At 71.1% G+C, this 56,597-nt stretch carries 52 protein-coding genes (1 of these 52 running past the window's edge); 29 read left to right on the top strand and 23 right to left on the bottom strand.

Annotated features, from left to right (window positions below; translation table 11 throughout):
• From QSK21_RS24810 to QSK21_RS24755, 12 genes are all read left to right on the top strand, one after another.
• Positions 1-440: the 3' portion of a response regulator transcription factor gene (locus QSK21_RS24810; protein WP_285699314.1), read on the top strand. The gene continues 274 nt to the left of window position 1, outside the view; 440 of the gene's 714 nt are visible here — the last part of the coding sequence; its start codon lies beyond the left edge, outside the window; the stop codon is at positions 438-440.
• Positions 437-1,879 (top strand): sensor histidine kinase, encoded by a 1,443-nt coding sequence (locus QSK21_RS24805; RefSeq protein WP_285699313.1) that lies wholly within the window; start codon positions 437-439, stop codon positions 1,877-1,879. Before QSK21_RS24810 ends, QSK21_RS24805 begins: the two co-directional genes overlap by 4 nt.
• Positions 1,876-2,775 carry a formylglycine-generating enzyme family protein gene (locus tag QSK21_RS24800; protein WP_502871598.1) on the top strand — a complete coding sequence of 300 codons (900 nt, stop codon included), beginning with the start codon at positions 1,876-1,878 and terminating at the stop codon, positions 2,773-2,775. Before QSK21_RS24805 ends, QSK21_RS24800 begins: the two co-directional genes overlap by 4 nt.
• 61 nt (positions 2,776-2,836) lie before the next feature.
• Positions 2,837-4,015 carry an ROK family transcriptional regulator gene (locus QSK21_RS24795; RefSeq protein ID WP_285699310.1) on the top strand — a complete coding sequence of 393 codons (1,179 nt, stop codon included), beginning with the start codon at positions 2,837-2,839 and terminating at the stop codon, positions 4,013-4,015.
• Entirely contained in the window at positions 4,012-4,968 is a 957-nt protein-coding gene (locus tag QSK21_RS24790; RefSeq protein ID WP_285699308.1) for a glycoside hydrolase family protein, read from the top strand. The genes QSK21_RS24795 and QSK21_RS24790 overlap by 4 nt, the downstream gene beginning before the upstream one ends.
• Positions 4,969-5,014: 46 nt before the next feature.
• Complete coding sequence (locus QSK21_RS24785) at positions 5,015-6,565, top strand: ABC transporter substrate-binding protein (protein WP_285699307.1); 1,551 nt, start codon at positions 5,015-5,017, stop codon at positions 6,563-6,565.
• Positions 6,562-7,917 carry a sulfatase family protein gene (locus QSK21_RS24780; protein WP_285699305.1) on the top strand — a complete coding sequence of 452 codons (1,356 nt, stop codon included), beginning with the start codon at positions 6,562-6,564 and terminating at the stop codon, positions 7,915-7,917. Before QSK21_RS24785 ends, QSK21_RS24780 begins: the two co-directional genes overlap by 4 nt.
• The gene (locus QSK21_RS24775) at positions 7,914-9,515 is read left to right on the top strand and encodes an arylsulfatase (protein ID WP_285699303.1); all 1,602 of its coding nucleotides are present in this window, start codon (positions 7,914-7,916) and stop codon (positions 9,513-9,515) included. The genes QSK21_RS24780 and QSK21_RS24775 overlap by 4 nt, the downstream gene beginning before the upstream one ends.
• 11 nt (positions 9,516-9,526) lie before the next feature.
• Complete coding sequence (locus QSK21_RS24770) at positions 9,527-10,480, top strand: ABC transporter permease (protein WP_285699302.1); 954 nt, start codon at positions 9,527-9,529, stop codon at positions 10,478-10,480.
• On the top strand, positions 10,477-11,343 hold the full coding sequence (locus tag QSK21_RS24765; protein WP_285699301.1) for an ABC transporter permease: 867 nt from the start codon (positions 10,477-10,479) through the stop codon (positions 11,341-11,343). The genes QSK21_RS24770 and QSK21_RS24765 overlap by 4 nt, the downstream gene beginning before the upstream one ends.
• Complete coding sequence (locus QSK21_RS24760; RefSeq protein WP_285699299.1) at positions 11,340-13,352, top strand: dipeptide ABC transporter ATP-binding protein; 2,013 nt, start codon at positions 11,340-11,342, stop codon at positions 13,350-13,352. The genes QSK21_RS24765 and QSK21_RS24760 overlap by 4 nt, the downstream gene beginning before the upstream one ends.
• Before the next feature lie 161 nt (positions 13,353-13,513).
• A complete protein-coding gene (locus QSK21_RS24755) occupies positions 13,514-13,951 on the top strand; it encodes a hypothetical protein (protein WP_285699298.1) in 438 nt (145 codons plus the stop codon).
• 48 nt (positions 13,952-13,999) lie between these two features.
• Here QSK21_RS24755 and QSK21_RS24750 read toward each other — a convergent pair whose 3' ends face one another.
• Complete coding sequence (locus tag QSK21_RS24750; protein WP_285699296.1) at positions 14,000-14,653, bottom strand: response regulator transcription factor; 654 nt, start codon at positions 14,651-14,653, stop codon at positions 14,000-14,002.
• Positions 14,650-15,846, bottom strand: a complete 1,197-nt coding sequence (locus tag QSK21_RS24745) for a sensor histidine kinase (RefSeq protein WP_285699295.1) — start codon at positions 15,844-15,846, stop codon at positions 14,650-14,652. The genes QSK21_RS24750 and QSK21_RS24745 overlap by 4 nt, the downstream gene beginning before the upstream one ends.
• A 199-nt stretch (positions 15,847-16,045) precedes the next feature.
• Here QSK21_RS24745 and QSK21_RS24740 point away from each other — a divergent pair, with 199 nt between their 5' ends.
• Complete coding sequence (locus tag QSK21_RS24740; protein ID WP_285699293.1) at positions 16,046-16,429, top strand: hypothetical protein; 384 nt, start codon at positions 16,046-16,048, stop codon at positions 16,427-16,429.
• Positions 16,430-16,470: 41 nt separating this feature from the next.
• Here QSK21_RS24740 and QSK21_RS24735 read toward each other — a convergent pair whose 3' ends face one another.
• From QSK21_RS24735 to QSK21_RS24715, 5 genes are read right to left on the bottom strand one after another with little or no spacing between them, the layout of a single operon-like run.
• Complete coding sequence (locus tag QSK21_RS24735; protein WP_285699291.1) at positions 16,471-17,934, bottom strand: aldehyde dehydrogenase family protein; 1,464 nt, start codon at positions 17,932-17,934, stop codon at positions 16,471-16,473.
• A gap of 9 nt (positions 17,935-17,943) precedes the next feature.
• Positions 17,944-18,696, bottom strand: a complete 753-nt coding sequence (locus QSK21_RS24730) for an SDR family NAD(P)-dependent oxidoreductase (protein ID WP_285699290.1) — start codon at positions 18,694-18,696, stop codon at positions 17,944-17,946.
• Positions 18,693-20,237: an aldehyde dehydrogenase family protein gene (locus tag QSK21_RS24725; protein ID WP_285699288.1), complete on the bottom strand. Its 1,545-nt coding sequence runs from the start codon at positions 20,235-20,237 to the stop codon at positions 18,693-18,695. Before QSK21_RS24725 ends, QSK21_RS24730 begins: the two co-directional genes overlap by 4 nt.
• Before the next feature lie 14 nt (positions 20,238-20,251).
• The gene (locus QSK21_RS24720; RefSeq protein ID WP_285699287.1) at positions 20,252-21,247 is read right to left on the bottom strand and encodes an aldo/keto reductase; all 996 of its coding nucleotides are present in this window, start codon (positions 21,245-21,247) and stop codon (positions 20,252-20,254) included.
• The gene (locus QSK21_RS24715; protein WP_285699286.1) at positions 21,244-22,329 is read right to left on the bottom strand and encodes an ABC transporter substrate-binding protein; all 1,086 of its coding nucleotides are present in this window, start codon (positions 22,327-22,329) and stop codon (positions 21,244-21,246) included. The genes QSK21_RS24720 and QSK21_RS24715 overlap by 4 nt, the downstream gene beginning before the upstream one ends.
• A gap of 162 nt (positions 22,330-22,491) precedes the next feature.
• On the opposite strand from QSK21_RS24715, the gene QSK21_RS24710 reads away from it, so the two are divergent.
• Genes QSK21_RS24710 through QSK21_RS24695 form a run of 4 tightly spaced genes read left to right on the top strand, consistent with a single transcriptional unit; the run spans position 22,492 to position 26,789 of the window.
• A complete protein-coding gene (locus QSK21_RS24710) occupies positions 22,492-23,676 on the top strand; it encodes an ABC transporter ATP-binding protein (RefSeq protein WP_285699284.1) in 1,185 nt (394 codons plus the stop codon).
• Positions 23,673-24,542: an ABC transporter permease gene (locus tag QSK21_RS24705; protein WP_285699282.1), complete on the top strand. Its 870-nt coding sequence runs from the start codon at positions 23,673-23,675 to the stop codon at positions 24,540-24,542. The genes QSK21_RS24710 and QSK21_RS24705 overlap by 4 nt, the downstream gene beginning before the upstream one ends.
• Position 24,543: 1 nt before the next feature.
• Positions 24,544-25,413: an ABC transporter permease gene (locus tag QSK21_RS24700; protein ID WP_285699280.1), complete on the top strand. Its 870-nt coding sequence runs from the start codon at positions 24,544-24,546 to the stop codon at positions 25,411-25,413.
• Positions 25,410-26,789: an MmgE/PrpD family protein gene (locus QSK21_RS24695; RefSeq protein ID WP_285699279.1), complete on the top strand. Its 1,380-nt coding sequence runs from the start codon at positions 25,410-25,412 to the stop codon at positions 26,787-26,789. The genes QSK21_RS24700 and QSK21_RS24695 overlap by 4 nt, the downstream gene beginning before the upstream one ends.
• Positions 26,790-26,795: 6 nt before the next feature.
• Here QSK21_RS24695 and QSK21_RS24690 read toward each other — a convergent pair whose 3' ends face one another.
• The 13 genes from QSK21_RS24690 to QSK21_RS24630 are packed head-to-tail and all read right to left on the bottom strand — an operon-like array spanning position 26,796 to position 40,438.
• Complete coding sequence (locus QSK21_RS24690; protein ID WP_285699278.1) at positions 26,796-27,767, bottom strand: ornithine cyclodeaminase family protein; 972 nt, start codon at positions 27,765-27,767, stop codon at positions 26,796-26,798.
• Complete coding sequence (locus QSK21_RS24685; RefSeq protein ID WP_285699277.1) at positions 27,748-29,337, bottom strand: AMP-binding protein; 1,590 nt, start codon at positions 29,335-29,337, stop codon at positions 27,748-27,750. The genes QSK21_RS24690 and QSK21_RS24685 overlap by 20 nt, the downstream gene beginning before the upstream one ends.
• On the bottom strand, positions 29,330-30,301 hold the full coding sequence (locus QSK21_RS24680; protein ID WP_285699276.1) for an acyl-CoA dehydrogenase family protein: 972 nt from the start codon (positions 30,299-30,301) through the stop codon (positions 29,330-29,332). The genes QSK21_RS24685 and QSK21_RS24680 overlap by 8 nt, the downstream gene beginning before the upstream one ends.
• Positions 30,298-31,095, bottom strand: a complete 798-nt coding sequence (locus QSK21_RS24675) for an enoyl-CoA hydratase-related protein (RefSeq protein WP_285699275.1) — start codon at positions 31,093-31,095, stop codon at positions 30,298-30,300. Before QSK21_RS24675 ends, QSK21_RS24680 begins: the two co-directional genes overlap by 4 nt.
• The gene (locus QSK21_RS24670) at positions 31,092-31,955 is read right to left on the bottom strand and encodes a 3-hydroxyacyl-CoA dehydrogenase family protein (protein ID WP_285699274.1); all 864 of its coding nucleotides are present in this window, start codon (positions 31,953-31,955) and stop codon (positions 31,092-31,094) included. Before QSK21_RS24670 ends, QSK21_RS24675 begins: the two co-directional genes overlap by 4 nt.
• Before the next feature lie 12 nt (positions 31,956-31,967).
• The gene (locus tag QSK21_RS24665) at positions 31,968-32,861 is read right to left on the bottom strand and encodes a 3-hydroxyacyl-CoA dehydrogenase family protein (RefSeq protein WP_285699273.1); all 894 of its coding nucleotides are present in this window, start codon (positions 32,859-32,861) and stop codon (positions 31,968-31,970) included.
• Positions 32,862-32,898: 37 nt separating this feature from the next.
• Positions 32,899-33,657 carry an SDR family NAD(P)-dependent oxidoreductase gene (locus QSK21_RS24660; RefSeq protein ID WP_285699272.1) on the bottom strand — a complete coding sequence of 253 codons (759 nt, stop codon included), beginning with the start codon at positions 33,655-33,657 and terminating at the stop codon, positions 32,899-32,901.
• A 16-nt stretch (positions 33,658-33,673) separates the two neighbouring features.
• Positions 33,674-34,885 (bottom strand): acyl-CoA dehydrogenase family protein, encoded by a 1,212-nt coding sequence (locus QSK21_RS24655; protein WP_285699271.1) that lies wholly within the window; start codon positions 34,883-34,885, stop codon positions 33,674-33,676.
• Positions 34,882-35,658, bottom strand: coding sequence for an enoyl-CoA hydratase/isomerase family protein (locus tag QSK21_RS24650; protein WP_285699270.1), 777 nt, complete (start codon positions 35,656-35,658; stop codon positions 34,882-34,884). Before QSK21_RS24650 ends, QSK21_RS24655 begins: the two co-directional genes overlap by 4 nt.
• The gene (locus tag QSK21_RS24645) at positions 35,655-36,893 is read right to left on the bottom strand and encodes a CaiB/BaiF CoA transferase family protein (protein WP_285699269.1); all 1,239 of its coding nucleotides are present in this window, start codon (positions 36,891-36,893) and stop codon (positions 35,655-35,657) included. The genes QSK21_RS24650 and QSK21_RS24645 overlap by 4 nt, the downstream gene beginning before the upstream one ends.
• Positions 36,886-38,016, bottom strand: a complete 1,131-nt coding sequence (locus QSK21_RS24640; RefSeq protein WP_285699268.1) for a CaiB/BaiF CoA transferase family protein — start codon at positions 38,014-38,016, stop codon at positions 36,886-36,888. The genes QSK21_RS24645 and QSK21_RS24640 overlap by 8 nt, the downstream gene beginning before the upstream one ends.
• The gene (locus tag QSK21_RS24635) at positions 38,013-39,443 is read right to left on the bottom strand and encodes an MmgE/PrpD family protein (RefSeq protein ID WP_285699267.1); all 1,431 of its coding nucleotides are present in this window, start codon (positions 39,441-39,443) and stop codon (positions 38,013-38,015) included. The genes QSK21_RS24640 and QSK21_RS24635 overlap by 4 nt, the downstream gene beginning before the upstream one ends.
• Positions 39,440-40,438, bottom strand: a complete 999-nt coding sequence (locus QSK21_RS24630; RefSeq protein ID WP_285699266.1) for a dihydrodipicolinate synthase family protein — start codon at positions 40,436-40,438, stop codon at positions 39,440-39,442. The genes QSK21_RS24635 and QSK21_RS24630 overlap by 4 nt, the downstream gene beginning before the upstream one ends.
• Before the next feature lie 151 nt (positions 40,439-40,589).
• On the opposite strand from QSK21_RS24630, the gene QSK21_RS24625 reads away from it, so the two are divergent.
• The 5 genes from QSK21_RS24625 (at position 40,590) to QSK21_RS24605 (ending at position 45,745) form a co-directional block, all read left to right on the top strand.
• A complete protein-coding gene (locus tag QSK21_RS24625) occupies positions 40,590-41,339 on the top strand; it encodes a FadR/GntR family transcriptional regulator (RefSeq protein WP_285699265.1) in 750 nt (249 codons plus the stop codon).
• A 205-nt stretch (positions 41,340-41,544) separates the two neighbouring features.
• Entirely contained in the window at positions 41,545-42,978 is a 1,434-nt protein-coding gene (locus QSK21_RS24620; protein WP_285699264.1) for an aldehyde dehydrogenase family protein, read from the top strand.
• Positions 42,975-43,886: an NAD(P)-dependent oxidoreductase gene (locus tag QSK21_RS24615; RefSeq protein WP_285699263.1), complete on the top strand. Its 912-nt coding sequence runs from the start codon at positions 42,975-42,977 to the stop codon at positions 43,884-43,886. The genes QSK21_RS24620 and QSK21_RS24615 overlap by 4 nt, the downstream gene beginning before the upstream one ends.
• Complete coding sequence (locus QSK21_RS24610; RefSeq protein ID WP_285699262.1) at positions 43,883-45,217, top strand: MFS transporter; 1,335 nt, start codon at positions 43,883-43,885, stop codon at positions 45,215-45,217. Before QSK21_RS24615 ends, QSK21_RS24610 begins: the two co-directional genes overlap by 4 nt.
• A 111-nt stretch (positions 45,218-45,328) precedes the next feature.
• Entirely contained in the window at positions 45,329-45,745 is a 417-nt protein-coding gene (locus QSK21_RS24605) for a hypothetical protein (protein WP_285699261.1), read from the top strand.
• Here QSK21_RS24605 and QSK21_RS24600 read toward each other — a convergent pair.
• Together QSK21_RS24600 and QSK21_RS24595 are read right to left on the bottom strand one after the other, a co-directional pair.
• Positions 45,729-46,622: a LysR family transcriptional regulator gene (locus QSK21_RS24600; protein ID WP_285699260.1), complete on the bottom strand. Its 894-nt coding sequence runs from the start codon at positions 46,620-46,622 to the stop codon at positions 45,729-45,731. The genes QSK21_RS24605 and QSK21_RS24600 overlap by 17 nt on opposite strands.
• 405 nt (positions 46,623-47,027) lie before the next feature.
• Positions 47,028-47,924 carry a LysR family transcriptional regulator gene (locus QSK21_RS24595; RefSeq protein ID WP_285699259.1) on the bottom strand — a complete coding sequence of 299 codons (897 nt, stop codon included), beginning with the start codon at positions 47,922-47,924 and terminating at the stop codon, positions 47,028-47,030.
• An 84-nt stretch (positions 47,925-48,008) separates the two neighbouring features.
• Between QSK21_RS24595 and QSK21_RS24590 the strand changes: the two genes are divergently transcribed.
• A complete protein-coding gene (locus QSK21_RS24590; protein WP_285699258.1) occupies positions 48,009-49,016 on the top strand; it encodes an aldo/keto reductase in 1,008 nt (335 codons plus the stop codon).
• 142 nt (positions 49,017-49,158) lie between these two features.
• Here QSK21_RS24590 and pip read toward each other — a convergent pair whose 3' ends face one another.
• Positions 49,159-50,121 carry a prolyl aminopeptidase gene (gene pip, locus QSK21_RS24585; RefSeq protein WP_285699257.1) on the bottom strand — a complete coding sequence of 321 codons (963 nt, stop codon included), beginning with the start codon at positions 50,119-50,121 and terminating at the stop codon, positions 49,159-49,161.
• Positions 50,122-50,244: 123 nt separating this feature from the next.
• Between pip and QSK21_RS24580 the strand changes: the two genes are divergently transcribed.
• From QSK21_RS24580 to QSK21_RS24555, 6 genes are all read left to right on the top strand, one after another.
• Positions 50,245-50,922 (top strand): response regulator transcription factor, encoded by a 678-nt coding sequence (locus tag QSK21_RS24580; protein WP_285699256.1) that lies wholly within the window; start codon positions 50,245-50,247, stop codon positions 50,920-50,922.
• 61 nt (positions 50,923-50,983) lie between these two features.
• Positions 50,984-52,318, top strand: a complete 1,335-nt coding sequence (locus tag QSK21_RS24575) for a sensor histidine kinase (RefSeq protein WP_285699255.1) — start codon at positions 50,984-50,986, stop codon at positions 52,316-52,318.
• Positions 52,319-52,452: 134 nt separating this feature from the next.
• A complete protein-coding gene (locus QSK21_RS24570) occupies positions 52,453-52,968 on the top strand; it encodes a hypothetical protein (protein ID WP_285699254.1) in 516 nt (171 codons plus the stop codon).
• Positions 52,965-54,038, top strand: coding sequence for a peptidoglycan-binding protein (locus QSK21_RS24565; RefSeq protein WP_285699253.1), 1,074 nt, complete (start codon positions 52,965-52,967; stop codon positions 54,036-54,038). The genes QSK21_RS24570 and QSK21_RS24565 overlap by 4 nt, the downstream gene beginning before the upstream one ends.
• Entirely contained in the window at positions 54,035-54,790 is a 756-nt protein-coding gene (locus QSK21_RS24560; RefSeq protein ID WP_285699252.1) for an ABC transporter ATP-binding protein, read from the top strand. Before QSK21_RS24565 ends, QSK21_RS24560 begins: the two co-directional genes overlap by 4 nt.
• Positions 54,787-55,974 carry an ABC transporter permease gene (locus QSK21_RS24555; protein WP_285699251.1) on the top strand — a complete coding sequence of 396 codons (1,188 nt, stop codon included), beginning with the start codon at positions 54,787-54,789 and terminating at the stop codon, positions 55,972-55,974. Before QSK21_RS24560 ends, QSK21_RS24555 begins: the two co-directional genes overlap by 4 nt.
• The last annotated feature ends 623 nt before the right edge of the window (positions 55,975-56,597 follow it).

Genomic DNA, 56,597 nt, shown 5'->3' with positions numbered 1-56,597 from the left:
CCCGAGACGGCACCGAGGACAAGATCACCGGGCTTGCTCTGGGAGGCGATGACTATGTGACCAAGCCGTTCAGCATCGGTGAGGTCATCGCCCGGCTGCAGGCGCTGCTCCGCCGCGTCCAGGGCGGCGCCGACCGCGCCGTCCTGCGTTACGCCGATCTGGAGATGGACGAGGCCGGGCACCAGGTCCGCCGAGCGGGGCAGGCGGTCGAGTTGTCGCCCACCGAGTACCGGCTGCTGCGCTACCTGCTGCTCAATGCCGGTCGCGTGGTGTCCAAGGCGCAGATTCTCGACCAGGTCTGGCAGTACGACTTCGGAGGCGACGCCGGGGTCGTGGAGAAGTTCATGTCCAACCTCCGCCGCAAGATCGACGCCGACCGGCGGCCGTTGCTGCACACCATCCGCGGCTTCGGCTATGTCCTGAAGCTGCCCGCGTCATGATCCCGGTTCGCGGGCTCCGCCCCGTCCCGCGGACGTTGAGGGGACGCTTGCTGGCGGGCATCGTGGTGCTGGTGACCGTGGGGCTGCTCAGCTCCAACCTGGCCGCGTACGCGCTGCTGGCGTCGTTCTTCGAGCGCCGCGCGGAACGTCAGCTGGCCACGACCGGCGATCGCATCGGCGAGGTGTTCGCCCGGCGTCCCGACGCACGGACGATCGACCAGGGGCTACGGATGGTGGCCGGAGGCCGGGTCGTGGCGGCGGTCGTGGACTCGACGGGCAGGGTCCGCAGCGCCCCGCGCTCCGACGCCCCTCGGCAGGCCGCTCTCGTCCAGGCACTGACACCGTCCCTGGTCACGCGGCTGCGGGAGCACCCCGGCAGGTCCTTTCCTCTGGACGTCGCGGACGACCCGTACCGTGTCGTGTACCGCCGCCTCGCCGGCGGGGGCGGGGCAAGCGGCACCGCTGTCGCAGGCGTGATCATCGCCATCCCGCTGCGTCAGGACCAGGAGACGCTCCGCCGGTTCGCCGTCGACACCGCCGCCGTGACGGCCGTGGTGCTTCTCACCTTGGTGTGCCTGGCACTGGCGGTGCTGCGCATCGGGCTGCGGCCCTTGCGCACCATGGCGGCGGCAGCGACGGCCATCGCCGCCGGTGACCGGACTCAGCGCATTCGCGTCGGCCATCCTCAGAGCGAGGCGGGTCGGCTGGCGGTGGCGCTGAACGACGCCTTCGACCGGCAACGGCAGGTCGAGGGGCAGCTCCGCCGTTTCGTCGCGGATGTGTCGCACGAGCTTCGTACTCCGCTCAGCACCATCAGCGGATGGGCCGATCTCTACTTCCACGGCGCGCTGACCGACAAGGACTCGACCACGACCGCGATGAGCCGGATCGTCGACGCGGCGGCAGGCATGCGCAGCCTGGTCGACGAACTACTGCTCCTTGCCCGCCTGGACCAGCAACGGCCGCTGGAGACGGCACCGGTGTCCCTCCGTGACCTCGTTTCCGAAGTCGTCTCCGATGCCCGGGTGATCGCCCCTGATCGTGTCATCGCCCTCGTCACACAGGACCACGACCGCGCCATGGTCACCGGCGACGCGGCGAGGCTCCGGCAGCTCGCCCGCAACCTGCTCAGCAATGCCCTGCAACACACCCCATCAGACGTCCGCGTCCACGTCACGGTGATGACCCGGCCCGATGGCATCCATCTCGTCGTGGTGGACGAAGGCCCCGGGGTCCCTGCCGAGATACGCCCGCACCTTTTCGCGCGCTTCTCCGCGGGTGACCCGGTACGACGGCCCGGCAGCGGCCTCGGCCTGGCCATCGCCCGCGCGATCGCCGAAGCCCACGGCGGCACGATCCGGCTACGGGATCCCGCCCACGGCCACGGCGCCGAGTTCGTCGTCATCCTGCCTGCCGCGAGTAGGGAGAAGGCACCATGAACGCTTGTTGTTCTCCGTCTCGGTCCAATGCGGGGGCCGCGCCCGCCCGCCGCCTCGCCCCTACCGAGGTCTCCGCGAGCGACAGTGATCTCGGCGAGATGATCGCGCTGCCTGGCGGGACGTTCCGGATGGGCACCGACGACGAGGACGGGTTCCCCGAGGACCACGAAGGACCGGTGCGCGAGGTGACCGTGGCGCCGTTCCGCATCAGCGCGTACTGCGTGTCGAACGCTCGGTTCTCCGAGTTCGTCGAGGCGACGGGCTACCGCACGGACGCCGAGCAATTCGGCTGGAGCTATGTGTTCGCCAAGTTCCTGCCCGGCCGGCTGCGCAAGGTCGCGCCTCGGCCGCGGCGGACGCCTTGGTGGTGCGGCGTGCCCGGTGCGTACTGGCGGTGCCCGGAAGGGCCGGAGAGCGACCTGGAGGGCCGATGGGACCACCCCGTCGTGCACATCTCGTGGCACGACGCGAACGCCTACTGCCAGTGGGCGGGCGGACGCCTGCCCACCGAGGCCGAATGGGAGTACGCCGCGCGCGGAGGTCTTGACCAAGCTCGCTATCCGTGGGGCGACGAGCTCACCCCGGGCGGCGAACACCGCTGCAACATCTGGCAGGGCCGGTTCCCCGTGCACGACACCGCCGAGGACGGCTACGCCGGCACCGCGCCAGTGGACGCCTACCTGCCGAACGGGCACGGGCTCTACAACACCTCCGGCAACGTTTGGGAGTGGTGCGCCGACCTCTTCGCCGAGGGCGGGACGGAACGCTCCATGCGAGGCGGCTCGTACCTCTGCCACGAGTCGTATTGCAACCGCTATCGCGTGGCCGCGCGCACCTCCAACACGCCGGACAGTTCCAGCGGCAACCTCGGCTTCCGCTGCGCCGCCGACGTCTAGCCCTCCCGGTCCCGCCCGTCCCCCATTGACAGACGACATCGCGGAGAATTAATTTCTCAACATGACTAAAAAAGTCGCCACTGCTCAGGACCTGCGCCTGGTGAACCGCGGAACGATCCGGCGGTTGCTGCGGGACACGGGACCCCTCCCCCGCGCGGAGCTGGCACGGCGCACCGGGCTGTCGGCGACGACGGTGACGAAGGTGGTCGCGGAACTGGTCGCCGACGGCAGCCTCACCGAGATGGCGCAGGAACCGGGGGTCGAGCACGCGGGGCAGCGGTCGGCCAAGGTAGGGCGGCCCGCGATCGACGTGGCGCTGGTACCGGACGCCTACTCGGTGCTCGGGGTGCAGGTGGGTGCCGGGTTCGTGCAGCTGGGCCTGTGCGACCTGTTCGCGCGGCTGCGACGCACCGCGGAGTTCACGTTCGACCTGGCCGCGACATCCCCCGAACAGGTGGTGGAGGCCATCGCCGAGGAGGCGTCCCGGCTGGCCGGTGACCGGCGCCGTGTGCTGGGAATAGGGGTGGCCGCGCCGGGCCCGGTCGACCCGGCGCTCCGGCGGAACCTGTTGTCGATCAACTTGGGCTGGCGCGACGTCCCCTTCGCCGAGTGGCTGGAGGCGGCGCTGGACCTGCCGGCCGTCGTGGAGCACAACGTACGCGCGATGGCCCTCGCGGAGGCCCACTACGGCGGAGCCCGCGACGCGGCGACCGTGCTCTACGTGTACCTGCGTACCGGTCTGGGCGCCGGTTTCGTGCTGGGGGGGCAGCCTTTCCACCCCGGCCGGTACGGCGTCACCGAGCTCGGCCATCTACGGGTGGTGGAAAAGGGCCGCACCTGTGCCTGCACCGCGACCGGCTGCTTGGAAACGGTGCTCAGCGAGAGGTATCTGCGCGAGCAGGTGCTGGCCGCCGGCGGCGACCAGGCCCGGCTCATGGCCTCGGTGGAAGAACTGCCCGCCGTGCAGGACGAGATGGTGGACCACCTGACCACCGGCCTGGCCAGCGCGGTGAACCTGCTCAACCCCGAGCTCATCCTCCTCGGCGGCCTGTTCGGCGACGCGTCGGACCGGGTCTTCGCCGCCATCCTCGACGCCTTGCGAGCCAAGGCGTTCCCCGTGCTGCGCGATGCGATCCGGCTCGAGAGATCCACCCTCGGCATGAACGCGGGGGTCGTCGGCGGCGCGGCGATCGCGCTGGAGCGACTGTTCTACACACCGGAAGGAAGCGACCGCTCGTGACCCGTCGTTATGCTCCGCTGCCCATCCCGGACCCCACCTCCGGCACCGTGGTGCTGTCCCCGGAACGTCCGGAGGCCGGGTACTGGGTCGGCTGCCCCAGCGTGCTGTATGAGCGCGGCCGGTTTTGGCTCACCTACCGCCAGCGGCGTCCTCGTGGCGCGACCGACGAGCGCGGTTGGCGATGTGCGGTCGCGGTCAGCGACGACGGGCAGAACTTCACCGACGTCTGGTCGGTGCACAAGGACGAGTTAGGGACCTCGTCGATGGAGCGGTTCTGCCTGACCGCCACCGACGATGACCGGTACCGGCTGTTCGTCTCCTACGTCGACCCGGCGGACAAGCGGTGGCGCATCGACGCGATGACCGCCGGTAGCCCGTCGGAATTCGATGTCGCCGAGATCGAGCCGGTGCTGACCGCGGAGTCCACCGGTACGGAAGGTGTCAAGGACCCCTACGTGGTGCGCGTCGGCCCGGTCACGTACCTGTTCGCGAGCTATGCCGCGGCGTGCTCTGACCTCGGCCTGGACGCGCACGCCACAGCCGACATCTACAACGTCGGGGTCACCACCCACCCCACCGGTCTGGCCACCAGCGTGGACGGCGTCAGCTTCCGCTGGCACGGCCAGGCCCTCGCCGTCGGGGAGGGCTGGGACCGGTACCAGGCCCGGCTCAACTCCGTCGTCCCGACCCCGGGCGGCTGGGTCGGCTTCTACGACGGGTCCGCGAGCCACACCGAGAACTATGAGGAACGCTGCGGCATCGCTGTCTCCGGCGACCTGCACAACTGGCGGCGCGTCACCCACACCCAGGCATGGCTGGCATCGCCCTGGCGGACCGGTTCGGTCCGGTATATGGAGGTGCTTCTTCTCGACGGGCAGTGGTGGCTCTACTACGAGCTCACCCGTGCCGATGGGGCTCACGAGCTACGTCTGGCCAAGACACCGGCAGTCTGACCGGCGGTCTGCCCCCCTCCCCCGACCGCAACGATTGGAGCCGATCATGCATGTGACCGACGTGTCGTCCGATGCCTCCAGACGCGCCGTCCTGTCGGGTTCGCTCGCCGCCCTGGCGCTGGCGGTGGCCGGATGCAGCCGGGCCGCCGGCGGCGGCCCGGCGTCGGCCGAGCGGCTGACCGTGGGGATCCCCGCCGACATCGTCCCGGCGAACCTGCTCCGCCAGGTCGCGGTCAACTTCCCGGTGCGCTCACTGGTGTTCGACACCCTCGTCGGGCTCGACCGCCGGTCCCGGGAGATCGTGCCGCGCGTCGCCACCTCCTGGAGGTGGAACACCGACCGGACCAAGCTCACCGTCACACTGCGCGACAATGTCAGATTCCACGACGGGCGCCCGTTCGGGCCCAAGGACGTCCAGTTCGCGATCAGGACCGCGGCCGATCCCGCCAACGGGTCGCAGGTCGCCGCGATCGCCGGCCACCTCAAGAGCGTCGACCAGACCGGGGACCACGAGGTGACCTTCACCCTCACCTCCCCGATCGCCAACTTCCTCGACCTGCTTCTGGTCACACCACTGGTGGACGCCCGCACCATCAGCGGCGTCAAGACCGCCAAGCAGGTCGTGGGCACCGGGCCGTTCGCCTGGAAGTCCTGGACCCCCGGCAACCGCGTCGAGCTCACCAGGAACCCGCACTACTGGAAGTCCGGCCGGCCGTACCCGGAATCGGTGACACTGCGGGTCTTCACCCAGGCGCAGGCGCTCACCGCGGCGCTGCGCGCCGATGAGATCGACGCCGCGTACCAGATGATCCCGCGCGACGCGGCGCTCTTCGCCAAGGACGATCGGTACGAGGTCTTCTCGACCGCGCCGACCTTCACCGACTGGTACCTGGGCGTCAACGTCTCGGTGCCGCCGTTCACCGACGTCCGGGTGCGCCAGGCCATCGCGTGGGCCGTCGACCGGGAGCGGATCGCCCGCCAGGTCTTCTCGGGATTCGGCACGGCGAGCTGCCTGCCCGCGCTGGACACCTTCCCCGGGCTCACCACGGCCGACAACACCCGCTACTCGCACGATCCCGTCAAGGCATGGCAGCTTCTCCACGCCGCCGGCGCGGTCGGCAAGACCGTCCCGATCGTGGCCAACGGCAACAACAAGACGGCCATGGAGATCCTCAACATCGTCCAGTACAACCTGGAGGGCGCCGGGCTGAAGGTGACGCCGACCGCGTTGGACGCCGCCGCCTACCAGGGGCAGGTGCAGAAGGCGGCGATCCGCGGCCTGTGGATCGGCCCGGTGGACCTGGCCTCGATCTCCATCGCGACCCTGGCGCTCGGCAACCCGCCGTTCAAGGTCAAGGGCAACAGCTCGCACGTCACCGACCCGGCGTACGCCAAGCTGGCGGGCTCGGTCGTGAACGCCTCGACGGACCAGGCGCGGGCGGCCGCCAACCGCGCGTACATGGACTACGTCCTCGATCAGGCGTTCCATCTCACGCTCGTGCACGGCTACTACGTCGCCGTCGTGCGCAAGCCGCTGTCCGGTGTCACCACCACGGGAACCTCCGATCTCGACCTGGCCGCGGTGAGGGCGGCGTGACCGGAGGCATGAACATCCTGCTCATCACCGCCGACGACATGTCCGCCGACACACCGGGCTGCTTCGGCGGGCATCCGGCGGCGACCCCGGCGATCGATCGGCTGGCCGGGCAGGGCATGCGCTTCGAGAAGGCACATGTGCCCATCGCCGTCTGCCAGCCGAGCAGGTCGGCGCTCATCACCGGCCTGTGGCCGCACCGCAACGGCGCCGAGGGGTTCGGGCCGATCCGGCCGGGCGTGCCGGTTCTCACCGACCTGCTGCGCGACGCCGGATATCGGTGCGGGATCCTGGGCAAGGTCGAGCATCTCCAGCCGGTGGACCGGTTCGGCTGGGAGCTCGTGCGTACGCGGGACGAACTCGGCGCCGGCCGCGATCCGGCGGCCTATGCCTCGGCCGCGGCCGGGTTCATGGCCCGGGGACGGCCGTGGTTCCTGATGGCCAACGCACACGACCCGCACCGGCCGTTCCACGGCAGCGACCAGGAACGCGAGATGTTCGCCGAGGAGACGCGGGAGCGCATCCCGGCGCCGTCCAAGACCTTCGGACCCGACGACGTGGACGTTCCGGGCTTCCTGCCCGACCTGCCCGGCGTCCGGCTGGAGATCGCCGAGTACCACGGGTCGGCGCGCCGCTGCGACGACGTGGTCGACGCCCTCCTGACGGTCCTCGACGGCTCCGGCGAACGCGACCGGACGCTCGTGGTGTTCCTGTCGGACAACGGGATGGCCTTCCCCTACGCGAAGGCGAACTGCTACCTGCAGAGCACCCGAACGCCTCTGGTGGTGCGCTGGCCCGGCCGTGCCCGGCCGTCCTCGGTGGACGCCCGGCACTTCGTCAGCGGGCTGGACCTGTTCCCCACCGTGTGCGAGGCGGCAGGCGTCGCGCCGCCGGGCGATATCGACGGCCGCTCGATCGTCCCGCTCCTTGAGGGCGGGCATGAGCCGGGACGCGACCACATCGTGACGACGTTCCACGAGACATCGGCGAAGGAGCGCTTCGAGATGCGCGCCATCCAGACCTCCCGCTTCGGCTACATCTGGAACCACTGGAGCGACGGCGTTCCTCGCTACCGCGCGGAGAACATGAGCGGCCGCACGTGGGCCGCCATGCTTCAGAACGCCGAACACGACCCGGCCGTTCTGGCCCGCACCGACTTCTACCTGCGCCGCGCGCCGGAGGAGTTCTACGACCTGGCGGACGATCCGCACGGGCTGACCAACCTCATCGCCGACGCCTCCCGTGACGGGGACATCGCCGAGCTCAGGACGCGCCTTGCCGACACCTTGGCCGGCACCGACGACCCGCTGTACGACACGTACCGATCCGACGTCATGGTGGAGCGGGCACCATGAGGCAGCCGAACATCGTCTTGATCCTCGCGGACGATCTGGGGTATTCCGACATCGGCTGCTACGGCGGTGAGATCCGTACCCCGAACCTGGACCGGCTGGGACGCGCCGGGGTGCGCATGTCGCAGTTCTACAACACGGCGCGATGCAGCCCTTCTCGTGCGTCCCTGCTCACCGGGCTGCATCCACATCAGACCGGCATCGGCATCCTGGCCAACGACGACGGCCCCGGCGGGTATCCCGGCAGCCTCAACGAGCGATGCGTGACCGCGGCGGAGGTGTTCGGCGACGCCGGGTACGCCACCTGCCTTTCCGGCAAGTGGCATCTGAGCGCGGACCTGTGGGAGCCCGCGCCGTCCTGGCCGACGCGGCGCGGGTTCGCCGAATTCTTCGGAACCATCAGCGGCTGCGGTAGTTACTACGACCCTGCGACCCTACGGCGCGGTGAGAAGGACGCGAGCGCCGAGAGCCGCCGCTCCGGGTTCTTCTACACCGACGCCATCTCCGACCACGCAGTGGAGTTCATCCGCACCCAGGCCGCGTCGGCGCGTCCGTTCTTCGCCTACGTTTCCTACACCGCGCCGCACTGGCCGCTGCACGCCCCCGAGTCCGACGTCGCCGCGTACGACGGTGTCTACGACGCCGGGTGGGACGAGCTCCGCGAACGGCGCCTGGACCGGCTCCGCACGGAAGAGCTGCTCGGCACGGAGTCACCACTGTCGCGGCGAGATCCCACCCAGCCGCCGTGGGCGGAGGCGCCGGACAAGGCGTGGCAGGCGCGCCGCATGCAGGTGTACGCGGCCCAGGTCGAGCGGATGGACCGGGGCATCGGCCGTATCCTCGACCAGCTCGACGCCTCCAGGGTGCTGGACGACACGCTCGTGGTGTTCCTGTCCGACAACGGGGGGTGCGCCGAGGAGCTTCCGCAGGGCGACCCTGAGGTGTTCCGCGGCAAGCGGCACATGGTGCCTGCCGCGACACGTGACGGCGCCGAGCTGCGTATCGGCAACGATCCGAGCATCGACCCCGGCCCCGAGGACACCTACGCCAGCTACGGCCGGGCCTGGGCCAACCTGTCCAACACCCCGTTCCGGTTCTACAAACGGTGGGTCCATGAGGGCGGCATCGCGACCCCGTTCATCGTCCACTGGCCCGCCGGTCTGAGCGGCGGGAGCATCGTCCATACGCCGTTCCAGCTCACCGACGTCCTGCCCACCTTGCTCGCGGCCACCGGCGTCGGCTACCCGGCGCGGCGCATGGGCCGGGAGGTGGCGCCTCTTGAGGGCCGCAGCATGGTGCCCGCGCTGCGAGGCGAGAAGGCGGCGGACGCGACCCTGTTCTGGGAGCACATCGGCAACGCGGCCGTGCGGCGCGGGCGGTGGAAGCTGGTCAGCGAGTACCCGGGCTCGTGGGAGCTGTACGACATGCACGTCGATCGTTCCGAGCTGACCGACCTCGCCGGACGGCACCCGGAGCTGGTCGCCGAGCTCGCGGCCGAGTACGACCGGTGGGCGCGCCGCGTCGGTGTCATCCCCCGTGACCGGATCCTGCGGCTGTATGCCGAGAAGACCCGTCGCGGCCTCCCGGTCGCGGGCCTGTGAGGGCGGCGGGCATGCCTTATGTCGCGCGGCGGCTGGCCACGACCCTGCTGGTCCTGGTGCTGGCGTCGCTGGCGATCTTCGCACTGCTACGCCTGGCACCCGGTGATCCGGCGACCATCCTCGCCGGGCAGGACGCCACCCCCGCGCAGGTGGCGGCAATCCGGCACGAGCTGGGCCTGGACCGTTCACTGCCCGCGCAGTACTGGCAGTGGCTGTCCGGGCTGCTGACCGGCGACCCCGGCAGCTCCTACACCTTCCGGCAACCCATCTCCGGCCTGCTCGTGCAACGCGCCGGCCCGACCGTGCAGCTGACCCTCACCGCCACCGTCGTCATGGTGGTGCTCGGCCTGGTGCTGGGTGTCGCCGCGGCGGGCTCCCGGTCCCGGACGGTCCGCAATCTGGTCGACGCGGTCTCGACCGCGGCGCTGTCCACGCCGCCGTTCGTCTCCTCCATCGTCATGATCTTCGTGTTGGCGGTGACGTTGCGGCTTCTGCCCGCGGGCGGGCAGGCCGGCCTGTTCTCGGATCCGGCGATCGGCATCCAGTACGTGATCATGCCGGCCGTCGCCGTCGCGCTGCCCGGCTCGGCGGTGATCGCCCGCCTGCTGGCCACCGAGATGCGCAGGGCGCACCGGGAGGAGTTCGCCCGCACGGCCAAGGCCAAGGGCGCTTCCCGGCGGCGGGTCCTGCTCCGTCACGTCCTGCCCAACAGCATCGGCCCCGCCGTCGTCGAGCTGGGCATCCGGATCGGTGACCTGTTCGCGGGCGCCGTCGTGGTCGAGGCGATCTTCGCCCGCTCCGGAATCGGTTCACTGCTGGTCAGCGCGGTGCAGGGGCGCGACTACCTGCTGGCGCAGGACATCCTGCTCGCCTCGGTCGCCTTCGCCGCCGCCATGCAGTTGCTCACCGAGCTGTCCATGGCCCGGGTCGATCGGCGGATCGACCTTCAGGAGGCGATTCCATGATCACCGTTCCCGTCCTCGACCAGGTCGCGGCGGCCGGGCCGTCCCGGCGCCGTAACCGCTACCTGGCCGGGCTGCTGTCCGCACGCGGGCTGACCGGGCTGAGCCTGGTCGCGCTGATCACGCTCGCCGGAGTGATCGGACCGCTTCTGCTGCCGTACGGACCGCTGGAGCAGGGCCCGGACGCGCTGGCCCCACCCGGAGGGGAGCATCCGCTGGGTACCGACGAGGTCGGACGGGACATCCTCGCCCGCGTCCTGGGCGGCATCCGCGTCGATCTGCTGCTCGCCCTCGTCGCCGTACCGATCGCGGTGGTGCTCGGCACCGGCCTCGGCATGCTCAGCGTGGTCAACCGCCTCGCCGGCGGCGCGGTGCAACGGTTCATCGACGTCCTGCTCGGCTTCCCCGGCGTCGTGCTGGGCGTGGCGATCGGGATCGCGATGACCCCCGGATTCAACGCCGTGTGGGTGACCATCGTGCTCGTCGCGCTCCCCGCGTTCGGCCGCCAGGCGAGGATGGCCACACTCGGGCAACTGTCCCGCGACTATGTCAGCGCGGCCCGCGTGCTCGGCACGCCCCGTGCCCGGATCGTGGTCGGCCACATGCTGCCCAACATCTGCGACGCCGTGCTGGTACGCGCGGCGGTCGCGGTCGCCCAGGCGATCCAGATCGAAGGCGGGCTCAGCGTGGTGGGCCTGGGCATCCAGCCCCCGAGCCCGTCGCTCGGCTCGATGATCGCCGGCGGTAGCCAGTACCTGTCCGTCAGCCCCATGTACTCACTCGCCTCGGTGATCGTCGTGTTCGTGCTCGTCCTCGGATGCACGCTGATCGCCGACGCCCTGAACAAGGCGGTGCTGCGCCGATGACCGAGAACCCGCGCCCGTTGCTGGACGTGCAGGGACTGACCATCCGCCTCGCGCTGCCGGAGGGCTCCGGCACGGCGGTCGACGACGTGAGCTTCACCCTGCACTCTGGGCAGATCCTGGGCATGGTCGGTGAATCCGGCTCGGGCAAGTCCATGACCGCGCTCGCGATAGCCCGCATGCTGCCGGACATCGCCGAGATCACCGGCGGACGGATCCTGCTGCGCGGCACCGATCTGGCCCAGGCCGGCGAAGAGGTCATGCGCCGGGTCCGCGGCAAGGACATCGGCATGGTGTTCCAGGATCCGCTCGCCGCGCTCAACCCGTTGATGACCGTCGGTGCCCAGATCACCGAGGCGCTGACCCTGCACGGCACGTCCCGCGCCGCGGCCAGGCGCCGGTCCGTGGAACTGCTCCAGATGGTCGGGATCGGCGACGCCCGGCACGCGGTCGACGACTACCCGCACCAGTTCTCCGGCGGCATGCGACAACGCGTGATGATCGCGGCCGCCGTCGCCAACGACCCCGCGCTGCTCATCGCCGACGAGCCCACCACCGCCCTGGACGTGACCATCCAGGCCGAAGTCCTGCGGCTGCTCGCACGGCTGCGCGACGAACTCGGTACGGCCGTTCTGCTCATCACGCACGACATCGGCCTCGTCGAGCAGACCTGCGACCGCATGGTCGTCCTGTACGGAGGCCGGGTCGCCGAGAGCGGGCCGACCCACGACGTGCTCGGCACCCCGCACCATCCGTACACGTTCGGCCTGATGCAGTCGGTGCCCCGCCTCGACCGGCCGGTCTCCGAACGACTGCCCGCCATCCCCGGCCAGCCGCCCCACCTGACCGCCATCGGCCCCGGTTGCCCCTTCGCGACCCGCTGCGCCCACGTCCAAGACCGGTGCCGCGGCGAACAGCCGGTGCTGCGCCCGGTGACCGGGGACCCCTCGCACCAGTCGGCCTGCTGGGTCATCGACGAGCCCGACCGGCAACTGACCTCGCCGGCGCCCACGCCACCGAGGTCGACACGTCCCGATCCGGCCCGCGACGAACCCGTCGTGGTCGTAGACGACCTGGTGGTGGACTACCGATCCCGCCGCTCGCGGGCGCGCCACGTCGGCCGCCCGGCCGTGGACGGCGTCTCCCTGCGGGCCTCCGTCGGCCGCACCCTCGGGCTGGTCGGAGAGTCCGGCTGCGGCAAGACGTCCCTCGCCCGCGCGATCGTCGGGCTGACACCGGCCCGCTCCGGCCGGCTCACGGTCGCCGGCCGGGACTGGCGGACCGCCACCAGGGAGCAAACCGCACGGTTGCGCCGGACCGTCCAACTGGTCTTCCAGGACCCGTACGCATCGCTCAACCCACGATGGCGGATCCGGCAGATCATCAAGGAGCCGTTGCGGCACGGCGATCGGGACGTCGGCGAACTCATGGAGCTCGTCGGCCTGCACCGCGGGATGCTGGATCGCTACCCCGACGAGCTGTCCGGCGGGCAACGCCAGCGGGTCGGCATCGCCCGCGCGCTCGCCGCCGGGCCCGAACTGCTGATCGCCGACGAACCCGTCTCCGCCCTGGACGTCTCCATCCAGGCGCAGGTGATCAACCTGCTCGGCGACCTCCGCGAGAAGCTCGGGCTGGGCATCGTCTTCGTGGCGCACGACCTGGCCGTCGTACGGCACGTCTCCGACGACCTGGCCGTCATGTACCTCGGCCGGATCGTCGAGCAGGGACCGGCCGAGGACGTCTTCCGCCGCCCCCGGCACCCCTACACCCGGACGCTGATCTCCTCCGCCGCCGGCACGCCGGCCACAGGTTCGCAGCGGCCCGAGCCGCACGCCCCGCCGATCGACCTCCGCGTCGGCTGCCGATTCCGCGACCGATGCCCCATCGGACCCCTGACACACCCCGACCGCACCATCTGCGGCGAACAGGACCCGCCGCTGCGGGACGGACCGGGCGGGCACATGGCGGCCTGCCATTTCGCAGGCGAGCTCACCCCCGCGGCGGCACCATGACATCGCCGGACGAGGCAGTGGCCACCACACCTTCCAGAGAAGGGGGTCCTCCAACTAGCCGGACCAGGCGCCCCTACGGGCAGTGGTCTCCGGCCTTCGGGTGGATGTGCACGAAAGCGTGACTTGGTTGGGTCGGTCTCATGAGACCACGCAGCGTTGAGATGGCCGTCCGTGTCACCCTGGTGCTCCTGGGGACCGTCACCGCGGGGCCCGCGCTGGCACTCGTCCAACCCCGAACACTGAGCACATATGCCGGTCTGGACGTCCCTGCCGACCCGATGATCCTGGCTCTCCTTCAGCATCGCGGAGTTCTCCAGGGCGCACTGGGCGCGGCTCTCATCTACGCCGCGTTCCACCCCGCTTTGCGAGTGCCGGCCGCCGTCACGGCGATCACCACCAAATCGATCTTCCTTGTCCTCATGGCCACCTTGCCCGGCCCTTCACGACTGGCCGATATCACAGGAGTCCCGATCGACATCGCGGCGATCATTCTCCTCGCCCTTGTCATCGCACACACGATGAACGGGCGACGTCTGCCGGCAAGGGCGACCGTGACCCACGTGAGGTCACGGTCGCGGAAGCATGAGCAGACAATGTGATGACGAGCTGCCCACGACTTTTTCGGCCGCCCTGTGCGCCGCTTTCTGTTACTCCTCGCTGATTCCCGCGCGCACGGCCAGGACCGCCAATCGGATCCGGTTGTGGGTGCCGGTCTTGTTCATGAGGTTGCCGACGTGTGTCTTCACTGTGGTGACACCGAGGTGCAACCGTTGCGCGATCTCCTGGTTGGAATGCCCGGCGGCGACCAGCGTCAGGACCTCTCGTTCGCGTGGCGACAGCTCCGGTAGCGGTGCGGCCGATGGTGCGTGCCCTGTGCCACGAGCCCGTACGGCCTGGTCCACCAGGCGGCTGAGGACGCTCTGGCTGAACGGGCTGCCGCCATCGGCCGCCCGACGGATGGCGTCGAGCAACTCGCCGGGCGGCGTGTCCTTGACCACGAACCCACAGGCGCCGGCGGCGAGCGCTGGATAGAGGTGGTCATCGTCGTCGAAGGTCGTCAGAGCCAGCACCCGTGTCGACGGCCGGGACGTCATGATGCGCTGGGTGGCGGTCGCTCCGTTCATCCCGGGCATGTGCAGGTCCATCAGTACCACGTCGACCGGCAGCCGTTCGACCAGCCGTACGGCCTCAAGCCCGTTGGCCGCCTCACCCACGATCTCCATGTCGGGAGCGGATTCGCACAGCATCGTCAGGCCCATGCGGACCAGTTGCTGATCGTCGACGAGCAGGATCCGGATCATGCCGGCGCTTCCCGCTCCGCCGTCAGGGCGGGCAGTTCGGCGGAGAGCGTCCAACCATGAGCGCTGGGGCCGGCGTGCAGTCGGCCGCCGAGCAGTTCCACACGTTCGGTCATCCCCGTCAGGCCGTGCCCTGAGCTCTCCGGCGCGCGCTTGAGCACGAAGGCGTCGGCGCTTCCAGCAGCGTTGGTGTTGTCGAGTACCAGCGTCACGGCGCCGTTCTCCATGCGTACCGACAGCTTGGCTTGGGTCTGCGGTCCTGCGTGTTTCGCGACGTTGGCCATGCCTTCCTGGGTGAGCCGCAGCACTGTGAGCCCGCGAAGGCTGTCCAGTTGGGCGATGGCCGGGTCGATCGATGCGTCGATCGTCAGTCCGGTCTTCCTGCCCTGCTCCACGACGGTGTTCAGCGCTGCGGGGAGGGCGGCCGGATCGACCTGTGCGGGGTCGTCGTGCACCGATGCGGGATCGCGTAACACTTCGACCAGCCGGCGGAGGTCGGCCAGTGCGGCCGTGCCAGAGGCGTGCAGGTCACGTAGCACCTCGGTGACACCGGGGTCGACGTCCGGCAGGACATGGCGTGCCACCCCGACCCGCAGCACCATCGACGACACGTGGTGGGCAACCAGATCATGCAGCTCACGCGCGATCGCCGTGCGTTCTGCCGCACGGACGGCGCGTGCCTCCGACAACCGCCGTCGTTCCTCTTCGGCCGCCCGTTCCCTTGCCTGCCGCGCACTTTCCCGTACTGATCGGATATAGACACCGACCAGCAACGGCACGCCCATAACGGTTGCGACACGGAAGAGGACAGGTGCGACCTCGGCCGGGGGCCGGCCGACCCATTCCGTGGCGATCGCCATCGCAAGAGCGCACCCACCGACGGACACTTGCCAGGCTGAGCGGCGTACAGCCAGCTCGAACAGTGCGATGCCGCTCATCGCCTTGACCGACACGGCGACAACCGCCTCGGTGACACCGGCGACCCCGAGCAGGGCACACAGGCCGAGCATCGCGGGCAACGGCCAAGCGCTCGCCGCGAGCAGCAGCAGGAAGGCCGACAGGACGAGTCCCCAGTCCCACGCCGTACCGGGCCGGTGCAGCAACGTCAGGTCACCGATGGTCAGCGCGGTGAGCAAGCCCGCACGCGCCGGACTGAAGCCGCCGGTAGCGGCCCGTTCGACCCGTTCGGCGAGCATGGCTCGATCATAGGCACGCGCACGAGGGGCGCCCTCCTCCAATCGGAGGAGCGAGGGTCCTGCGACCGGCCGCCGGGACCGCCGTAAAAGCCGCGGCGGGCGGCCACTCGGAGGAGGTGCCCCGAGACGGGCGTTGGTTGGGTCAGAAGCCATGAGCACCCAAGCCTTCACCCGGCCGCCGGGCACTTGAGGAGGCGCCATGAACGGACGCTTGATCCTGCGAACGCTCGCTTTCTACTACCCGCTGCTGGGAGCGGTCTGGCTCATCGCACCACAGTCCGGACTCGGTGAGGACCCGGATGCCCATGCCGAGTTCGTCGGCCGGGTCCTTGGCGGTTATCTCGTCACGATCGCCGCGCTGAACTGGCTGGCCGGCTCTTCTCCGGCCCCGTTCGTCCGCAGGGTCCTGTGGATCAATGTGGGCATGAACGCGGTCCCGGCCGCCATCAGCACTGTCAACATCGCCAACGGCTCGTTCGGATCGTCGAGCTGGACCGGTGTCGTTGCACACACGATTCCGATCGCCTGGATCCTCGCGTACTTACTGATCTCTGCCCGAACTCCAGAAAAGCGAGAGTCGTAGACAGAGAGAACGACGTGCCCGGTCACCGTGACTCGCCGTGGTCAAAGCAGCACCGTGACGGACTTGGTCTGGGTGAAGGAGATGAGCTCGTCGATCGCCTCCTCGCGGCCCACTCCAGATGCCTTATGGCCACCGAACGGGACGCCCCAGAAATGAGGGCCGGCGCCGTTGACCCAGATGTAGCCCGCTTCGAGTGCGGCGGCCACGCGGTGGGCGCGGTTGATGTTCGACGTCCACACGCTGGCGGTCAGTCCGTAGCGCGTGTCGTTGGCGAGGCGCAACGCCTCCGTCTCGGACTCCCATGAGGTGACGGTCAGTACCGGGCCGAAGATCTCCTCGGTGAAGGCGGGTGAGCTCGCGGGGACGTCGGCCAGGACCGTCGGCGCCACGAAGTTGCCCTTCGCGAGTTCGGGATCGGCCGGTGCGCACCCACCGGTGAGCAACGTGCCCTCGGACGCGGCGACCAGGTCGAGGATGCGCCGCTGATGCTCGCGGGAGACCACCGGGCCCATCTGGGTGTCGGGGTCGAGCGGGTCGCCGAGCCGCAGCTCGCGGGCGTGTTCGGCAAGACGCTCGGCGATCTCGGCGGCGAGCGAGGCGTGCACCAGCAGCCGTGACGGCGAGCCGCACGATTGGCCGGACGCCGCGGTGAACAGGTTCGCCGCGGCGGCCGCGACCGCCGCCGGGTCGGCGTCCGGGAACACCAGCATGGGGTTCTTGCCGCCCAGCTCCAACGTCACGTCCTTGACCCCGCCCTGGGCGGCCCGGCTCTGCACCGCCCGGCCGGTCGTCTCGCTGCCGATGAACGAGATCCGCGGCACGTCCGGGTGCTCGGCGAGCGCGGCACCGGCGACCGGGCCGGTGCCGGTGACCACGTTGAGCACGCCGGGCGGCACGAGGTCGTCGAGCAGCTCGCCCAGTCGCAAGGCGGACAGCGGCGCCGGATCGGGGGCCTTGAGCACGAGCGCGTTACCGGCCATCAGCACCGGAGCGATCTTGAGCGCGGCGAAGAACGCCGGGGAGTTGTACGCGGTGATCCGGGCGACCACGCCGTAGGGCTCACGCGTGCTGTAGTGCAGGTTGGCCGACACGGGGTAGGTCTCGCCGCGTAGCGCGAATGCCGCGTCGGCGAAGAACTCCATGCCCTCACTGGCCCGTAACAGCGAAGCGCGGGTCCTGCTGACCGGGTTGCCGACGTCGAGCGCGTCGAGTATGGCCAGTTCCCCGGAGTGCCGGCGCACCCGGGCGGCCATCGCGCGTACCACGTCGGCCCGCTCGCGCAACGAGGTCCGCCGCCACTCCTGGTACCCCGCCACGGCGGCCCGCACCGCCGCGTCCACGTCCGTCGCGTCGGCGTCCGGCACGTTCGCGACCGTGCGCTGGTCGGTGGGGCTGACCGTGGCGTAAGTGCGCGCCGTGGCCGGGCGACGGCCGCCCACGACGAGCGTCCAGGTCCGGTCGGCCGGGTCCGGCTCTTCTACGGAGATCTCCGATGGACGGGTCACGATCACCTCTCAGCTGTTGACGGGCAGGCGCAGCGTGGACATCCCGCCGTCCACCCCGATCACGGCGCCGGTCATGTTGGCGTTGCGCGGGGAGGCGCAGAACGCGATGGCGTAGGCCAGTTCCTCCGGCTCGCCGCGGCGGCCGAGCGGCAACCGGGCCGCTCCCTCGGCTCGGGCCCGGTCGGGGTCGGGCGCGCCGGCGAGCAGCCGCCGCACCCATGGCGTGTCGGTGGAGCCCGGGCACACGCAGTTGACCCGGATCCGCTCTGCGGCGAGGTCGGCCGCCATCGCCAGGCTCAGCGCCATGACGGCGCCCTTGCTCGCCGAGTAGCAGGCGCGCTTGGGCATCCCTGTGGTCGCGTACAGCGAGGCGACGTTGACCACGGCGGCCGAGGGCGACCGGCGCAGGTGCGGCAACGTGGCCCGCGCCATACGCACCATGCTCAGCACGTTCACGTCGTAGACCCGCAGCCACTCCGCGTCGTCGTTGTCCTCCACGGTCCCGGTCGCGCCGATCCCGGCGTTGTTGACCAGCACGTCGAGCCGGCCGTACGCGCCCACCGCCTCGGCCACGGCGACGTCGACCTCCTGCTGGCTCGTCAGATCCGCCTTCAGCGCGAGCACCCCTTCGGGGATGCCGTCCGGCTCCACGTCGAGGCCGGCGACGCGCGCACCGCGCTCGGCGAGCTCGGCCGCGGTCGCCTGGCCGATCCCCGAACCCGCGCCGGACACGATGGCGGCAAGCCCGTCGAAATCGTTCATCGGGACTCCCTTGTGATGGATGGGGCAGGCTCGGCCGGATCCACGGCCAGCATCACGGTCTTGGTCTCCAGGTACGCCTCGATCGCCGGACGGCCGCCCTCCCGCCCGAGCCCGGAGGTCTTCATCCCGCCGAACGGCGAGTTCGGCATGAAGGAGTAGCCGTTCACGCCGACCGTGCCGGCCCGCAGCCGGCGCGCCAGCCGCATCGTGCGGGCGTTGTCCGCGGTGTACACGCCCGCGGCGAGCCCGTAGTCGGAATCGTTGGCCAGCGCCACGGCCTCGTCCTCGGTGCGGAACGGGAGGACGCTGATCACCGGGCCGAACACCTCGGTCCGCGCGATGTGGCCCGTGTTGTCCGCGTCCACGAGAACGGTCGGCGACATCCAGTGACCGGCGGCCAGCTCACCGCCGAGCCGCTCGCCGCGCAGCACCGGGCGGGCGCCCTCCGCGATCGCCTTGTCCAGGCAGGACTCGACGTGGGCGAGCTGCCGGGCGTTGATGATCGGCGAGGCGGTGGTCGTCTCGTCGAACGGGTCGCCGTGTCGCACCAGCTCCGCCTGCCGTATCAGCTCGGCGACGAAGGCGTCGTGGACGTCGGCGTGCACGAGTGCGCGGGTCTGCGCCGAGCAGGTCTGCCCGGACATCCCGTGGAAGACGACCGAGGCGATCTCCGCGGCGGCGGCGGTGAGGTCCGGGACGTCGGGGAACACCAGCGCCGGGCTCTTGCCGCCCAGTTCGAGGGTGACCCGCTTGATGCCGCCGGCGGCGGCGTGCAGCATCGACGCGCCGGCCGCCCGGCCGCCGGTGAAGGCGATCTTGTCCACCCCCGGGTGCTCGGCCAGCGGCGCGCCGGTCTCCCGGCCGGTGCCGGTGACCAGGTTGAACACGCCGGGCGGCAGGTCGCTCTCACCGATCAGCTCGGCCAGCCGCAGCGCCGCGAGCGAGGCGTGTTCGGACGGCTTGAGCACCATGGTGCAGCCCGCGGCGAGCGCCGGTGCGACCTTGTTGGCGAACTGGAGCACCGGAGCGTTCCAGGGAATGATCGCCGCGACCACGCCGACCGGCTCGCGGAAGCTCATGAACTGCATCCGGTCGTCGTCGGTGAACGGCGGGAAGGTCTCGCCGGTGAGCTTGTCCGACCAGCCGGCGTAGTACCGCACCAGGTCGGCGCCGAACGCCGCGGAGCTGCGGTAGCGGCGGCTGCGGGCGATCGGCATCCCGTTGTCGAAAGTCTGTAGCCGGCTGATCTCCTCGGCGTGCCGCTCGAACGAGCTTGCCAGGTCGAGCAGGATCCGATGGCGTTCCCGAGGCCGCATCCCCGGCCATGGACCCTCGTCGAACGCCTGCCGCGCCGCGCGCACCGCGTCGTCCACGTCGCGCTTCCCGGCGACGGCGACGTCGGTGAGGTGCTCACCGCTGGCCGGGTTGACGTGCCGCCATCGCGCGTCGCTATAGGGGTCCCGCCAGTGCCCGCCGATCAGTAGGCGCCCGGCGGAAGGCACCCGGTCACGGGCGTAACGGTCGGTGAGGCTGAGGCTCATCCGGTTCCTCTCGTTCAGCGTGCCAGCACGTGCCTCAGATAGCCGGGGTCGGCCCGCTCGCCCGCGGCCGCGCCGACCGGCATGGCCCGGTCCAATTGGGTGATGACCTCGGGCGGCAGGGTGACGTTCGCGGCCGCGACGTTCTCCCTCAGTTGCCCCACGGTGGTGGCGCCCTGGAGCGGCAGCGCCTCCGTGGCCATCACCCAGCCGAGCGCGAGCTGGGCGAGACTGAGGTCGTACCGTGCCGCGATCGGCCGGAGCCGCTCGACCAGCGCGAGGTTGGCCCGCAGGTTGCCGCCCTGGAACCGCGGCGACGTGCCGCGCCAGTCGCCGTCGGCGAGATCGGCCGCCGACCGGACGTGCCCGGCCAGCAGGCCGCGGTGCAGCGGGCTGTAGGCGACGAGCGTGATCCCGAGTTCGCGGAGCACCGGGAGCAGCGTCCGCTCCGGCTCGCGCGTCAGCAGCGAGAACTCGTTCTGCACGAGGGAGAGCGGATGCACGGCGTGCGCCCGGCGAACCGTCTCGGGGCCGACTTCGGAGAGCCCGATGAACCGGACCTTGCTGGCGTCCACCAAGGCGGCCAGCGCACCGACGGTGTCCTCGACCGGCACGGTCGGATCGACGCGGTGGTAGATGTAGACGTCGATGTGGTCGACGTCCAGCCGGCGCAAGGACTCCTCGCAGGCCCGCGCCACGTACTCGGGCCGCCCGACGGTCACGTCGCGCTCGGCCCGGTCGGGGTGAGCGCGGCCGAACTTGGTGGACAGCACCACCTCGTCGCGCCGTCCGGCGATGGCCCGGCCGACGACCCGTTCGTTCTCTCCCCAGCCGTAGGCGTCCGCGGTGTCCAGCAGGGTGACTCCGGCGTCGAGGGCGGCGCCGATCACCCGTTCCGGGTCGGCGGCGGCGGTGTCGCCGCCGTAGTAGACGGACAGGGCCATGCAGCCGAGACCGAGCACCGGCCCGGTGAGGCCCTGCCCGCCGATCGGCATCCGGGGGAGCACGGTCACCGTCCGAACAGCTCGGAGAACTTGCGGCCCCAACCGGCGGTGTCGGCGAACACCGTCGGCGGGATCGGCCGCACGTCGTGGTCGGCGAACCGGTCCGGGCCGATGATCTCGCCCGCGAGCGGGACCGTGCCCTTCACCCCGGGCCGCACCGGCGCCCAGAGCGCACGGTCGACGATCACCTGTTGTGCCTTGGCGCCGAGCACGTAGTTGATGAAGTCCTGGGCGAGGTTGGGGTGGGCCGCGCCCTTCGGGACGACCAGCGGCAGGCCGACCGCGGAGTTGCCCTTCGGGGCGACGAAGGCCAGGTCGGTGCCCTCGGCGCGGGCCTCGAGCGCGACGCCTTGGGTGCCCAGGCCCATGCAGGCGGTGCCCTGCGACATCATCTGGAGCGTCTGGGCCAGGTTGCCGGTGACGGCGGGGACCTTCTTGGCCGACGGGCGCAGCCGTTCGACCGTGGCGTCGATGGCGCCGTAGTCACCGCCGAGGGCCTTGTTCACCAGGGCCAGGGCCACCACTCCCGAGCCCGCGTTGACCGGGTCCGGCGGGATCACGCAGTTGCCGTACTTGGGGTCGGTGAAGTCCTCCCACCGGGTGGGCGGCGCCCAGTCGTTCGCGCGGAACTGCTTGGGCGAGTAGGCGATGCCGAGCAGGCTGAGCGCGGTCAGCGGGCCGTCGATGGAGGCGGGCTTGGCGTAGTCGGGCAGCAGCTTGAGATTGGGCACCTTGGCCGGATCAAGGGGCTGGGTGAGGCGCCGGACCTTCGCCTCCGCGCCCGCCTGGTCGTTGAGCATGGCGACGTCGAACTGGACCTTGCCCGCGGGGACCTGGGCGCCCAGCTTGGTCAGGGTGGTGGGGACCGAGGACTCGAAGTAGGTGACCTTGACGCCGCGCTCGCGGCCGAAGTCCTGGAGAATCTGCTTGTACGCGGTGCCGAGCTGGCTGCCGACCGCCGCCACGACGAGCCGGTCCTCGCGACCGCCCCCGGCCGATCCCGCCCCGCTCCCGCAACCGGACACGATGACCGCCAGCGCGACACCCGTCGCGACACATGCGCCGGTCCGTCTTCTCCGCTGTTCCAGCATGGCGCCGCCTCCTTGGTTGTGCTGCGGAGAAGCATGAGCACCGCACGGTCAGGCTGTCAACTGTCAGACCGAAAAAAATACTATCTGTCTGACAGTTGACTGTCTGGTAGCAGACATGCCACTCTGCCGCTACCCCGTTGCCACAGCCGTAAAGGGAACGTCATGACCGAGCAACACACCGTCGAGCGGCCCCGCTTCGGCAACAGGAGTTCGCCGGCAGGGGAACCGCATGTCGAGATCCAAGGGCTGAGCAAGACGTTCACCGGCCGGGCCGACCCCGTGGTGCGCGGGCTGGACCTGTCGATTCCACGAGGCGAGATGTTCGGCCTCCTCGGCCCGTCCGGCTGCGGCAAATCCACCACGCTCAACCTGCTCGGCGGCTTCCTGGAGCCGAGCGCCGGCACCATCGCCATCGACGGTGCGGTGGTCAACGACGTTCCGCCCTATCGCCGCGGCGTCGCCCTGGTGTTCCAGAACTACGCCCTGTTCCCCCACCTGACCGCGGCGGAGAACGTCGCGTTCGGGCCCCGGATCCGGCGCATGCCGAAACCCGCGACCCGCGAGAAGGTCGCCGGCCTCCTGGAACTGGTCGGCCTGGCCGGGCACGCCGATGCGTACCCCGGTCAGCTCTCCGGCGGCCAGCAGCAGCGCGTCGCGATCGCCCGGGCACTGGCCGTCGACCCCGCTCTCATCCTGCTGGATGAACCGCTGTCCAACCTCGACGCCCGGTTGCGCGCGGACATGCGGGTGGAACTCAAGCGAATCCTTCGCGAGGCCGGCGTCACCACCGTCCTGGTCACCCATGACCAGAGTGAGGCGTTCGCCGTCTGCGACCGGGTCGGCCTGATGTTCTCCGGTGACCTCGTCACGGTCGGCTCACCCGAGCGGCTCTACCGGCTGCCGGTGTCCCGGCAGGCCGCCGAGTTCATAGGCGAGGGCACGTTCCTCCCCGCGACGGTCGAACACGTCGGTCCAGGCACGACCATCAAGGCCAGGGTGACCCTGCCGGACCGGGCGATCCACACGGACGCGACCACCACCGTACCGGGCATCAGGCCAGGTCAGGAGGGGCAGGTATTCATCAGGCCCGAGTACGTCCGGTCGGCCACCGGCGACGCGACGGTGAGCACGACGGTCGAGGACGTGTCCTACCTCGGTGAGACCGTGACCTACCGCCTCGACGCCCGCGGCCAGCAGATCTGGTACAAGACGCTCGGCACGGGCCAGGCGCACCAGGTGGGCGACACGTTGTCGGTCACCTGGTCGGGAAGCGACGCGGTGTTCCTGCCGGAAGAGCCGTCTGTTCGCGCCGGGGGGTCGTCCCCCCAGGAAAGTAGGGCGTCATGATGCTCCGGCGGCGCACGGTGCTCCTGCTGCTCGCCGCGCCGCTCGCCGTGTACGGGCTGCTGTTCGCGGGCTCGATCGCCGAGCAGATCCACGCGAGCCTCACCGGCACGGTGACGCTGGCGGACCCCGACCCCGGCTGGACGACCGGTCAGTACCAGCTCGCGCTCACCGACGGCGGCTTCACCGGGATCTGGGCGACGACGCTGTGGCTGTCGCTGGTGGCCGCCGTGCTCGCGACCGCGCTCGGCGCGGCGGTGAGCCTCACCCTGTGGCGGGCCGGCGGCCGGATCCGCACCGTGATGACGTTGATCATCATCGCGCCGATGCTGGTCAGCTCGGTGGTACGGGCCTATGGCTGGCTGACCACGATCGGCCGTGGCGGGCTGCTGAGCCAGACCGCGACACTGCTCGGCCTGGACGCCGCCGAGATCGGCTTCGGCAGGACCGCTGTGATCATCGGGCTGGTGCACGTGCTGCTGCCCTACTCGGTGCTCCTGATCCTCGGGAGCCTCGACGCGATCAACCCGTCGACCACACGGGCCGCGGCGAGCCTGGGCGCGGGCCCAGTGCGCACCACGCTCCGCGTGGTGGTGCCGCTCTCCGCGCCCGGGCTGGCGTCCAGCCTGTTGGTCACCTTCAGCCTGGCGGCGGCGTCCTACTCGATCCCCACGATCCTGGGCGGCGGGCGCGTGTACACCATCGCCCGCGCGATCTTCCAGGAGAGCACCGCGTCGTTCAACCTGCCGCTCGCCGCCGCGCTGTCGGTACTGCTGATCGCCGGCTGCCTGACCACGGCCCTGGCCGCGCAGCGGATCTCGCGCCGGTCGCGGGACCGGGTGGAGCGCATCGGACTGGGAGCCGTGTGAGATGACCGCGACGATCGACCGTCCGGCGACCGCCCCGGCCGCGCCCCCGAGGCGGCGCACCGCCCGGCGGGCGGGCCGGGTCGCGCTGTGCCTATGGCTGGTGGCGATCGGCGTCTTCGTCTTGGCGCCGCTGGTCACCATCATGGGCGCCTCCTTCGGGGACCAGCCGTTCTTCCGGTTCCCGCCGAGCGGGTGGACGCTCGACCCCTACCGGCGGCTGTTCGGCGATGCCGAAGCCGTCCAGTCGCTGTGGGTGAGCTTCGCGTCCGCGGTCCTCGCCGGACTGACGGGATGCGTGCTCGGGCTCCTGGTGGCGCTCGCGATCGTCCGGTCCCGCAGGGGCGTCAACCACGGGCTGGCCGCGGCGATGCTGCTGCCACTGATGATCCCGCACATCGCGCTCGGGGCGGCACTCTACGTCGTCTACATCCGTCTCGGCATCCCCTTCAGCACCGTCACGCTGGCCTTCGCGCAGCTCGTCCTGGTGCTGCCGTTCTCGGTGCGCTCGCTGATGGGGGCGATCCAGGGCCTCGACACGGGCGTGGAGCGCGCCGCGATGTCACTCGGCGCCCGCCCGTACCAGGTCGGGTGGCGGGTGACGCTCCCCGCGCTGCGATCGGGGCTGGCCGTGGCGTTCGTCCTCGGCTTCTCCACCAGCTTCGACGACGCCGCGATCGCGCTGTTCATCAACTCGCCGACCAGCACGAACATGCCGGTGCGGCTGCTCGGCTACCTGGAGGGGGAGGTCGGTCCGTTCATCGCCGCCGGAGGCAGCGTGCTGCTGTGCGCCGGTTTCCTCATCGTCACGGTGATCGGCCGGCTCATCGGTATCGGAAGGGCCTTCGGTATCAAGGAGAGGGACGGTCGATGACCCTTGCTCAGGAGCTGGCCCGGCATGTCGCCGGGCTGGACGCCACCACGCTGCCGCCCGACGTGGTGGCCGAGGCCAAGCGCAGGTTGCTGGACTTCGTGGCGGCCACCGCGCCCGCGTTCGACCGGGAGGCGCCCGCGCGCATCGCCACCGGCTACGCGACCCGCGCGGGCGGCGCGGGCGAGGCGACGGTGATCGTGCTCGGGGACCGGGCGCCTGCCCCGCTCATCGCGTTCGCCAACGGCGTCGCGGGATCCTGCCTGGAGATCGACGACGACCACAGCGCCCGCGTCGGCCATGTCGGCACGCCCACCGTGCCGGCCGCGCTCGCCGCCGCCGAGCTCGCCGGGACGAGCGGCGCCGGTCTGCTGGCCGCGATCGTCGCCGGATACGAGGTCTATGTGCGGACGGCACGGGCGGTACGGCCGGGAGTGCTGCTCGGCAAGGGCTTTCAGCCGTCGGGGACCAACGGCGCCTTCGGAGCGGCGGCGGCCGCCGCACGCGCGCTGGGACTGTCATCCGACCGGGTCGCGCACGCCATCGGGCTGGCCGGCTGCCAGTCCGCCGGCCTGATCGAAGGCACCGCGGACGGAACGTGGAGCAAGCGGTTCAACCCGGGATGGGCGGCCCACGCGGGAACGAGCGCGGCGCTGCTCGCCGACGCCGGCTTCACCGGGGCACCACATGTACTGGAAGGGCGGCACGGCTGGCTCGCCGCCTACGCGGGCGATGCCGCCGACGCCGCGGCGGTGCTCGACGGCATAGGCGACCGTTACGAGATCCTCGGCTCGGTGACCAAACCGTACGCGTGCTCGCGGTACTGCCACAGCGCGATCGACGCCGCCCTGGCGCTGCGTCCCCGCGTCGGCACCCTTGAGGAGGTCGAGTCCGTCCTCGTCCACACGTTCGCGCACGGCCTGCCGTTCGTGGCCCGGCCGGCGGAGGCGAAGGCGGCGCCGCGGACCGTGGTGGACGCGCAGTTCTCGCTGCCTTTCGCGGTCGCGGTGGCCTTGGCGGACGGCGCCGCGCTGCTCGACCAGTTCACACCGGAAAGCATCGCGCGGCCCGAGGTACGCGCGATCGCGGCGGCGACCACGGTGACCGTCGACCCGGAGTTGGACGTGCTCTACCCCAGGCAGTACCCGGCGCGCCTTGAGGTACGGCTGCGCGACGGCCGGACGCTGACGAGCGAGGTGCGGACACCGGCCGGCGATCCCGGCAACGAACTCGACGACGACCGGTTCTTCGCCCGGTTCACCGAGCTGGCCACGCTCGCCTACCCGCGGGAGCAGGTGGACGACATCCTGGACGCGGTCTCCAGGCTGGAGGAGCTGGATCACGTCCGTGACCTGGTGTCCCTGCTCGTACGTCGTTAGCGGATCTCACAGAACGCGCGCGGCGGCCAGGTCGGGCAGGGCACGACCGCCGTGCACGGCCTCGGCCTTCCGGCAGGCCACCTCCGCGAGCGCCACATCCTGCAAGCCGGTGCCGAGGGAGCTGAACACCGTGATCTCTCCGGGGGCGCGCACCGGCACCGGCGCGGCGGCCTGCGCTCCCAGCTCCGTCACCCGGTCGCCGGTGATCGCGCCGTCCGCGCGGGCCGCGAGCAGGTCACCCGCCTCGGTGAGCTGCTGCGGAGTGTCCACCAGGATCCTCGCCGCGGCGGCGAAGACGTCGGAGGCCAGCTCGCGCTGCTCGGGCAGGGTCGAGCCGATCGAGCTGACATGCGCGCCAGGTGGCACGTCCGCCGCCCTCAGCACCGGTGTGCCGTGTGACCTGGTCGCCACCAGCACCACCTGACTGCCCGCGCACGCGGCGGGCAGGCTGCCGACCGCCCGCACCCCGACGCCGAGCTCCCGGGTCATCCGGTCGGCGAAGTCCGCCCGCCGCGCGGGGTTGGGACTGAACACCCGTACCGCCTCCGGCCGTCTGACCACCAGCAGCGCCGCGAGCTGCGCCGCGGCCTCCTTGCCCGAGCCGATCACCGCCACCGTCTCCACCCGCTCGGGGGCGAGGAGGTCGGCGGCGAGCGCCGCCGTGGCACCGGTGCGCAATCCGGTGAGGTGGCCGCTGTCGAGCACGGCCCGCAACCGGCCGTCGGTGGCCCCGTACAGGAACGTGGTGTGCCGAACCGCGCCGCCCACAAGGTGGAACTCCTTGTAGCCGAACACGTCCCGTCCGGGGAGGGCACCGGGCAGAACCCGCATCCAGCCGGTCGGCATGCGCACGATCATCCGGTCGGCGAGCACCGAACGCCCGGTGGCAAGGCCCTCATAGGCGTCCTTGACCGCCGCCACCGCGTCGGCCATCCCGACCAGCCGGCTGCATTCCGCGTCAGTCAGCAGCAGCGGCATCCGCCCGCTCCCCTCCGGCCCGCTCCCCTCCGGCCCGCTCCCCTCCGGCCCGTGCACCGCCGAACCGCTCCCGCAGTTCCACCTTGCGGATCTTGCCGCTGGGCGTTCTGGGCAAGGCGTCCACGATCTCCAGCCGCTCGGGCAGCCAGTGCGTCGACAGCCCGCACGAGCGCAGGAACTCCCCGATCTCCCGCAGGTCCGGGCGCGGGCCCTCGGTGACGAGCACCGCGCACGCCACCTCTCCAAGCCGTTCGTGGGGTACGCCGATCACCGCGGCCTCCGCCACGGCGGGGTGGTCGAGCAGCGCGCTCTCGACCCGGACGGCCGGGATGTTCTCCCCGCCCCGGATGACGATGTCCTTGTCCCTGCCCTGCAAGGAGATCGACCCGTCCTGGTGCCACAGCGCGGTGTCGCCGGTACGGAACCAGCCATCGGGGAAGGTCTCCGCGTCCGGCCGGTCGAGGTAGCCGGCGAAAAGCCCCGCGCCCCGGATGTGAAGCTCGCCGGTTTCGCCGGGCACGCAGGGCGTGCCGTCGGCGCGTACGATCCGCACTTCGCAGCCGGGAACAGGCCACCCGTCGCTGTGCGGAACACCGCCGGAGAGCCGCGGCGTCCAGGAGATGCCGATCGCGTATTCGGTCATGCCCCATGCCGGCAGCACCTGAACGCCGAGCCGTTCGGAAGCGAGCGCGGGAAGCGAGCGAGGCACGGGCGCGCCCGCCACCACCACGGCCCGCAGCCCTTTGGGCGCGCCTGCGTGAAGCAGGTCCTGGAGGAACACGGGGGCACCGAACAACGCGGTGACGCCATGCCGGGCGATCGCCGTGGCGGCATGGTCCGGCCGCCAGTGGTCGAGGTAGACGGCGGTCCCACCGAGATAGGCCGTGCACAGCGCACCCCATACGAACCCGGTGTGATGCCCCATCGGGGAGGCGACAAGGTTGACCGGTGGCGTGCCGAGCACATCGGCACCCACGTGCTCCACCCACTCGCGGATCACCGTTCGGAGCGTACGGTGGCTGTTGAGGACGCCTTTGGGCGCCCCGGTGGTGCCGGACGTGAATCCGATGTGCACGATGCTCTCCGGGGCGACCGCCGGTGCGGGACGGCGAGGCCGATCCAGATCGGCGATCGGCGTCCGGTCCGCGACCACGACCGAACGCAGGTGCGGCAACCGGGAGCGCATCGCGGCGACCGTGGCGCGCAGGTCGTGCCGGCGGAACCGGTCGGCGTGCACGAGCACGGAGGCACGGCCGCCCGCCAGGATGGACTCGATCTCGGCCGGCCCGTAGGCGATGGGCACCCCGGTGTACACGGCCCCGAGTTCGGCGATCGCGAACACCAGCGCCGCGTAGTCGGCGCCGTTGGGCAGGAGGACGGCGACCGTGTCCCCGGCACCGACCCCCAAGTCGGCGAGCCCGGCGGCGTAGCGGCCGGCTCGCTCGTCCAGTTCGGCATAGGTCAGGCCGCCGACGGCCTCCCCCGCCACCGTGTCGATCGCCGCCACCCTGCCGGGGTGGCGGGCCGCGGACTCGGAGAGCAGCGTCCTCAAAGTTCCGGGATCAGGCATGCCCGTTCTCCTCGTGATCGAGGCACGCGGCGAGCGCGCGCAGCGAGACGGCGTCGCGGAGGAGCCCGGCGACCGGGAACTCCGTCAGGTATCCGTAACCGCCGTGCAGGGCCAGCGCGATCCGGCAGGCGGCGACGCAGTCGCGCACCGCCCGGCGAAGCAGGGACCGCGCCGGGGCCGACGCGGTGGGCTCCTCGGCGAGCGTCACCAGGCCGGCGATGGTCGTGGACAGGCGGTCGGCCAGGCCGTCGAGTTCGGCGCGGACCGCGTCGTGGGCGGCGATCGGCACGCCGAACTGCACCCGTTCCGCGGTGTAGCGCCGGGCGGCCGACTGCGCCGCCTCGTGCACGCCGGCGGCCACCGCGGCGTGGCCGAGCAGCAGCAGTCGCATGGCCGGCGCGGTGTCCGCGGCAGGGAGCCGCCGTGCGGTGACCGCGTCGAGCGTGAGCCGGACGGAGGCCGGACCGGGCAGGCCGGTACGCGCGCCGAGCGGGGTCATCACCGCCTCGTCCGCCGTGAACGCGAAGGCCCGCTCTCGCTCGGCGAGCACCACCTTGCACTGCGGGCTCTCCAGGTCGGCCCGTGCGATCGTGCCGGAGAGCGTCCAGCCGCCGTCTCCGTGTTCGGCCACGACGCCGCGGGCCGGCAGCACCAGCACCGGCCCATCGGGCACCTCTCCGAGCAGGGAGGCCGCGTGCGCATGCACGACCGGCAGGGTCGCCGCGGCCGACCCGGTAGCCAGTCGTTGCAGGGCGAGCAGCGTGGTGCCGGGATCCGCGCCGCCGCCACCGAGTTCCTCTGGGACGCCCATGGTGAACGCGCCCACCTCGTCCAGCACCTTCCGGTCCGGCGACGCGCGCAGGTCGGCGGCCAGCGAGGCGGCCAGGTCCAGCACGTCTCGGCGGTCGGTGCCGACCCGCGGTGTCCAAGGGACGCTGGACGGGGGGCTCGGGGGCGCGCTCATCGGTAGAACCTCCCGGAATCGGGCGCACGCCGCTCGGTGAACGCCGCCGACATCTCGGTGGCCTCCTCCGTGTGCAGGTAGAACGTCAATAGCTGATCGTGGGCGAGCCGTGCCTGCCCGGCGATCCCGCTGTGACGCGCGGAGAACGCGGCCTTGAGCGCGGCCAGCGCGGCGGGTGAGCGGCGGGACAGCTCGGTCGCCAGGTCCCGCGCCCTCGCGGCGAGTCCGGCGATCGGGACGATCTCGTTGATCAGACCGATCCGCAGCGCCTCCCGCGCGGTGTACTTGCGGTTGAGGTACCAGATCTCCTTGGCGCGCTTGCGTCCCACGGTCTCTTCGAGCAGCCAGGTGCCGTAGCCGGCGTCGAAGCTGCCGACCATCGGGCCGACCTGACGGAACACCGCGTGATCGGCGGCGATGGTCAGGTCGCAGGCCAGCGCGAGGACGTTGCCGCCGCCCACGGCGTACCCGTTGACCGCCGCGATCACCGGCTTGGGGCTGGTGTCCAGGAGTTCGTAGACGTCCACGATCGGCATCGCCGCCGCCGGCGCGGTGGACGTCGGCGGCTCGTGCTCACCGCCGATGCAGAAGAAACGCTCGCCCGCCCCGGTCAGCACGGCGACCCGCGCGGACGCGCTGTCACGGAAGGCCCGCAGTGCGTCGGCCAGCTCGATCGCGGTGCGGGCGCGGAACTTGTTGCCCTGGCCGGGCCGGTTGATGGTGATCGTGGTGATCACACCGGGTTCGACGACGATGTCGGTGTAGCCGGGGCTGGAGGTGGAGGTGGAGGTCATTCTCCGGCTCCTTCGCGGAAACCGCGTCCCGATTTGGCTCCGAGCCGGTCGGCCTCGACCATCCTGGTCAGCAGCGGCGGCGGTGCGAAGCGAGGGTCGCGCGTCGCGTCGTAGGCGGCCGTGGTGGCGTGCAGATGCACATCGACGCCGATGAGGTCCAGCAACTCCAGCGGGCCCATCGGGTGACCGAGCCCGAGGCGGATCGCGGTATCCAGGTCGGCGGCCGAGGCGAGCCCGTCGTCGTATGCCTGGACGACGTCGTTGAGGTACGGCATGAGCAGCCTGTTCACCAGGAAGCCCGGCCTGTCGGGCACCACGACCGGCCGTTTGCCGAGCGACTCGGCGAACTCCACCAGGGTCTGGACGGTGGAATCGCCGGTCTGGAGAGCGCGGACCACCTCGACGAGCGGCATGAGCTGGGGAGGATTGAAGAAGTGCAGCCCTGCCACGCGTTCCGGGTCCGGGGCGTGGCGGGCCAGACCGGTGACCGACAGCGCCGAGGTGTTGGTGGCGAGCACGGCGTCGTGCGCGAGCACCGTGCCGAGCCGGCCGACCAGCTCGTGCTTGACGTCGGCCCGCTCCACCACCGCCTCGATGACCAGTCGCGCGTCGGCCAGCGCCGCGAGCTCGGTGCCGCGCGTGATCCGGCCGAGCGTCGCGTCCCGCTCCGCCTCGGTGATCTTGCCGCGCTCGACCGAGCCGGCGAGGAAGTCGCGCTGCCGCCGCAGGCCGGCATCGAGCGCCGCCCAGGTGGTGTCGACCGCCACGACCGTGTGACCGGCCGCCGCGCACACCGTGGCGATGCCCGAGCCCATCGCGCCGAACCCGACCACCCCGACGGGCCTACCGTCGTCCGCCATCGTGGCCTCCCTTCATGCGCCGAACGCGCGGTCGTCGGAGTAGCCGTAGAAGCCCCGGCCGGTCTTGCGGCCGAGCGTCCCGGCGCTGATCATCGCCTCGACCAGCGGCGGCGGCGCGAACCTCGGGTCCCGCAACTGCTCGTACAGTCGCAGCGACACCGCACGGTGGATGTCCAGGCCGACGATGTCCAGCAGGGTGAACGGTCCCATCGGGTGACGCAGCGCGCCGGTGACGGCCAGGTCGATGGACTCGACGGTGCCCAGCCCCGCCTCCAGCGCGCGGATGCAGTCGTTCTCGAACGGGATGAGGAATCGGTTGACGATGAACCCGGGGGTGTCCTTGGTGCGAACGGTGGTCTTGCCGACCCGCCGCAGGAATGCCTCGCTCGCGGCCACCGCCTCGGGCGCGGTACGCCGACCGGCCGCGACCTCGACCAAGGACATCAGCGGCGCGGGGTTGCAGTAGTGGGTTCCCACGACGCGGCGCGGGTGCTTGGAGCCGGCGGCGATCGCGGTGACCGGAAGCGTCGAGGTGTTGGTGTGGAACAGCGTGGACGGCCGGCAGACGTCGTCCAGCGCGCCGAACGCGCCCGCCTTCGCCGCCGTGTCCTCGACGATCGCCTCCACGACCACGTCCGCGTCCGCCAGGAGCCCGAGGTCGGTGGTGCCGCGCAGCGAGCGCAACGCCGCGTCGCGGGTACGGCTGGGAAGCTTGCCCAAGGAGACGCTTCGATCGAGGAACGCGCGGACCTTCTCGAGACCGCGGGCGAGCGCGCCGTCATCGTTGTCGATCAGGATCACCTCAAGCCCGGCGCGGGCGACGACGGTCGCGATGCCCGAGCCCATCGTGCCGGCGCCCAGGACACCGACCGTCGTGATCGCGGCCGGATCGATGACCGGCTCCATGTTCCCTCCCAGTGCTGTGCTCAGCGGGGTGCTGTGCTCAACGGGCCGTCTGCCCGCCGTCGACGACGAAGGTCTGCCCGGTCACGAAGTCACCGGCCGGGGAGGCCAGCAGGACGATCCAGGCGCCCAGCTCGGCCGGGTCACCGAACCGGCGGGCCGGGATCTGGCGCAGTATCCGTTCCATCGCCGCCTGGTCGGCGCGCAGGTCCGCGTTGAGGTCGGTGGCGAAGTATCCGGGGGCGATCGCGTTGACCTGGACGCCGTACGGCGCCCACTCGACGGCGACCGACCGGGTGAGGCTCACCAGCGCCGCCTTGGAGGCGCTGTAGACGGCGTGCCGGGCCACGCCCTTCATCGCGAAGTGCGACGCGATGTTGATCACTTTGCCGCCGCCCGCCGCGACCATGTGCCGTCCGGCGGCGCGCAGGCAGCGGAACGCGCCGTGCAGGTTGGTGTCGACGACGCGATGCCATTCCTCGTCGGTCGTGTCCAGCACCGGCATGCTCGAGACGACGCCGCTGTTGTTCACCAGGACGTCGAGCCTGCCCAGCTCGCCGACCGCGGCGTCCATCACGGCGGTCACCGCGGCGGTGTCGCGCACGTCCGCGGGCACCGGCAGCGCCCGCCGGCCGAGTGCCCGCACCCGCGCGGCGACCTCGCCGAGCCGGCCGGCGTCGCGGCCGGTGAGCACCACGTCCGCGCCCGCCCCGGCGAGGGCGAGGGCGGCGGCGGCCCCGATCCCGCGGCCGCTTCCGGTGACCACGGCCACCCGCCCGTCCAGCACCCCGGCGGTCATGGCGTCCTGCCTCTCCTCATGACGCCTCCCGCCTCTCGGGGGACGACCCCTCAGACCCCCCGGCAAGAACAGGAGACAGGCGCTTACGGGTGTCGCGGTCGACGAGCAGGCGCTGGACGTTGTTGGTGCCGTCGTAGATCTGGGTGACCACCGCGTCGCGCAGGCGGTGCTCCACGCCGGTGCCGGTCAGGTCGCCGGCGCCGCCGAGCAGCCCGGTCATGGTGTCGGCCACGTGGACACCGAGGTCGGTGCAGGCCAGCTTGAGCATCGCCACCTCCGCGACGAGGTCGGGGGCGTCCGCGCGATCGGCCGCGGCCGCCGTGGCGTACAGCAGGAGGCGGGCGGCGGCGATGGCCGTCCTCAGTTCCGCCAGCGCGAACGCGACCCGCTGCGGCGGCCGGCCGCCCGCGTGGAGCCGGTCCAGGCCGGCGAGGTAGGCGCCGGTGGCGATTCCGACCCCTTGCGCGGCCGCGCTGATGCGTGACTTCACCACCGAGCGCATGGACAGCTCCCAGCCGCCGCCCTCGCGGCCGAGCAGCGCGCCGGCCGGCACCCGGACGCCGTCGAGGAACAGTTCGGCGGTGGTCGAGCCGTGCATGCCGAGCTTGTCCAGCACGCGGCCACGGCGCAGGCCGGGTGCGTCGCCCTCGACGATGAACGCGGTCAGCCCGTCCCGTCCGGCGGCGGGGTCCACGGTCGCGAAGCACACGATCACGTCGGCGCGGTCACCGGTGGTGATGAACGTCTTCGCGCCGTCGAGCAGGTAGCCGGCGCCGTCGCGGTAGGCGACCGTGCGCAGTGCGGCGACGTCCGAACCCGCCTCCGGCTCGGTGATCGCGAGTGACCCGTACCGCTCGCCCGAGCACAGGCTCGGCAGGTATTCGTGCCGTTGCGCCTCGGTGCCGGCCACGAGGATCGGGAAGGCCGCGTGCGTCTGGGTCATGTAGATCAGCGAGGTCGACGCGCACACGGCGGCGATCTCGGCGACCGCCATCGCATAGGCGACCGTGCCGTGGCCGGTGCCGCCGTGCTCGGGCCGGAACAGCAGCCTGGCGAGGCCGGCTCGGGCCAGCGCCTGATAGCTCGGGCCGGCGAACGCGCCCGCGGCGTCGACCTCGGCGGCGCGCGGTGCCACCTCCGAGGCGAGAACGGTCCGCAGCCGCTCGCGCAGTTCCAGCTCGGCCGGTCCCAGCAGGGTGTCGGGGACGTGCTCGTCCAGGTATCTCACGTGGCGCCTCCTTGGAAGCCCGGCCTTCGCCGTTCGCGGAACGCCGCGATGCCTTCCGCGGCGTGGGAGCCGCTGACCGCGATCGCCGCCAGCGCCGCCTCCAGATCGAGTCCCGCGTCACGCGCGCGGCTTGTGGAGGTCGCGGCGAGGATCGCCGCGTTCGCGGCCACGCTGCGCCCGGCGACTTCCGCGGCGACCTCGCGGGCGAGCGAGGCCAGCTCGCCCGCGGGTACCGGGGGCAGCGCGACCAGCCCGAGCTGGTAGGCCCGCTCGGCGCCGATCGGCCTTCCGGTGAGCATGGCGAACCGGGCGGCGTGCGCGCCGATGAGCAGCGGGAGCCGCTGGGTGCCGCCATATCCGGGCATCAGGCCGAGACCGGATTCGGGCAGTGCGAAGCGCGCGTCGTCGGCGGCGAGCAGGAAGTCGCACGCCAGGGCCAGTTCGCAGCCACCGCCGAGCGCGGCCCCGTTGACGGCGCCGATCACCGGGACACCGAGCGCCTCCAGCGCGCGCAGCACCGCCTGGCCGCGGGAGAGCAGGCGGTGGGCCGCTTCGGCGCCGAGCCCGGTGAGCTCGTCGAGGTCGGCGCCCGCGCAGAAGCTGCGCCCCGCGCCGGTCAGGACGACCGCCCGCGCGTCCGGGTCCGCGTCGATCCGCGCGATCGCGCCGGACAGTTCGGCGAACAGGGCGGCGTTGAGCGCGTTGTGCACGTCCGGTCGCGAGAGCCTGAGCGTGTAGACGCCGTCGGCGAAGACGATCTCCAGCGTGCTCATGCGCCACCGCCCGAGGCGGTCCGTGCGCCGGGCACCGGCTCGGCGACGACGCCCTTCAGCAGCAGCCGCTCCAGGTCGTCGGCGGGGACGCCGAGTTCCCCGAGGACTTCCCGCGTATGCTGGCCGGCCCGCGGCACCGTGTCCGGCACGGCGGGTGCCGAGCCGAGCCGCCACGGCGGGCCCACCACCATCACCGGCCCGGTCTCCGCGCCGTTGACCGGAAGCAGCGCCCCCCGGGCCCGTAGGTGCGGGTCGGCGACGACCGAGGACAGCCCGTGGATCGCCGAGGCCGGCACGTTCGCCTCGACCAGCCGGGCGAGCCAGTGCGCCGAGTTCCGGGTCGCGAGCCGGGCGCCGATCGCCTCCACGACCCGGCCGCGGTGCGCGCGCCGGCCGTCGTTGGTGGCCAGCCGCGGGTCGGCGGCGAGTTCGGGCAGGCCGATGGCGGCGCAGAAACGCCTCCAGATCGCATCGTTGCCGATCGCCACGACGATGGCCTCGTCGGCGGTCGGGAACGCCTGGTACACCGACAGCACCGAATCGGTACCCCCGGACGGCCGCGGCTCCGGCTCTCCGGCCAGGTAGCTGGCGATCCGCGGTGCCATCAGCGCGAGGTCGGCGTCCAGCAGCGACGCGTCGACCAGCTCGCCCGCGCCGGTCTCCCGCTGGCGCACCACGGCGGCGCTGATCGCCAGCGCGGCCACCATGCCGGTGACCACGTCCGACACCGCCGTGCCGATCCGCTGCGGTGCCCCGCCGGCCTCTCCGGTCACGCTCATCAGCCCGGACCGGGCCTGCGCGATGAGGTCGTAGCCGCGCAGGGACGCGTCGGGCCCGTCCAGCCCGAACCCCGAGATCGCGCAATACACCAGCCGCGGATACCGGGTCCGTATCGTCTCCGGGGCGAGGTCGAGCCGCCGCAGCGCGGAGCGGCTCATGCTCTCCACGAACACGTCGGCCCGCTCCAGCATCCGGTGGAGCAGCGCTTGGCCCTCGGCCGCCGTGAGGTCCAGCACGACGCTGCGCTTGCCGCGATTGGCCGAGTAGAACCAGGCCGCGTCCTGTCCGGTGAACGGCGGACCCCACCTGCGCGCCTCGTCGCCGCCCGGACGCTCCACCTTGATGACGTCGGCGCCGAGGTCGGCGAGGTACATGGTCGCGGACGGGCCCGCGTAGGACGTCGAGACGTCCACGACCCGCAGGCCGTGCAGGGGGCCCGGTGCACGGCTAGTCACGGCGGGCCTCCTCCAGGACTCCGCCGTGCCGGCCGAGGCCGGGGCTGAGCAGCAGGCCGGGATCGGCGGCCAAGCCGGGACCGACGGGCATCGGCAAGGCGGGCATCCGGTGCTCGCCGTCGGCCACCTCGGCCCGCGTACCGGGGTTCATCGCGGGATCGGCGAGCGCCTCCGGCAGGGTCCGCACCACCGAGCAGCACACGTCCTGGCCGGCGAAGCGGCGCCGCCAATACTCGGCGTCATGGCGGGCGATCCGCTCGGCCACAGCGGCCCGCACACCGGCGGGATCACGGCGGTCGTCCCGTTCGGACTCGCCGAGCCCGATCAGGTCGCAGAAGCGCCGCCAGAACCTCTCCTCCAGCGGCGCGGCGGCCAGATGGCGTCCGTCGGCGGTGCGGTACACCTGGTAGCGCGGGCTGCCGCCGGTGACGAGCTCGCCTCCGGGCACGGGCCAGGCACCGGTCGCGTGGCCCCCGGCCCACGCCCAGTACATGAGCGGGAACAGGTTGGCGCTCATATTGACGTCCAGATGCATGCCGGTGCCGGTGCTCTCCCTGGCGCGCAGGGCCAGCAGGATGTTGAGCACCGCGGGATAGGCACCGCCGGCGAGGTCCGCGACCAGCACCGGCGGCAGCGGTGGCGAGCCGGTGGCGTCCCGGCACAGGTCGAGCATGCCGGTCTCGGCGAGGTAGTTCAGGTCGTGCCCGGCGTCACCGGCCCGCTCGCCCTCCTGGCCGTAGCCGGTGATCGAGCAGTACACCAGCCGCGGATTGACCTCCCGGACGCTCGGGTAGTCCAGCCCCAGCCGGGCCATCACACCGGGCCTGAACTGCTCCACGAGAACATCGGTGTCGCGCAACGCCCCACGCAGCCGCTCTCGCTGCGCCGGGTCCTTGAGATCGATCGCCAGGCTGCGCTTTCCCGCGTTGAGGATCGCGAAGTTGGCGCTCGTCGTGCCGAACCGGGGCGTGTAGGAGCGCATCTCGTCGCCGCCGCCGGGCCGCTCCACCTTGGTGACCTCGGCGCCGGCGGTCGCGAGCAGCAAGGTGGCGAAAGGGCCCGGCAGCAAGGTCGAGAAGTCCAGCACCCGGATCCCGGCGAGCGCGGCGGTGCCCACCCTCATGAGCCGGCCAGGGTGAGGACGTCGCGGACATCGGCCACCTCGTCCAGCTTGCGGACGCGCTCGACAAGGCGTTCCGCGCGGTCCGCGGCGAGCACGCCGCTGGTGATGGCGCGGAATTTCGCGGCGAGGTCGTCCCAGGAAAGGTTGGCCGTACGGGGAAAGGAGTCCACGTACCGTTCGTGCGTGGCGCCGCCGGCCGTGACCGTCACCCGAGCGGCGAACGCTGGCGGCCAGCCCTCCTCGAACGCGCGGTCGATCTCCTCGTCCACCACCAGGTCCACGGTGGACGCGAGCCGGCGCACCTCGGGCGCCTCCAGCACGTCCTTGGTAAGAACGCGCACCAGGTAGGGGTCCGAAAGGAACTCGTCCTGGCGTGCGAGAGCGAACGCGGTCAGGAACGGCACGCTCGCCCGCGCGGCGACCACGGTCGGTGGCGTCGCCACGCCCCCGATGGTGACCCGCCGCGCGCTCTCGACCCGCACCGAGGTGATCTCGTCCGGCCGGATCGTCGCTTCGGCGAGGATCTCCTGGACGGCGTCGAGTGTGGGCGTGGCCATCGCGGCGACGGCACGGGTCTTGGTGCGCAGCCCTCCCGAACCGACCTTCCACCGGCTGCCGAGCCCGTCGATGAGCACTTCGGCGTCGTGCCGCCGGGCCACCGCGCGGTACCAGTCGCGCGGCCACTCGGCGACCCCGGTGATGCCTTGGGCGGCGAGGTCGGCCGCCAGCACTCCGGTCGCGGCGGCATAGCCCTCGAACAGCTCCTTCACGGTCGCGCCGCGGAACGCACCGGCGAGCGTGCTCGGTGTGAGGCAGGCCGCGATGCCCAGCGTCTCGGCCGCGGCATCCGGTTCCAGGCCGAGCAGGCTCGCCGCCGCGGCGGCCGACCCGAGCGGCCCGACGGCGCTCGGCGGATGGTAGCCCTGATCCATCATCCACGCCGTACCGAGTGACAGGCCCGCGCGGATCAGCACCTCGTAGCCGACGACCGCGGCGCGGATCGCGTCGCGGCCGCTGGCGCGCTGCCGCTCGGCCACCGCGAGCACCGCCGGCAGCACCACGTTGCCCGGGTGCACCACAGCGCGGTTGAACGTCTCGGACAACTCGGTGGCGTGCGCGAACGTCCCGTTGAGCAGTGCCGCGTAGTAGGCGCTCGAACACCGGCCGGCGCCGAGCACGGTGGCCTCCCCGGCGGCACGCTGCGCCGTGACGTACCGCTCGAACTCCGCGGCCGACTCCGACCGCGACCCGCACAAGGTCACCCCGAGGAGGTCCAGGATGGATTTCTTGGCGCGCTCCACGATCGCGGGGTCGAGGTCGTCGAAGCCGGTCGTGGCGACGAACTCACCGAGCCGCGTGGAGATCGCCGAGGCGTCCACCGAGCCGCTCATCCGGCCGCTCACCTGGCCGCTCATCCGGCCGCTCATCCGGCCGCTCCCGCGGAGGGCGGGCAGAGCCGTTCGAGCCAGCCCGATGTCATGAGCCGCTCGCGCAGGTACCGCTCGGCATGCTCCGGCAGGGAGGGGGTCGGCGGGCGGACCGGCCCGCCGTGCATCCCGATGATGTCCATCCACATCTTGATCAGCGCGACCGGGTGGGTGGCATGCCGGGTGTCCCACAGCACCCGATAGGTGTCCCGCCATATCTCGCGCAACGGCTCCAGCCCGTGGTACGCCTGCCAGCCCTCGGTACGGCGGCCGGCCCAGAAGAGCTCTGCGTACTCACGGATCGGCTGGTAGGCGGGTGTCTGCATCAGGTACACCGAGGTCGTGCCGAGCAGCACCTGCTGGTCGAGGTACTGGATGGCGGCCGGGAGGTGCTCCTCGAGCGGCTCGCTGACCACGACCCGATCACCGACCCGTTCGGCGACCGCGACCGTGTGCGTGAACTCGTTGACGCCGTTCTTCACCGCGCACACCGCGGGCAGCCGGCTGATCCGCTCGATCGACTCCGGACTGAGCTTGATGCCCGAGTGGTAGGTGTTGTAGAGGATGAACGGGATGTCGGTCTCACCCGCGATGTACTCGAACCATTCGCACGCGGACTCCTGGGACTTGGCGAACTCGTAGGGCGCCCACACCATCACCGCGTCGGCCCCCGCGTCCTGGGCGCGCCGGATCAGCCCGATGGTCTCCGGTGCGCTGTGGTCGGTCGCGTGCACGTAGCACGCCGCCCGTCCGGCGACCGCCTCGACGAACACGTCGATCGAGTGGAGTCGCTCGGCGCGGGACAGGTGCCATGGCTCGGAGAAGCCGAAGCCGATGCCCGATACGCCGATGCCGAGCAAGGTGTCGACATTGCGCGCGACCGCTCCCTCGTCCATGGCCAGCTTGTCGTCGAAGGGGATCATCGGGCTCGTGAAGAACCCGCGCATGGTGTCGCGGGCCCATTCCTTGGCCTCTCTGGCGGATACGCGGGGCATCGTGTCGGCTCCTCGGCTCCTCGGTGGATAGCCGCAGGGTGGCAGACAAAAGAATGATTGTCAATTGTCAGACTGATGCCCTGATCCGTAACTGGCCGACAGTTGTATGATTGCCCCGCCAGGGGCATGTGATCCGGCGATCGGAGATGACGTGACGAAGTTCGCCGCCAAACCGGTGAGCCGGCTACGGCCGCAGATCGAGGAGCAGATCCGCGAGGCCATCGTCAGCGGCCAGCTCAGCGACGGCGACCGGCTGCCGAGCGAATCCGAGCTCGCGCAGCAGTTCGGCGTGGCCCGCAGCACGATCCGCGAGGCACTGCGCTCGCTGGTCGCGGCCGGACTGATCGAGAAGATTCCCGGCGCCACGGGGGGCAGCTTCGTCCGCGAACTCAACCCCGGCCGGTTCGGCAGGCAGCTGGCCGAGGCCATGGACCTGCTCGTCAAGGTCGGCAGCGCGTCCCGCCACGAGCTCACCCAGGTCCGCGAGATGCTCGAGGTACCGTCCTGCCGTCTGGCCGCCGAGCACCGCACCGACGAGGACCTGGCCCGGCTCCACGACATCGTCGAGACCCAGAAGCGCCGCTCGGTCGAGGACGCCGACGTTCCGGACCTGGACATGGACTTCCACGGCGCGATCGCCGCCGCGTCGGGCAACAAGATCCTGCACGCCTTCGTCGAGGCCCTGCACTCGGTCACCCAGCCGGTCCAGCAGATCCGGCTGTCGGCGACGGCCGGGAAGAGGACGGTGCGCCAGCACCTCGATGTGGTCAAGGCCATCGAGCGGCGGGACCCGGAGGCGGCCGAGCAGGCCATCCGCGCCCACCTCGACTATCTCGACCGGCTTGAGGAGCCGGCCACGCGCCGCCGCGCTTCCGCGCGGCGCTCGCCCCGCTCCGGCTGAGCGGATCGGCCGGGCGGATCGGCCGGGCGGCGGGGCGGAGCCCGAGCGAGCGCGAGCCGAAGCAACCGACGCGGCGGCACCGGCCACCAGACGGCGTTTTTGGCGATCCTTCGGTCTGACAGTTGACAGTCGGAAGTTAACCTGATGCACTCCCAGGGCGGCGCCACGCCGCTCCGCGACGGAACGCAGGCGAAGGAGGCAGCAGGTGACGACCATCGTGCGGAACCGCTCCGCGGATGAGTTCTTCCGGCGCAATCCGGCCGATACCGACGACGTGATGGGCCCCTACCCGAAGGCGACCGGCGAGCGGATCGACGCGACGATCGACGCCGCCGCGCGGGCTCAGCGCGCGTGGGCCGCCGTTCCGGCACCTGCGCGCGGCGACCTGATACTGCGCGCCGGAGCGCTGCTCCGCCGGCGGGCCGGCACCATCGCCGCCACCCTGACCCGCGAGGAGGGCAAGACCCTGGCCGAGGCGAAGGCCGAGGTGGAGTACGCGTCCGCCGTGCTGGAGTTCATCGGCGGCGCCGGCCGGTGGCGCGTCGGCGACGCCGCCGAGTCCGCCCAGCCGGGCACGTTCGTCTACACGTGGCGCGAGCCGCTCGGCGTGGTCGCCGCGATCACGCCCTGGAACTTCCCCGTGTCGATCCCCGCCATCAAGATCGCCTCGGCGCTGGTCGCCGGCAACGCCGTCGTGTGGAAGCCGGCGTTGTACACCCCCGCCTCGTCGCTGGCGCTCGCAGAGTGCCTGCGCGACGCCGGTCTGCCCGACGGCGTGCTGGGCCTGGTGTTCGGCGAGGCCGCGGCAGGCGGGCAGATCGCCTCGGATTCCCGGGTACGGGCCGTCTCCTTCACCGGGTCCACCGCGGTCGGCCGTACCCTCGCCGGGCGGCTCGCCGAGCGGGGCGCCCGCGCGCAGCTCGAACTCGGCGGCAAGAACGCCGTGGTCGTGCTCGCCGACGCCGACATCGACCGCGCGGCACGGGAGACCGCGCTCGCCGCGTTCCAGTCCGCCGGGCAGAAATGTACGGCGGCGAGCCGGGTGATCGTGGTGCCCGAGGTCCGGGCCGCCTTCGTCGAGGCGCTGGTCGCGCACACCGAGCGGCTCACCGTCGGCGCCCCCACCGGCCCGGCCACCGTCGTCGGCCCGCTCGTCCACGAATCCGCCGTCGAGCGCCAGCTCACCGAGATCACCCGGGCCACCGCGGCCGGCGCCCGGGTGCTCTCAGGCGGCGAGCGGCCGGACGGCGACCTCGCGCGCGGCCACTACCTCATGCCGACGGTGCTGGACCGGGTCGCCCCGGATTCGCCGCTCGCGCGCACCGAGCTGTTCGGCCCGGTGCTCGGGGTGTTCGGCGCCGACGACCTCGACGACGCGCTGCGCATCGTCAACGGCACCGACTACGGCCTCGCCGCGGCCGTCTACACACGCGACCTCACCTCCGCCTTCGCCTTCGCCGCCGGGTGCGCCGCCGGCAAGGTCAAGATCAACAGCTCTCCCACCGGCGGCGACCTCCACGTGCCCTTCGGCGGCTGGAAGGACTCCGGCGCCGGCCCCAAGGAGCTCGGCAGATCCGCCGTCGACTTCTTCAGCGAGGAGAAGACCGTGTACGTCAACCACGCGGGCGGGCCGGCATGACCGGGGCCGGTACGACCGGTGCGGGCACCGGCGTCGGGATCATCGGGCTCGGCGTGATGGGCGGCCGCATCGCCCGCCACTTCCTCGTCCCCGAGATCACGCTGTCGGTGTACGACGTGCTTCCCGACCGGCGGGCTGAACTGGCCGCCGAGGGCGCGCACGACGCGGCCTCGCCCGCCGACGTCGCCGCCCGCTGCGACGTCGTGCTGACCAGCCTGCCGACCGCCGCCCAGGTCGAGGCCGTGCTGTTCGGGCGGGACGGCCTCGCAAGCGGCGGCCGCGAGCTCGTCGTGATCGACCTCAGCACGATCGGCCCGGCCGCCGCCCGTGATCTGGCCGAGCGCGCGGCCGCCGCCGGGATCACGTTCCTGGACGCGGCCGTGGCGCAGGGGCACGCACAGGCAGAGGCGGGCACGCTCACCATCCTCGCCGGTGGCGACCGGGACGTGCTCGACCGGTACCGCCCGCTGCTCGACCGCATCGCCAACGCGGTGTTCCACTTCGGGCCGTCCGGTGCCGGGCAGGCGGCGAAGCTGGCCTACAACCTCTCCGGCGTCGTCGCGGTGGCCGGCGCGGCCGAGGGGGTGCGCCTCCTGCGCGGGCTCGGCGGCGATCTCCGCACGTTCCTGGACATGCTCGAGACCGTCGACGCGAACTTCTTCTTCCGGCGCCCGGCACGCGACGCGCTCGCCGGCTCCTTCGAACCCGGCTTCCGTATCCGGCTCGCGCTCAAGGATCTGGACCTCGTGCTCAGCGAGGGCGAGCAGGCCGGGCTCACCCTGCCCGCCGGCGCCGCCACCCGGGAGGTCCTGCTCGCCGCGGTCCAGGTCGGTTTCGGTGACGAGCACACCAGCGCGATGACCAAAGTCCACCGTGTCCCACCCCAACCCTCAGGCGGTAGATCATGACAGACACGACCGCGACCGGCACGACGGCACCCTCGCCCGCGAACAAGGCCAGGCGCAAGGACCTGGTCGCCGCGACCCTCGGCAACTTCCTCGAACACTACGACTTCGTCCTGTTCGCAGTGTTCGCCCCGATCATCTCCACCTCGTTCTTCCCGTCCGATGACCCGACCGCGGCACTGCTCAACACGTTCGCCATCTACGGCGTGGCGTTCGTCGGCCGGCCGCTGGGCGCCGCGCTGTTCGGCCGCTACGGGGACCGCGCCGGCAGGCGCAAGTCATTGTCGGCGGCGGTGCTGCTGATGGTGGTGGCGACCTTGATCATCGGGATCACCCCGTCGTACGACCGGATCGGGGTGTGGGCGGCGGTCGTGCTCTTCACCGCCCGGTTCGTCCAGGGACTGTCCGCCGGCGGGGAGATGGCCGGGTCGGGCTCCTACCTGGTCGAGATGGCGCCACCCCGCCGGCGCGCGCTGTTCTCAAGCTGGCAGAGCACCAGTTCCAGCCTCGGGCAGGTGGCGGCGTCGGGGCTCGGCGCGCTGCTGGCCGCGCTGCTCAGCGACCCGGACATGGACGGCTGGGGCTGGCGGCTCGCGTTCCTGGCGGCCGTACCGCTCGGGTTCATCGGCCTGTACATGCGGCTGAACCTCATGGAGACACCGCGCTTCCAGGCCGTGCTCGCCGAGAACCAGGTGGTCAAGGCACCGATCGCCGAGATACTGCGGCATCACCGGCACGCCCTGCTCGTCGCCATGGGCGTGACGGTGGCCTGGACGATCTCCGCCTACCTGTACCTGGCGTACATGCCGACCTATCTGACCAAGGTCATCGGCCTCGACTTCGGCACCGCGCTGACCATCAACCTGGTCACCGTGGCCGCCTACGTGCCCGCCGTCCCCGCCGCGGCCTGGCTGTCCGATCGGGTCGGCCGGCGGCCCATGATGATCGCCGGATGCCTCGCGACCTTCGCGTTCACCTACCCGGCCCTGCAACTGATGCGCGGTGGCGACATCGGCCTGATCGTGGTGGCCAACCTGGTGCTTCTGCTCTCCTTCGCGACCTTCGCCAGCGTGGCCCCGGCGTCGCTGTCGGAGCTCTTCCCCACCAGGGTCCGCTATAGCGCGGTGGCGGTGTCCTATGCGGTGACGGTCGCCGCGCTCGGCGGCACGGCGCCGTTCATCTCGACGCTGCTGATCGACATGACCGGCACCCCGGTCGCGCCGGCCTTCTACATGATGGCCGGTTCCCTGGTGACGCTCTGCGTGCTTCTGACCGCGTTCCGGGACAGGGCCCACCGGCCGCTGCCGGACGAGCCCGCGGTCACGGCGCGTTAACGGCCGAGGCATCTATTCGACCCGGTTATAGGCACATGTCTTGGACTGGGCCGGTCGCGGGGCGGTGAGATATCGGCAAGGCGTCCGGAACCGTTCTCACTCGGAGGAATCATGGCCGCCACTCTCTCCGCCCCGCACCGCCGGTCCGATCCCGTCCGCACCGCCGTCCTCCTCGGGGAGCTCATCGACGCCAGGTCATGGGAGTCGCTGCTGGAGGTGTTCGCCGACGTCGTCGTGGCCGACACCACGGCGTGGGGCGGCACGCGGCTCCGGCTGCCGTCCTACGCCCTGGCCGCCGGGCTCGGCGAGACGCTCGCCGACCTGACGACCCGCCACGACCCGCTGGCCGCGACCGTCTCAGGCGAACGGACGGTGACGGCGTCGGTCACCATCGGTCCGCGTGGGCGGAGGCCCGGGTGGCGCATGATGACCTGCTACCGCTGCCTGGTCGTGCCCGGCCCGGCCGGCTGGCTCGTGACGGCGGTCGTCGCGGAGCCGTCCGCCGCGGTGCTCAGCCTGGGTTCGTGACCAGCTCGCGGGTCACCTCGGCGTACTTCTCGACCAGCGGGTTGGTGTTGTCGAGCAGCCAGCCGAGCGCGATCCGCAGGGGCTCGATGTCGATGATCGGCAGCCAGACCAGGTCCGGACGGGTGTAGTAGGCGGCCATCGACGCCGGCGAGATGCAGATCGCCGCGCCGGACGCGACATCCTCCAGCAGTTCCTCCACGTTGTCGTTGACGGGACCCCATACCGGCTCGGAGCCGTCACTGCGGGGATTGACGGCCCACCAGTCCACCCATTCCCTCGGCGCCTTCCTGGTCCACGCGATCGGTTCGTCGCGCAGGTCGCGGATCCCGACGGAGTCCCGCTTCGCCAGCGCGTGCCCGGCGGCGAGGCCCACGTAGCGCATCTCGCTCGCCACGACCTCCAGGTGCAGGCCGGTCTCGTCCGCAGGCAGCCAGATGAAGGCGACATCGACCAGCCCCTCGCGCAGAGCGTTCACTTCCCCGCCCCAGATCTGGCCGTGCGCCTCCACGGTGACATCGGGGTACCGCTTGCTGAACACGGCCCGTGACCGGGTGGTCAAGAGCCCGGCGCCCGAGGCCGCGAAGCCGATCCGCAGCACCCGGGCGGCTCGCGCGGCGGCACCGAGCGTCCGCCTGGTGGCGGTCTGCCAGTCGGTGACGATCGCCCGCGCGTGCGGCAACAGCTCCGCGCCGGCGGCCGAGAGCCGGACCGTACGCGAAGTGCGCACGAACAACTCCGTCCCGAGCGTCGTCTCCAGATGGCGGATCTGCTTGGACAGAGCCGGCTGGGACAGGAACAGGCGCTCGGCGGCCTTGGTGAAACTCAGATCTTCGGCGACCGCGAGGAAGTAGCGCAGCAGCCGGGTGTCGACGTCCACATCTCCTCCCGCCATCAGCGGTGAGCGATCTGGTTTATTCTGACCCCTGCGCCGACCTGGAAAAAGACCGAAATGAAGGTTTTGGCGCGTCGCCATGAACCACGGCCCGGGCGGGTTCGGTGCCTCCTCCGGACGGGCCGTAGAGGATCACTGACACCCCTGTCGCGCCGGCACAGCGCGACAGGATCGCGGATGCGCGCGGTGGTCGGCTTCGGGGGGAGGCGGCGAGGCCGACGCCCATAAAGGTGGCCCGCTGTCCAGATCGGGTGCGGCGGGTCGTCGTCCGCGAGACCGGCATCGACGATCACGCGGACACCTCGGTTTCCCGGCTCGGGCGGGATCCGCACCCTGGTGGGTGGCGGGGACGTCGGCCTGACGGCCGATGTGCCGCACCGTCGTTCCTGCTCAGAACGAGGGCACGGACTGGTCGGCGGGGGCGGTGAGGCTGTCGATGAACAGGCGGGTGGCCTGGCGGGTGTCGTCGGACCGCCAGGCCACGGCCAGTTCGGCGGGTGCCAGGCCGGTGACGGGGCGGCACACGACTTCGGGACGGTCGTAGAGCCGGGCGTTGCCCTCCGAGAGAAGCACGATGCCGAGGCCGGACGCCACCGCCTCCAGAGCCTCGTCCGGGCTGCTGGCCTCGGCGCCGATGCGCGGCGGGTCGTTGTGGCGGGCGTCGGCGGCGAGCCAGAAGTCGCGCAGCGGTCCGGCCGCGGCGGGCAGGGCGATGAACGGCTCGTCCAGCAGCTCGGCGAAGGGGATCTCGGACCGGTCGGCCAGCGGATGGTCATCGGGCAGCGCTACCCAGCGCTGCTCGGTGACCAGGGTGCGGGTGGTGGTGCCGCTGAGCGGGATGGGCAGCCAGACGAAGGCCACGTCGCTGCTCGCGTCCGCCAGCCCTGCGGTGGGGTCCTCCCAGCCGACGAGGCGCAGCGACACCGTCCAGTCGGGGGCGGCCTCGCGGAACCGGCGGAGCGCGCGGCGTTGCAGTTCGCGGCCGACCGCCGTCTGCATGCCCACGACCAGCGTGTGCGGGCCGCCGAGCGCGCGGGCCTGCGCGTACGTCCGGTCCCAGGTCCGCAGAATCTTGCGCACCGCCGGGAGCAGCGCGGCGCCTTGGGTGGTCAGCGCGATCTCCCGGCCGCGGCGTTCGAACAGGTCGAACCCCAGCCGGCTCTCCAGCGCCCGGATCTGCTTGGACAACGCGGGCTGGGAGACGAACAGGCCGGCCGCCGCGCGGGTGAAGTTCAGCTCGTCGGCGATCGCGGCGAAGTACCGCAGCTCCCGGAGATGGGCGTCCATAACCACTGGTTATACAGAAAGGTCTTGGACGTCGCGAGCCACCCGCAGCGAAAGTAGGGCGCATCCCTCGCTAAGGAGCGATTCATGAGCAAGCTTCCCGTCCGCACGCTGGGACGGCTCGACGTGTCCGCCATCGGCTTCGGCGCGATGGTGCTCTCCCCGGGGGTGTACGGGGAGGTCGACGACGACCGGGCGCTCGCCGCCCTGCGCTACGCCGTCGACAATGGCGCCACCTTCGTCGACACCAGCGATGGCTACGGCGACGATGGCCACAACGAGCGGCTGGTCGGCAGGGCGCTCAAGGGACGCCGTGACACGGTCGTGGTCGCCACCAAGTTCGGGCTTCGCGTGCCCGAGGGAGCCGAGGCGCACCGGTTCCCGGTCGGCTTCGAGTTCGGCGAGCTGGCCGTCAACGCCGAACCCCGGTACGTCCGCGGCTACGCCGAGGCGAGCCTGCGCAACCTGGGCACCGATGTCATCGACCTGTACTACCCGCACTTCCCGGACCCGCGGGTGCCGATCGAGGACACCGCGGGCGCGGTCGCCGAACTCGTGGACGACGGCCTCGTCCGCTGGTTCGGCCTGTCCAACGTCACCGCGGACCAGCTCCGCCGCGCGCACGCCGTGCACCCGGTGCAGGCCGTACAGACGGAGTGGTCGATGTGGCGCCCGGCCGATCCCAAGCTGCTGGCCACCGCCCGCGAGCTGGGCGTGGGCATCGTCTCCTGGAGCCCGCTGGGCGCGGGGTTCCTGACCGGGAACGTCCGAGAAGTGTCCGACGGCGATTTCCGCCGGAACAACCCGAGATTCAGCCAGGCCAATCTCGCCGTCAACAACCGCGCCTACGCGTCGATACGCGGCATCGCCGCCGATCTCAGCATCACCCCGGGCCAGCTCGCGCTCGCGTGGCTCCTCCATCAAGGCCCGGATGTGGTGCCGATTCCCGGCAGCCGCACCCCTGCGCATATAGACGAGAACCTCCAGGCCGCCCACATCGGGCTGCACCCCGACACCCTCGAACGCGTGAACGCCGTCTTGAGCAACATTCAGCCCGCCGGCGGCACCCTCCTCCAAGACGAGCCCAGCAGATGATTTGGCGTGTGGGCGCCGTGACGATGACGACATGCCCGCTTGCCGGCCTGATCGGGGCACGGTCGCCCACCGCTCGGTCCTCTCCGCCTCGATGAGAGGACCAGGCGCCTTCGTTCCCAGGCCCGGCCCGGTCGGCACGGGATCAGTGGGCGTCGCGGAAGCGGTCGGTGGCCTCTATGAGCAGGTGGCGGATGCCCGGCTCGGAGCCGCCGTGGCCCGCGTCCTCGACGATGTGGAAGTCGGCCTCGGGCCAGGCTTGGTGCAGGTCCCATGCCTGGTCAGGGGGCGTCTTGATGTCATAGCGACCGTTCACGATGACGGCCGGGACATGCCGGATGCGCTCGACTTTCGCCAGGATCCCTCTCTCGGGGAGAAAGCATCCGTTGCTGATGTAGTGGTGTCCGATGCGGGCGAACGCCAGCGTTGTGGCGTCGTCGAGCTCGGGCGGTGGCACAGGCAGCAGGGTGTTGGCGGACAACTCCCATCCCAGCCAGGCACGGGCGGCGGGCAGGTGGACCCTGGGGTCGGGGTCGGTGATGCGGCGTCCGTAGGCGGCGAGGAGGTCGTCCTGTTCGGCGGCGGGGATCGCTTCACGGAAAGCCGCCCATTCGGCAGGGAAAAGGTGTGCGGCCCCTGCCGGGGTGAACGCCCATGACTCGTCCGATGGCCGCACCAGCCACACGCCACGCAAGACCAGTTCCGTTACGCGGTCGGGGTGGGTCTGCGCGTAGACCAGGCCCAGGGTCGTACCCCAGCTTCCGCCGAAGACCAGCCAACGCTCGATTCCCAAGTGCTCGCGTAGCCTTTCGATGTCGCCGACCAGGTGCGGTGTTGTGTTGTGCTCCAGCGGCACTCGCGGGTCACCGGCGTAAGGAACGCTGCGGCCGCAATTACGCTGGTCGAACAGCACGATACGGTAGGCGCGCGGATCAAAGAACCGTCTATTGTCCGGAAGCAGCCCGCCGCCGGGACCACCGTGCAGGAACAGTGCGGGCTTCCCTTCGAGATTTCCGCACACTTCCCAGTAGATCTCGTTGCCATCGCCGACCGGAAGCAGGCCGGAATCGTACGGTTCAATCGGCGGATAGAGTTCCCGCATGACCATGGAACCCTTTCTATCCTATATCGATGCGTATTGGTAGGCGGGTTGTCGTCCTCCGTGTGGACGGATCCTCAGCTTCCTCTCAGCTTCGGTCGGGCAATGTGGGCTGGGAGCAAGGAGGTTTTCATGCGGATACTGGTCGTCGACGACGAGCGGCGGATGGCCGTGGCGATCGCCCGTGGATTGAAGGCCGAGGGCTTCAGCGTAGAACTCGCCTTCGACGGTGACGACGGCCTGCACCGTGCCCGCGAGGGCGACTTCGACGCGATCGTGCTGGACATCCTGTTGCCGAAGGTCAACGGTTACGAGGTTTGCCGGCGTTTGCGCGCGGAGGGCTTGACCGTGCCGATTCTGATGCTGTCGGCCAAGGACGGAGAGTACGACCAGGCCGACGGACTGGACCTTGGTGCGGACGATTATCTGACCAAGCCGTTCTCCTATGTTGTGTTGGTCGCCAGGTTGCGGGCCCTGATGCGCAGAGGGACGTTGGCGCATCCGGTGGTGCTCCAGGCGGGCGATCTGCGCATGGATCCGGCCCGGCACGAGGTGACCCGGGCGGGTACCCCGATCGCATTGACTCCGCGGGAGTTCGCGCTTCTGGAGTTCTTACTCAGGCGCCGCGGCGAGGTCGTGTCGAAGAGGGAGATCCTGCGTCATGTATGGGACGCCCATTATGAGGGTGAGCCGAATGTGGTGGAGGTGTACATCGGTTATCTCCGCCGTAAGATCGATGCTCCGTTCGCCCGTAACGCGGTGCAGACGGTGCGTGGCGTCGGGTATCGGCTGGCCTCCGATGGCGGATGAGCGCCGTGGGTGGCGGCGGCGATGGTGGCGGCGGCGACGCCTCCGGACCCGCCTGACGTTATTGGCCGTCGCGGCGATGACGGTGGCGTTGGGGCTTGGTGGCGTCCTGTCGTTGCGGGCCACTGACCGGGCCGCGACGTCCAGCGTCGAAGACCTCGTCCATCGCAGGGCCCGCACCGTGGCGGCCTGGGTCATGGCGGTCGGGATAAAAGGAGTGTCCTGGGCTCCCTACGGTTACCAGATGACCCAGGTCATGGCCGCAGACGGGCGGACGGTCGTCGCATCGGCGGGCATGGAGGGGCCGGCCATGCTGGATGCCGAGCAAATCGGACTCGCCAAAGAGCACAAGACGGTCTTCACCATCCGCTTGGCCGATGGGACGGAGGCGGCTGCCGGTGGTGTCGGTATCAACCTTGACGGCAAACCCCTGACGGTTCTCGTGGCCGTTCCCTTGGAAGACCGGCTGCGCAGTTACGAGACGACCCGCCAGATCCTGCTGGTGGGCCTGCCCATGTTGGTCGTGCTGTTCGGTGGCGTGGTGTGGGTCGTCACCGGGTCCGCGTTGCGGCCGGTCGCCGCGTTGCGGCAGGCGGCCCAGGACATGGCCGACAGCGCTCAGGGCAGGCGGTTGCCGGTGCCGGACGCGCGGGATGAGATCCACGATCTCGCGGTGACGCTCAACGGCATGCTCGACCGGCTGGCGGAGGCCGCCCTTCGCCAGCGTTCGTTCACCGCCGATGCCGCACATGAACTGCGCAGCCCGCTGGCCAGTGCCCGTGCCCAATTGGAGGTGGCACTGACCTATCCGTCCGGAGTGGACTGGGTCGAGACCGCCCGCGGCATCTCCGCGGATATGGAACGGCTCACCAGGCTGAGCGAAGATCTTCTGGCGCTGGCGCGGTTGGACGGCATGACCGGTCGCCCGGACCCGGGCGGGCCCGCCGACCTCGGCGTGCTCGCCGGCACGATAGCGGAGCGTTTCCACGCCGCCCGCGTCCCCGTGAACGTCGTCGTGCAGGACGCGCGGGATCGGCCGTGCGCCGTTCTCGCGGCGGCCGCGCCTCATGACGTCGACCGGGTGCTGACCAACCTGGTGGCCAACGCGACACGGCATGCCGCCGGCGCGGTGGTCATCGCCGTGGCGGCCGTGGACGGGGAGGCCGTCCTGACCGTGACCGACGACGGCCCCGGGATTCCCGCGCAGGACCGCGAGCGGGTCCTCGAACGGTTCACGCGCCTGGACGACGCACGCGACACCGACGCCGGTGGGGCAGGACTCGGCCTGGCGATCGTCGCCGAGACGGTACGGCATTACCTGGGCACGCTCACGCTGGAGGACGCCGACCCCGGCCTGCGCGTGAGCGTGCGGCTTCCGTCCGCCACCGAGGATTACTGAGAGGTCTCTCAGCGGCTCTCAGCGTCATCACAGCACGTCTCCTCAACACTGGCCGCACCGGTTGGAAGAGCATCCCGAACCCGTGCCGGTCAGGCCGGTACCGGCACGGAACCTAAGTGCGAGGAGGCACGATCATGCGGAAGACGAGCCGAGGCGCGCGGACGCGGGCGCCCGGCCTTGCGGCCGGACTCGCGCTGACAGCCTTGCTCACCGTGTCGGCGGCCTGCGGATCCACATCCGACAACGGAAGCCCGAAGCCCGGTGACGCCGTAGCGACCGACCCCGCCGAACGCCGGGTCCAGCTGGCCCGCTGCCTACGCGATAACGGTGTGCAGGTCTCCGACCCCAAAACGCGGCAGGACCTCATGCAGGACCTGGGCGAGGCCAGGAAAGCCAACGGCCAGAAGGTGAGGAAGGCCATCCAGGCATGCCAGCGGTATCTCGGCGGGGAGGTACAGAACCTGCTGACCACCTCGGAAGGGCAGGACGCGCTGGTGAGGTGGGCGCAATGCATGAGGCAGAACGAAATCAACGTGCCTGATCCGACCAATGGCATGCCGAACCTGCGTGGTATCGACACGAACTCACCCGCGTTCGCCAAGGCGAACAAAGAGTGCTCGAAGCACCTCCCTGGAATGGGCGGCTCATGAACCGCCTGTATGTGGCCATCGGAGTGCTCGTACTCACCTTGGCCATCGTGGCCAGCATCACGGCGGTGACCGTGCGCGACGACGGTGGGCAGAACACAAGCGAGGCGGCGTTCACCCGCACGGCCCGGGTGACCCGCGGCGACCTCGTCGATACCGAGACCGTGGACGGCACGCTGGGATACGGCGACGAGAAAAGTTTGATCAACGGGGCGTCCGGAAAGGTGACCTGGACGCGCGAGGACGGATCGACCGTCTCGCGCGGCCAGACCCTCTACGCGGTGAACGACGACCCGGTCACCCTGATGTACGGCTCGGTGCCGATGTATCGCGCCCTGTCGGTCGGCGTGAGCGAGGGCAGGGACGTGGAACAACTGGAGGCCAACCTGAAGGCCCTCGGCCATGGCGACGACCTCACCGTCGACGACGACTTCACGACGGCGACCGCCGACGCCGTCAAGGCATGGCAGGACGACCGCGGACTGCCCGTCACCGGACGGGTGGACCCCAAGCAGATCATCTTTTTCCCCGAGGCGGTGCGCATCACCTCCACCAAGATCTTCACCGGCGCCGCCGCCAGACCCGGCTCGGTGATCTTGACGGTCACCGGGACCAAGCGGCAGGTCAGCGTGAATCTCGACACCTCCGAGCAGCAGTTCGCCCGTCAAGGCGCGAAGGTGAACGTCCAACTTCCCGACGGGACCACCGTGCCGGGCAAGATCGCGAAGGTCGGCACCGTCGCCACGGTCCAGAAGCAGTCCGGCACCCCCGACGGGCAGCCCCCCGAATCCACCATCGCGGTCGACATCACCCTGGACGACCCCCGCAAGGCCGGGGCCCTCGACCGGGCGCCGGTCAGTGTCGAGATGGAGAGCACCCGCCACGAGAACGTCCTGTCCGTGCCGGTCGAGGCGCTGATCGCCCTGCGCGACGGGGGCTATGGGCTCCAACTGGTCCAAGGGACGACGGTACGCCTCACCCCGGTCAAGACCGGACTGTTCGCTCAGGGGCGCGTGGAGATCTCCGGAGCCGGAGTCGCCGAGGGCACGATCGTGGGGGTGCCGTCGAAATGAGGCATCGGCGCACCAGGACAAGGCCGGAGAGCCCGCCGACCGGCCCCGTTCCCGTGGTGGAGCTGGAGAAGGTCAGCAAGGAGTATCCCGGCGGCGTGACGGCGCTGAAGGAGGTATCGATGCGCGTGGACGAGGGAGAGCTCGTCGCGATCGTCGGACCGTCCGGATCGGGCAAGTCCACCCTCCTCCACATGATCGGGACACTGGACCGTCCCACGTCCGGCGGCGTTCGCATCGCCGGGTACGAGGTGGGCGCGCTCACCGACCGCGAGCTCTCCGCGCTCCGGGCCCGCCTGATCGGATTCGTGTTCCAGCAGTTCCATCTCACCGACGGAATGAACGCGCTCGACAATGTCGCGGAGGGCCTGCTGTACAACGGCCTGGGGCTGAAGGCCCGCCGTGAGCGGGCCGCCGCCGCCCTCGAAAGGGTGGGCCTCGGTCACCGGCTCGACCACCGGCCGGCCGAGCTCTCCGGCGGGGAGCGGCAACGGGTTGCGGTGGCCCGGGCCGTCGTCGGCGAACCCAGCGTGCTGCTCGCGGACGAGCCGACCGGCAACCTCGACACCGTCGCCGGCGCCGGCGTCATGGCTCTGCTCAGGGAACTCAACCGGACCGGGACCACCGTACTGATCATCACCCACGACGACGACATCGCGGCCACCGCGCCGCGCCGCATACGCGTGCGGGACGGACGCATCATCGCCGACGACGTCCCGTCCCCCGCGGGTCTGACGGACAGGGGTGCCTCATGAACCTCACACCCGCGCGCCTCAGCCCCCGGGACGTCCTGCGGGTGGGGGCGACGGGCCTGCGTACCCGTTCGACCCGGGCCATCCTGTCCGCGCTGGGGATAGCGATCGGCATCGCCACCATGATCGGCGTGGTGGGCATCTCCGAGTCCAACAAGGCCGACCTGCTCGCGCAACTCGACCGGCTCGGCACCAACATGCTGACCGCCTCGGCGGGGGACTCGCTGCTCGGCGAGGCGGCCCGCCTGCCCGAGAACGCCGTCGAGCGGACGCGGACGATCGAGGCCGTCCAGAGCGTCTCGGCGACCGCCGACCTCGACGCCACCGTCCGCCGCACCGACCTGATCCCCCCCGAGGAGACCAGCGGCATCTCCGTACGCGCGGCGACCGGCGACCTCCTGGACACCCTCGACGTCGAGGTCACGCGGGGAACGTGGCTGAGCGGCGCCACCTCCCGTTACCCCGCCGTCGTCCTCGGCTCCGTCGCCGCCGACCGTCTCGGCGTCTACCAGCCGGGCACGCCGGTGTGGATCGGCAACCGATGGTTCATCGTCGTCGGCGTCCTCGGCGAGGCACCCCTGGCCACCGAGATCGAACGCTCCGCGCTCGTCGGCTGGGACACGGCCAAGTCCTACCTCGGCTTCGACGGCTCCCCCACCACCGTCTACGAGCGCTCCACACAGGAGTCCGTCGAGGACGTCCGTCTCGTCCTCGCCCGTACCATCGACCCCGAGAACGCCGATCAGGTGACCGTCAGCCAGCCCTCGGACGCCCTCGAAGCCCGGGCGGCCGCCGAAGGCAGCTTCACCAGCCTCTTCCTCGGGCTCGGCGCCATCGCCCTTCTCGTCGGAGGAGTCGGCGTGGCCAACACCATGATCATCACAGTCCTCGAACGACGCCGGGAGATCGGGCTGCGCCGCTCCCTGGGCGCCACCCAGGCCCACATACGCACCCAGTTCCTCACCGAATCGCTCATCCTCGCGCTGATCGGGGGACTCGGCGGCTGCGTCCTCGGTATCGCGATCACACTCGGCTACGCCACCGTCCAAGAACTGCCCTTCGCCCTCACCTGGTGGGCCTTCGCCGGCGCCATGGCCGCGACACTGCTCGTCGGCTCCATCGCAGGTCTGTACCCAGCGATCCGAGCCGCACGAGTCCCACCCACCGTGGCCTTGAGAACGGCTTGATGACCGCCAGACAATGTCGACGACAACCTCCCGTGGCGGAGCTCGGCTCGCGTCTTGGTCATGTCAGAACGGAGCCGGGGAAGTCGCGCCCGGCACAACACGCGAGAGAGTGGTCGTCACCAAGCGCTCCGGCCGCGCCCACCCCGAGACGTCCTCATCAGAGAATTCGTGGGGTCCTCGCCGGATTTGACCACGGGAAGGGTGAAGGGAGCGTGCGCAACAGCGCGGTATTCGACGCCAAGCTCAACGAGCACCGCGTTCAACGACGCAGCAGCAGACATGATGGATGACGACACGGGCTTTCGCTGCGTGACGCCCGCCGACAAAACGCTCCCTGCTCAGCGTGAGAGACCGCCAGCCAGGCAATCCCTAATCAAGGGCGCCCGCTTCGCGGTCGCCAGGTCGGCCGCCCCGACAGCAGCAAAGCTCGGAATGCCGTTCAGAAAGCACCACCACGGCGACGAGCCCAAGCTCTGTCTCGGCAGACCGAGGCAGGGTGTCGGTGGCGGCTGAAGAATGACCCCCTGTGGACGCGCGAACCTTGACCCCCTTCATCCTCTGGAGGGTGATCAAGGTGGAGGACTGGGCAGAGATCCGTCGGCTGTATCGGGCTGAGGGGATGC

It is taken from the genome of Actinomadura sp. NBRC 104412, assembly GCF_030269515.1.
Classification (GTDB): Bacteria; Actinomycetota; Actinomycetes; order Streptosporangiales; family Streptosporangiaceae; genus Spirillospora.
Note: the sequence above shows the minus strand (reverse complement) of the source record. Positions and strands in the feature narration are given on the sequence as shown.

Excerpts from the sequence above, each read along its gene's own strand:
- QSK21_RS24725 (WP_285699288.1), bottom strand. The coding sequence starts at position 20,237 with ATGAGCCTCAGCCTCACCGACCGTTACGCCCGTGACCGGGTGCCTTCC.
- QSK21_RS24565 (WP_285699253.1), top strand. The coding sequence starts at position 52,965 with ATGAACCGCCTGTATGTGGCCATCGGAGTGCTCGTACTCACCTTGGCC.
- QSK21_RS24560 (WP_285699252.1), top strand. The coding sequence starts at position 54,035 with ATGAGGCATCGGCGCACCAGGACAAGGCCGGAGAGCCCGCCGACCGGC.
- QSK21_RS24615 (WP_285699263.1), top strand. The coding sequence starts at position 42,975 with ATGACCGGGGCCGGTACGACCGGTGCGGGCACCGGCGTCGGGATCATC.
- QSK21_RS24800 (WP_502871598.1), top strand. The coding sequence starts at position 1,876 with ATGAACGCTTGTTGTTCTCCGTCTCGGTCCAATGCGGGGGCCGCGCCC.
- pip (WP_285699257.1), bottom strand. The coding sequence starts at position 50,121 with ATGGTCATGCGGGAACTCTATCCGCCGATTGAACCGTACGATTCCGGC.
- QSK21_RS24745 (WP_285699295.1), bottom strand. The coding sequence starts at position 15,846 with ATGCTCGCCGAACGGGTCGAACGGGCCGCTACCGGCGGCTTCAGTCCG.
- QSK21_RS24650 (WP_285699270.1), bottom strand. The coding sequence starts at position 35,658 with ATGAGCACGCTGGAGATCGTCTTCGCCGACGGCGTCTACACGCTCAGG.
- QSK21_RS24750 (WP_285699296.1), bottom strand. The coding sequence starts at position 14,653 with ATGATCCGGATCCTGCTCGTCGACGATCAGCAACTGGTCCGCATGGGC.
- QSK21_RS24740 (WP_285699293.1), top strand. The coding sequence starts at position 16,046 with ATGAACGGACGCTTGATCCTGCGAACGCTCGCTTTCTACTACCCGCTG.
- QSK21_RS24685 (WP_285699277.1), bottom strand. The coding sequence starts at position 29,337 with ATGCCTGATCCCGGAACTTTGAGGACGCTGCTCTCCGAGTCCGCGGCC.
- QSK21_RS24710 (WP_285699284.1), top strand. The coding sequence starts at position 22,492 with ATGACCGAGCAACACACCGTCGAGCGGCCCCGCTTCGGCAACAGGAGT.
- QSK21_RS24665 (WP_285699273.1), bottom strand. The coding sequence starts at position 32,861 with ATGGAGCCGGTCATCGATCCGGCCGCGATCACGACGGTCGGTGTCCTG.
- QSK21_RS24755 (WP_285699298.1), top strand. The coding sequence starts at position 13,514 with ATGGCCGTCCGTGTCACCCTGGTGCTCCTGGGGACCGTCACCGCGGGG.
- QSK21_RS24605 (WP_285699261.1), top strand. The coding sequence starts at position 45,329 with ATGGCCGCCACTCTCTCCGCCCCGCACCGCCGGTCCGATCCCGTCCGC.
- QSK21_RS24760 (WP_285699299.1), top strand. The coding sequence starts at position 11,340 with ATGACCGAGAACCCGCGCCCGTTGCTGGACGTGCAGGGACTGACCATC.
- QSK21_RS24795 (WP_285699310.1), top strand. The coding sequence starts at position 2,837 with ATGACTAAAAAAGTCGCCACTGCTCAGGACCTGCGCCTGGTGAACCGC.
- QSK21_RS24695 (WP_285699279.1), top strand. The coding sequence starts at position 25,410 with ATGACCCTTGCTCAGGAGCTGGCCCGGCATGTCGCCGGGCTGGACGCC.
- QSK21_RS24700 (WP_285699280.1), top strand. The coding sequence starts at position 24,544 with ATGACCGCGACGATCGACCGTCCGGCGACCGCCCCGGCCGCGCCCCCG.
- QSK21_RS24570 (WP_285699254.1), top strand. The coding sequence starts at position 52,453 with ATGCGGAAGACGAGCCGAGGCGCGCGGACGCGGGCGCCCGGCCTTGCG.
- QSK21_RS24775 (WP_285699303.1), top strand. The coding sequence starts at position 7,914 with ATGAGGCAGCCGAACATCGTCTTGATCCTCGCGGACGATCTGGGGTAT.
- QSK21_RS24730 (WP_285699290.1), bottom strand. The coding sequence starts at position 18,696 with ATGAACGATTTCGACGGGCTTGCCGCCATCGTGTCCGGCGCGGGTTCG.
- QSK21_RS24590 (WP_285699258.1), top strand. The coding sequence starts at position 48,009 with ATGAGCAAGCTTCCCGTCCGCACGCTGGGACGGCTCGACGTGTCCGCC.
- QSK21_RS24555 (WP_285699251.1), top strand. The coding sequence starts at position 54,787 with ATGAACCTCACACCCGCGCGCCTCAGCCCCCGGGACGTCCTGCGGGTG.
- QSK21_RS24715 (WP_285699286.1), bottom strand. The coding sequence starts at position 22,329 with ATGCTGGAACAGCGGAGAAGACGGACCGGCGCATGTGTCGCGACGGGT.
- QSK21_RS24670 (WP_285699274.1), bottom strand. The coding sequence starts at position 31,955 with ATGGCGGACGACGGTAGGCCCGTCGGGGTGGTCGGGTTCGGCGCGATG.
- QSK21_RS24610 (WP_285699262.1), top strand. The coding sequence starts at position 43,883 with ATGACAGACACGACCGCGACCGGCACGACGGCACCCTCGCCCGCGAAC.
- QSK21_RS24635 (WP_285699267.1), bottom strand. The coding sequence starts at position 39,443 with ATGAGCGGCCGGATGAGCGGCCAGGTGAGCGGCCGGATGAGCGGCTCG.
- QSK21_RS24630 (WP_285699266.1), bottom strand. The coding sequence starts at position 40,438 with ATGCCCCGCGTATCCGCCAGAGAGGCCAAGGAATGGGCCCGCGACACC.
- QSK21_RS24770 (WP_285699302.1), top strand. The coding sequence starts at position 9,527 with ATGCCTTATGTCGCGCGGCGGCTGGCCACGACCCTGCTGGTCCTGGTG.
- QSK21_RS24660 (WP_285699272.1), bottom strand. The coding sequence starts at position 33,657 with ATGACCGCCGGGGTGCTGGACGGGCGGGTGGCCGTGGTCACCGGAAGC.
- QSK21_RS24765 (WP_285699301.1), top strand. The coding sequence starts at position 10,477 with ATGATCACCGTTCCCGTCCTCGACCAGGTCGCGGCGGCCGGGCCGTCC.
- QSK21_RS24580 (WP_285699256.1), top strand. The coding sequence starts at position 50,245 with ATGCGGATACTGGTCGTCGACGACGAGCGGCGGATGGCCGTGGCGATC.
- QSK21_RS24640 (WP_285699268.1), bottom strand. The coding sequence starts at position 38,016 with ATGAGGGTGGGCACCGCCGCGCTCGCCGGGATCCGGGTGCTGGACTTC.
- QSK21_RS24785 (WP_285699307.1), top strand. The coding sequence starts at position 5,015 with ATGCATGTGACCGACGTGTCGTCCGATGCCTCCAGACGCGCCGTCCTG.
- QSK21_RS24680 (WP_285699276.1), bottom strand. The coding sequence starts at position 30,301 with ATGAGCGCGCCCCCGAGCCCCCCGTCCAGCGTCCCTTGGACACCGCGG.
- QSK21_RS24805 (WP_285699313.1), top strand. The coding sequence starts at position 437 with ATGATCCCGGTTCGCGGGCTCCGCCCCGTCCCGCGGACGTTGAGGGGA.
- QSK21_RS24595 (WP_285699259.1), bottom strand. The coding sequence starts at position 47,924 with ATGGACGCCCATCTCCGGGAGCTGCGGTACTTCGCCGCGATCGCCGAC.
- QSK21_RS24705 (WP_285699282.1), top strand. The coding sequence starts at position 23,673 with ATGATGCTCCGGCGGCGCACGGTGCTCCTGCTGCTCGCCGCGCCGCTC.
- QSK21_RS24690 (WP_285699278.1), bottom strand. The coding sequence starts at position 27,767 with ATGCCGCTGCTGCTGACTGACGCGGAATGCAGCCGGCTGGTCGGGATG.
- QSK21_RS24675 (WP_285699275.1), bottom strand. The coding sequence starts at position 31,095 with ATGACCTCCACCTCCACCTCCAGCCCCGGCTACACCGACATCGTCGTC.